At 52.0% G+C, this 40825-nt stretch carries 45 protein-coding genes and 1 riboswitch; of the genes, 16 read left to right on the forward strand and 29 right to left on the reverse strand.

Annotated features, from left to right (window positions below; translation table 11 throughout):
* From E0L13_RS09380 to E0L13_RS09390, 3 genes are all read left to right on the forward strand, one after another.
* On the forward strand, nt 1-1404 hold a 1404-nt coding region (locus E0L13_RS09380; protein WP_168062008.1), incomplete at its 5' end, for a glycoside-pentoside-hexuronide (GPH):cation symporter.
* Nucleotides 1405-1534: 130 nt separating this feature from the next.
* A complete protein-coding gene (locus E0L13_RS09385; protein ID WP_168062010.1) occupies nt 1535-1954 on the forward strand; it encodes an HIT domain-containing protein in 420 nt (139 codons plus the stop codon).
* A gap of 11 nt (nt 1955-1965) precedes the next feature.
* Nucleotides 1966-2607, forward strand: coding sequence for a bifunctional 2-keto-4-hydroxyglutarate aldolase/2-keto-3-deoxy-6-phosphogluconate aldolase (locus tag E0L13_RS09390; RefSeq protein ID WP_232818735.1), 642 nt, complete (start codon nt 1966-1968; stop codon nt 2605-2607).
* 191 nt (nt 2608-2798) lie between these two features.
* On the opposite strand, the gene E0L13_RS09395 is transcribed toward E0L13_RS09390, so the two are convergent.
* From E0L13_RS09395 to E0L13_RS09445, 11 genes are all read right to left on the reverse strand, one after another.
* The gene (locus tag E0L13_RS09395; protein WP_206081611.1) at nt 2799-3917 is read right to left on the reverse strand and encodes an HAD hydrolase-like protein; all 1119 of its coding nucleotides are present in this window, start codon (nt 3915-3917) and stop codon (nt 2799-2801) included.
* 9 nt (nt 3918-3926) lie between these two features.
* Nucleotides 3927-4622, reverse strand: a complete 696-nt coding sequence (gene hisIE / locus E0L13_RS09400) for a bifunctional phosphoribosyl-AMP cyclohydrolase/phosphoribosyl-ATP diphosphatase HisIE (protein ID WP_168062011.1) — start codon at nt 4620-4622, stop codon at nt 3927-3929.
* Nucleotides 4622-5383, reverse strand: coding sequence for an imidazole glycerol phosphate synthase subunit HisF (gene hisF, locus E0L13_RS09405; RefSeq protein WP_168062013.1), 762 nt, complete (start codon nt 5381-5383; stop codon nt 4622-4624). Before hisF ends, hisIE begins: the two co-directional genes overlap by 1 nt.
* A 1-nt stretch (nt 5384) precedes the next feature.
* The gene (gene hisA / locus E0L13_RS09410) at nt 5385-6101 is read right to left on the reverse strand and encodes a 1-(5-phosphoribosyl)-5-[(5-phosphoribosylamino)methylideneamino]imidazole-4-carboxamide isomerase (protein ID WP_095629301.1); all 717 of its coding nucleotides are present in this window, start codon (nt 6099-6101) and stop codon (nt 5385-5387) included.
* Between the two features lie 4 nt (nt 6102-6105).
* Entirely contained in the window at nt 6106-6723 is a 618-nt protein-coding gene (gene hisH, locus E0L13_RS09415; protein ID WP_168062015.1) for an imidazole glycerol phosphate synthase subunit HisH, read from the reverse strand.
* Nucleotide 6724: 1 nt separating this feature from the next.
* Nucleotides 6725-7309, reverse strand: coding sequence for an imidazoleglycerol-phosphate dehydratase HisB (hisB, locus tag E0L13_RS09420; protein WP_087477913.1), 585 nt, complete (start codon nt 7307-7309; stop codon nt 6725-6727).
* On the reverse strand, nt 7302-8375 hold the full coding sequence (gene hisC / locus E0L13_RS09425; RefSeq protein WP_168062017.1) for a histidinol-phosphate transaminase: 1074 nt from the start codon (nt 8373-8375) through the stop codon (nt 7302-7304). The genes hisB and hisC overlap by 8 nt, the downstream gene beginning before the upstream one ends.
* Nucleotides 8368-9660 carry a histidinol dehydrogenase gene (gene hisD / locus E0L13_RS09430; RefSeq protein ID WP_087477911.1) on the reverse strand — a complete coding sequence of 431 codons (1293 nt, stop codon included), beginning with the start codon at nt 9658-9660 and terminating at the stop codon, nt 8368-8370. Before hisD ends, hisC begins: the two co-directional genes overlap by 8 nt.
* A gap of 17 nt (nt 9661-9677) precedes the next feature.
* A complete protein-coding gene (gene hisG, locus E0L13_RS09435) occupies nt 9678-10313 on the reverse strand; it encodes an ATP phosphoribosyltransferase (RefSeq protein ID WP_087477910.1) in 636 nt (211 codons plus the stop codon).
* Between the two features lies 1 nt (nt 10314).
* Nucleotides 10315-11532 (reverse strand): ATP phosphoribosyltransferase regulatory subunit, encoded by a 1218-nt coding sequence (locus E0L13_RS09440; protein ID WP_107195452.1) that lies wholly within the window; start codon nt 11530-11532, stop codon nt 10315-10317.
* A 135-nt stretch (nt 11533-11667) separates the two neighbouring features.
* A complete protein-coding gene (locus tag E0L13_RS09445; protein WP_087477908.1) occupies nt 11668-11874 on the reverse strand; it encodes a DUF951 domain-containing protein in 207 nt (68 codons plus the stop codon).
* Between the two features lie 188 nt (nt 11875-12062).
* On the opposite strand from E0L13_RS09445, the gene E0L13_RS09450 reads away from it, so the two are divergent.
* The 7 genes from E0L13_RS09450 (at nt 12063) to E0L13_RS09480 (ending at nt 16679) form a co-directional block, all read left to right on the forward strand.
* Nucleotides 12063-12347: a hypothetical protein gene (locus tag E0L13_RS09450; protein ID WP_087477907.1), complete on the forward strand. Its 285-nt coding sequence runs from the start codon at nt 12063-12065 to the stop codon at nt 12345-12347.
* A 6-nt stretch (nt 12348-12353) separates the two neighbouring features.
* On the forward strand, nt 12354-13127 hold the full coding sequence (locus tag E0L13_RS09455) for a DUF1700 domain-containing protein (protein ID WP_168062019.1): 774 nt from the start codon (nt 12354-12356) through the stop codon (nt 13125-13127).
* Nucleotides 13127-13639: a hypothetical protein gene (locus E0L13_RS09460; protein ID WP_168062020.1), complete on the forward strand. Its 513-nt coding sequence runs from the start codon at nt 13127-13129 to the stop codon at nt 13637-13639. The genes E0L13_RS09455 and E0L13_RS09460 overlap by 1 nt, the downstream gene beginning before the upstream one ends.
* A gap of 144 nt (nt 13640-13783) precedes the next feature.
* On the forward strand, nt 13784-14320 hold the full coding sequence (gene rbr, locus E0L13_RS09465; protein WP_087477904.1) for a rubrerythrin: 537 nt from the start codon (nt 13784-13786) through the stop codon (nt 14318-14320).
* A gap of 148 nt (nt 14321-14468) precedes the next feature.
* Nucleotides 14469-14567, forward strand: a riboswitch (SAM riboswitch).
* A gap of 130 nt (nt 14568-14697) precedes the next feature.
* Nucleotides 14698-15516: a MetQ/NlpA family ABC transporter substrate-binding protein gene (locus tag E0L13_RS09470; RefSeq protein ID WP_095629293.1), complete on the forward strand. Its 819-nt coding sequence runs from the start codon at nt 14698-14700 to the stop codon at nt 15514-15516.
* A 137-nt stretch (nt 15517-15653) separates the two neighbouring features.
* Nucleotides 15654-16187, forward strand: coding sequence for a flavodoxin family protein (locus E0L13_RS09475; RefSeq protein ID WP_095629292.1), 534 nt, complete (start codon nt 15654-15656; stop codon nt 16185-16187).
* Nucleotides 16188-16202: 15 nt separating this feature from the next.
* Nucleotides 16203-16679 (forward strand): GNAT family N-acetyltransferase, encoded by a 477-nt coding sequence (locus E0L13_RS09480; protein WP_168062022.1) that lies wholly within the window; start codon nt 16203-16205, stop codon nt 16677-16679.
* A gap of 87 nt (nt 16680-16766) precedes the next feature.
* Here the strand turns inward: E0L13_RS09480 and E0L13_RS09485 are convergent, their stop codons facing one another.
* Complete coding sequence (locus E0L13_RS09485) at nt 16767-17234, reverse strand: SoxR reducing system RseC family protein (protein ID WP_168062023.1); 468 nt, start codon at nt 17232-17234, stop codon at nt 16767-16769.
* A gap of 146 nt (nt 17235-17380) precedes the next feature.
* Between E0L13_RS09485 and trxA the strand changes: the two genes are divergently transcribed.
* Together trxA and E0L13_RS09495 are read left to right on the forward strand one after the other, a co-directional pair.
* Nucleotides 17381-17692 carry a thioredoxin gene (trxA, locus tag E0L13_RS09490; protein WP_168062025.1) on the forward strand — a complete coding sequence of 104 codons (312 nt, stop codon included), beginning with the start codon at nt 17381-17383 and terminating at the stop codon, nt 17690-17692.
* 13 nt (nt 17693-17705) lie between these two features.
* Nucleotides 17706-17960 carry a TIGR03905 family TSCPD domain-containing protein gene (locus E0L13_RS09495; protein WP_168062027.1) on the forward strand — a complete coding sequence of 85 codons (255 nt, stop codon included), beginning with the start codon at nt 17706-17708 and terminating at the stop codon, nt 17958-17960.
* Nucleotides 17961-18028: 68 nt separating this feature from the next.
* Here E0L13_RS09495 and E0L13_RS09500 read toward each other — a convergent pair whose 3' ends face one another.
* From E0L13_RS09500 to E0L13_RS09520, 5 genes are all read right to left on the reverse strand, one after another.
* A complete protein-coding gene (locus E0L13_RS09500; RefSeq protein ID WP_168062029.1) occupies nt 18029-18364 on the reverse strand; it encodes a cupin domain-containing protein in 336 nt (111 codons plus the stop codon).
* A 21-nt stretch (nt 18365-18385) separates the two neighbouring features.
* A complete protein-coding gene (locus tag E0L13_RS09505; protein WP_168062031.1) occupies nt 18386-19030 on the reverse strand; it encodes a lactate utilization protein in 645 nt (214 codons plus the stop codon).
* 200 nt (nt 19031-19230) lie between these two features.
* A complete protein-coding gene (locus E0L13_RS09510) occupies nt 19231-20004 on the reverse strand; it encodes a PhzF family phenazine biosynthesis protein (RefSeq protein WP_168062032.1) in 774 nt (257 codons plus the stop codon).
* 96 nt (nt 20005-20100) lie between these two features.
* Nucleotides 20101-21480, reverse strand: coding sequence for a PLP-dependent aminotransferase family protein (locus tag E0L13_RS09515; RefSeq protein ID WP_168062033.1), 1380 nt, complete (start codon nt 21478-21480; stop codon nt 20101-20103).
* 22 nt (nt 21481-21502) lie between these two features.
* Nucleotides 21503-21910, reverse strand: a complete 408-nt coding sequence (locus tag E0L13_RS09520; RefSeq protein WP_095629283.1) for a PaaI family thioesterase — start codon at nt 21908-21910, stop codon at nt 21503-21505.
* A 180-nt stretch (nt 21911-22090) separates the two neighbouring features.
* Between E0L13_RS09520 and E0L13_RS09525 the strand changes: the two genes are divergently transcribed.
* From E0L13_RS09525 to E0L13_RS09540, 4 genes are all read left to right on the forward strand, one after another.
* Nucleotides 22091-22648 (forward strand): DUF3793 family protein, encoded by a 558-nt coding sequence (locus E0L13_RS09525; protein WP_168062035.1) that lies wholly within the window; start codon nt 22091-22093, stop codon nt 22646-22648.
* Nucleotides 22649-22661: 13 nt separating this feature from the next.
* Nucleotides 22662-23075: a flavodoxin gene (locus E0L13_RS09530; RefSeq protein ID WP_087477310.1), complete on the forward strand. Its 414-nt coding sequence runs from the start codon at nt 22662-22664 to the stop codon at nt 23073-23075.
* A 223-nt stretch (nt 23076-23298) separates the two neighbouring features.
* A complete protein-coding gene (locus tag E0L13_RS09535; protein ID WP_168062036.1) occupies nt 23299-25488 on the forward strand; it encodes a PTS transporter subunit IIABC in 2190 nt (729 codons plus the stop codon).
* A gap of 176 nt (nt 25489-25664) precedes the next feature.
* Nucleotides 25665-26654 (forward strand): Rpn family recombination-promoting nuclease/putative transposase, encoded by a 990-nt coding sequence (locus E0L13_RS09540; protein ID WP_168062038.1) that lies wholly within the window; start codon nt 25665-25667, stop codon nt 26652-26654.
* 56 nt (nt 26655-26710) lie between these two features.
* Here the strand turns inward: E0L13_RS09540 and E0L13_RS09545 are convergent, their stop codons facing one another.
* The 12 genes from E0L13_RS09545 to E0L13_RS09600 all read right to left on the reverse strand — a co-directional run bounded on the left by E0L13_RS09545 (nt 26711) and on the right by E0L13_RS09600 (nt 40272).
* Complete coding sequence (locus E0L13_RS09545; RefSeq protein ID WP_168062039.1) at nt 26711-27964, reverse strand: MFS transporter; 1254 nt, start codon at nt 27962-27964, stop codon at nt 26711-26713.
* Nucleotides 27965-28354: 390 nt separating this feature from the next.
* Nucleotides 28355-29746, reverse strand: coding sequence for an FAD-binding oxidoreductase (locus E0L13_RS09550; RefSeq protein WP_168062041.1), 1392 nt, complete (start codon nt 29744-29746; stop codon nt 28355-28357).
* Nucleotides 29747-29798: 52 nt separating this feature from the next.
* The gene (locus E0L13_RS09555) at nt 29799-31088 is read right to left on the reverse strand and encodes an MFS transporter (RefSeq protein WP_168062042.1); all 1290 of its coding nucleotides are present in this window, start codon (nt 31086-31088) and stop codon (nt 29799-29801) included.
* Between the two features lie 336 nt (nt 31089-31424).
* Nucleotides 31425-31961, reverse strand: a complete 537-nt coding sequence (locus E0L13_RS09560; RefSeq protein ID WP_168062044.1) for a 2-oxoacid:acceptor oxidoreductase family protein — start codon at nt 31959-31961, stop codon at nt 31425-31427.
* A 20-nt stretch (nt 31962-31981) separates the two neighbouring features.
* Nucleotides 31982-32725 carry a thiamine pyrophosphate-dependent enzyme gene (locus E0L13_RS09565; RefSeq protein WP_168062046.1) on the reverse strand — a complete coding sequence of 248 codons (744 nt, stop codon included), beginning with the start codon at nt 32723-32725 and terminating at the stop codon, nt 31982-31984.
* Nucleotide 32726: 1 nt separating this feature from the next.
* Nucleotides 32727-33788, reverse strand: coding sequence for a 3-methyl-2-oxobutanoate dehydrogenase subunit beta (locus E0L13_RS09570; RefSeq protein WP_168062047.1), 1062 nt, complete (start codon nt 33786-33788; stop codon nt 32727-32729).
* A 14-nt stretch (nt 33789-33802) separates the two neighbouring features.
* Nucleotides 33803-34015 (reverse strand): 4Fe-4S binding protein, encoded by a 213-nt coding sequence (locus tag E0L13_RS09575; RefSeq protein ID WP_168062049.1) that lies wholly within the window; start codon nt 34013-34015, stop codon nt 33803-33805.
* A 33-nt stretch (nt 34016-34048) separates the two neighbouring features.
* Nucleotides 34049-35386, reverse strand: coding sequence for an acetyl-CoA hydrolase/transferase C-terminal domain-containing protein (locus E0L13_RS09580; protein ID WP_168062051.1), 1338 nt, complete (start codon nt 35384-35386; stop codon nt 34049-34051).
* A gap of 27 nt (nt 35387-35413) precedes the next feature.
* On the reverse strand, nt 35414-36202 hold the full coding sequence (locus E0L13_RS09585; protein WP_168062053.1) for an IclR family transcriptional regulator: 789 nt from the start codon (nt 36200-36202) through the stop codon (nt 35414-35416).
* 52 nt (nt 36203-36254) lie between these two features.
* Nucleotides 36255-37727, reverse strand: a complete 1473-nt coding sequence (locus tag E0L13_RS09590) for an amino acid permease (protein WP_168062054.1) — start codon at nt 37725-37727, stop codon at nt 36255-36257.
* A 61-nt stretch (nt 37728-37788) separates the two neighbouring features.
* Nucleotides 37789-39039: an MFS transporter gene (locus E0L13_RS09595; protein WP_168062056.1), complete on the reverse strand. Its 1251-nt coding sequence runs from the start codon at nt 39037-39039 to the stop codon at nt 37789-37791.
* A 51-nt stretch (nt 39040-39090) separates the two neighbouring features.
* Nucleotides 39091-40272: a PLP-dependent aminotransferase family protein gene (locus tag E0L13_RS09600; RefSeq protein WP_168062058.1), complete on the reverse strand. Its 1182-nt coding sequence runs from the start codon at nt 40270-40272 to the stop codon at nt 39091-39093.
* Nucleotides 40273-40825: the final 553 nt, after the last annotated feature.

A 40825-nucleotide genomic window follows, 5' to 3' on the forward strand; every position in this document is an offset into this window, starting at 1 on the left:
GCAACGGCGGCCGTCGGAACGGACGCCGCCAAAACGGGCCACGTCAAACTGTCGTGGCGTGAAAAAATCTGTTACGGCTTCGGCGATTTTGGGAACGGCTTCATGTTCGACTTGGGCCAGGCCTATTTGACGAAATACTGGATCGACGTCTGCACTATCCCCGCCGGCGCCGTAGCCGGGATCTTCGCCTTCACGAAGATCTTCGACGCCTTCATGGATCCTATCGCCGGTTCGGCTATCGACAGCCGCAAAAACATCGGCCCCCGCGGCAAATTCCGCCCGGTCATGATGATTTCCAGCATCATCCTCGCTATCCTCACGGTCATTACCTTTACGATGCCGGAAATTTCCACAGCCGGCAAAATCCTCTTCGCCTACGGCGCTTACATGGCCTGGGGCCTGGTCTATTCCTTCACGAATATCCCCTACGCATCGTTAGCCAGCGTCATGACCCGCGACGTCGAAGAACGAAGCCAGATGGCTACGACCCGTCAGGCCGGCTCCATCGGGGCCCAGCTCATTACGGGCATCGCCTTCGTCCCCATCGTACTGCTCTTTGACCAGCCCCATCACGGCTTCTTCGTAGCTTCCATCGTCATGGCTGTCGTCGGTGTCCTCGGCTTTGCCATCTGCTACTTCAACTGTCACGAACACGTTCCCGTCAAGAGAAATACGGCGAAGGAACAGAAAGCGAAATTCTCCGACTACATCAAAATCGTATTTACCAACAAGCCGTTATTGTGCATTATCTTGATGACCTTATTCACGATTTCCGCCATGAATACGAACAACCAGATGATGATCTTCTTCTGCCAGTATAACCTGGGCCACATGGGCCTGCAGCCTGTCGTCAACGGCATCATGATGGGCTGCTCGGTCATCGGCATCCTGCTCATTCCGAAGCTGGTAAAGATGTTCGGCAAGAAAAAGACAGCCATCGGCGGCCTGCTCATCGGCTGCGCGGCAGACATTCTGAACTTCGTCATCCCGACGAACCTCTATTCCTTCATCATCCTCGTCACTATCGGCTATGTCGCCCTGGCGATTCCGAACGGCATTACGTGGGCCTTCGTCTCCGACGTCATCGACTACAGCGAATGGCACAACGGCATCCGTAAAGAAGGCATTACCTACGCGGCCTTCAACTTCTCCCGCAAAATCGCCCAGGCCATCGCCGCTATCGTAAGCTCGGGCATCCTGGTCCTCACGGGCTATGTAGCCAACGCCGTACAGAGCGAAATGACCCTGACGGGCATCAAGGCCGCCATGACCTTGTACCCCGGCGTCGCCCTCGGCATTGCCGCCATCATCCTGTACTTCTTCTACGGTTTGACAGACGACAAATTCAAACAGATTGCCGAAGACCTGAACAACGGCAAATGGGAACACGGCACCATCGAATAATCTTGGAAAATAGATTGAAATTATTGGGAACTATCTGATATAATACTAGTATACAAGTTTATACAGGAAGGGCCGACGCCGCATTCGCCGGCCTTCCCGTATTCTTTGTATCCATAGGAGGAGATTGGTTATGATCGACACCCACTGCGGATATTGCGTAAAAGGCGAGCCGCTGGCGAAGTTCGGCATCTACATCTGCGACTTGCCCGTCAGCATGCTCATCTTATTCAAGGAACAGAGCCATCCCGGCCGCTGCATCGTCGCCTATAAGGACCACATCAGCGAAATGACCGACATGAGCGCCGAAGAACGCCATGCCTTTTATGACGACGTAGCCCGCGCCGCCAAGGCCATTCACGCGGCCTTTCATCCTGACAAGGTCAACTACGGCTCCTACGTCGACACGGGCTGTCACCTGCACGTCCACCTCGTGCCGAAGTACAAGGACCAGTTCGAATGGAACACGACCTTCGAGATGAACCCGCAGCGCGTCTTCCTGACCGACGAAGAATACGCAGACATGATTGAAAAGATCAAGCAGAATGTATAGGAGGAACTCACATGATGGATAAGATCGACGTAGTAAAGAAAATTCAGGAAGTCGGCGTTTGCGCCGTCATTCGCGGCAAAGACGCGGAAGAAGCCATGGCTATGTCCGACGCTTGCATCGCCGGCGGCGTCACGATTATCGAATTGGCCTTCACGACGCCTCAGGCTCATGAAGTCATCGCCGCGTTGTCCAAGAAATATGCCGATAACCCCGACGTCGTCATCGGCGCCGGCACCGTCCTCGACGCCGTCACGGCCCGCATCGCCATCTTAAACGGCGCGCAGTTCATCGTTTCGCCGGCCTTTGATTTGGAAACGGTCAAGCTGTGCAACCGCTACCGCATCGCCGTCATGCCTGGCACGACGACCCTCAACGGCGTCATCGCAGCTCTTGAAGCCGGCGCCGATGTCATCAAGATCTTCCCGGGCGAAATTTTGGGCATGAAAGCGATCAAAGCCATCCACGGCCCCATTCCTCAGGCTCCTCTCATGCCGACAGGCGGCGTCAACGCCGAAAACGCCGGCGAATGGATCAAAGCCGGCTGCGTAGCTGTCGGCGCAGGCGGAGCGCTGACAGGCGGCGGAAAAACGCCGGCTGAAATCACCGAAGCAGCTAAAAAGTTCATCGCTTCCGTCAAAGCGGCTCGTCAATAATTCCGATACCACATTCCTTTATATATTTTCTCTCTCTCAGCAGGCAGGGCTGCGCAGGACGCGCGGCCCTGTTTTACTGTCTTCCAAAAATGCATAGGGACTGCCGGCACTGCCGCCGTCAAATGAATGCACTACACACTATAAAAAGCTGCCGCACGAAGAAAATCATTCTTCCTACGGCAGCTTTCGCATTATTTCAATATATCCAACATATCTTCTACAGAATCAACGATGTAGTCGGCCTGCTCCGCTTCGAACATAGCCCGCGCCGCCGGGCCGTCCAGCCCCGTAAGCGTCCCGATCATGACGGCTCCCATGGCCTTGGCGCACCAAATATCGGCCATAGAGTCGCCGACGATGTAGTACTCGCCGTCCTTGAACTCATCGGGGCGGCTGACATACTCAGCATACCGCTCGGGATAGGTACCGAAGGCCCCGGCGTAATAGGCGAAGGGATTCGGCTTGTCGAGGGACAGGCCCAGCATCTTCGATGCTTCGTCTACGTCCGTATAGGTCGCCACGTGACGGGGATCGAATTCTTCGTCCCAATGATAGGCCGCAAAGGGAACGGCCGTCTCCATACGCGACCGTCCCGTAGCAATGGCCAGGGCATAGCCGCGCCGCTTCAGCTCCTGAAACATGCGCCGTATGCCCTCGGCCGTTCCCAAGGGGACTTCACGGCGCAGAAAGCCTTCCTTCCCCGGCGCATAGGGCGCCTTGCCGTAGGTCTGTTCATACAATTCGTCGCCGAAATACCATTCCTGAAAGGCTTCAAAGTGCAGCTGCCATAACGGGGAATCGAGAGCCGACCATGGCGCAGCAATCCCCAAGGAGGCTTCGATGGCTTTCGTCAAATACGCGAACACGTCATCCTTGCCGGCATCGTCCGGCACGGCTCCGGCAAGGCGCTCCATGACCGCTGCGGCGTCGGGAACGGCGTACCCTTGCAGCCGCCGGCCCAGGGCGCAGACGTCGGCCATCGATTCTATGACAATATCGTCCAGCGAATGGCCGTCGGCCTTGTATTGCTCCAGCAGCATCCACAACGTCGCCACAATATGGGCGTGGGTCATGTCCCAGTTGCTGTTGACACCGTGCTTCTTGAGCCAGATCAGGATGGCGTCGTCGAGCCAAAAGCGGGCTCGCAGGGCGTCGATTTCTTCGTCTGTCAGCTCCGCCCTGACCGTTTCATGGCCCAGATTCATAAACGACGGGCTGTAGTACCATTCCCATACCGTCAGGGCCGACACGTCGAAATAGCGTTTTTCGCTGAGAAGCACGCCGTCTACGTCAAAAATAACAGTTTTCATGATGACTCCTTAAAAGGTCTTATCTAAATGCCCGACCGTTTTCTTATTTCCCTTGACGTGGGACCGTTCTTCCAATACGGCCATGACGTCGTTAACGCTGACGCCGGCCGCTTCCCACAATACAGATAGGTGATAGAGCAAATCGGCCGATTCCTTGCATACTTCCAGGCGCAGGTCGGCGCCGTCGCCGGCGTCGGCGTTTTTGGCGGCAATGATGACCTCCGCCGATTCTTCGCCGATTTTCTTGCAGATCTTATCCATGCCGGTCTGGAGCAAATAGGCCGTATACGATTTTTCCGTCGGATGAATCTTCTTTTCCTCAATCTCGTCGCGCAAATCGGACAGCATAGACAGGCTGCCCGCATACGTCCCGTCCCAGCCGTCGAGGCGGCGGAAGAAGCACGACTTGCTGCCCGTATGGCAGGCCGCGCCGATCTGGTCTACGACGACCAGAAGCGTGTCGGCGTCGCAGTCGACAAAGATATCCCGTACCTTCTGGAAATGGCCCGACGTTTCGCCCTTATGCCACAGCTCCTGCCGGCTGCGGCTGTAAAACCACGTTTCGCCGCTTTCAACGGTCTTCTGCAGCGACTCGGCGTTCATATAGGCTACCATGAGGACCTTGCCGCTCCGCCCTTCCTGCACGACGGCCGGCACGAGGCCTTTGTCGTCAAATTTTATATCTGTCAAACCTACTGTTTCCACTATTCTGCTCCTCTCATGGCAACGCCCTGTTCTTTCAGGTATTTCTTCAGCTCCGGAATGGGGATTTGTCCGAAATGAAAGACCGACGCCGCCAGGGCTGCGTCGACGCCGACGTCAAAGACGCGCTTGAAATCTTCCATCGTCCCGGCCCCGCCGGAGGCGATAATCGGCACGGGCAGCTCCGTCACCAGACGGCGGTTCAGCTCTAAATCAAAGCCGGCTTTTTCGCCGTCGGCATCCATGGAATTCATGCAGATTTCCCCGGCTCCCAGGGCCACGCCCTGCTTTGCCCAAGCAATGGCATCGATGCCCGTATTTTTCCGGCCTCCTTCAACGTATACCTGCCAGCTGCCGCGGCCGTCGCGCTTGGCGTCGATGGACAAGACGACGCACTGGCTGCCGAAGCGCAGCGCCGCCTCGCGGATGAGGTCGGGCCGCATCACTGCCGCCGAATTGACCGACACCTTGTCGGCCCCGGCCCGCAGTACCTGATGGAAATCGTCGATACTGGCGATGCCGCCGCCGATCGTAAAGGGAATGTCGATAGCTTCAGCTACGGCCCGGACGACGTCGATGAAGATATTCCGCTTTTCATGGGTCGCCGTAATATCGTAGAAAACGAGCTCATCGGCCCCTTGCTCCGAGTAAAATTTCCCTAATTTCACTGGGTCGTCTACGTCGCGTATATTTTTAAACTGCTTGCCCTTGACGACGCGGCCGTCGCGCACGTCCAGGCACGGTACGATTCGTTTGGCCAGCATCCTACATTCCCCCTAACGCCCGGATTTGAGCCATTGTAACTTTCCCCTCGTACAAGGCCTTCCCCGTAATAGCCCCGTAGACCTTCATGGCCTGGAGCTGCTTCAAATCGTCGATGCCGCTCACGCCGCCTGAGGCGATGAGGCGGATGAAGGGCAGCTGCTGCAACAGGGACAGCATTTCCATGTTCGGCCCCGTCAGCATGCCGTCGCGGCTGATGTCGGTATACACGATGGTGTTGACGCCGATGGACAAGAGAAAATGGGCAAAGGGCAGGACTTCCTTATCGCTGCCGTCTACCCAGCCCCGCGTCGCCACCATGTCGCCCTTGGCGTCGATGGAAACAGCCAGGGCCGAGCCGTATTTCTTGGCCATGTCCGTAATAAAGGCGGCGTCTTCTACGGCCTTGGAGCCGATGATGACCCGGTTGACCCCTTCTTCCAAATACGTTTCAATCGCTTCTTCGCTGCGGATGCCGCCGCCCACCTGGACGGGAATGTCGACGGCGTCGCAGATGCGGCCAATGACGTCGGCGTTGCGGCGATCGCCGGAAAAAGCGCCGTCCAAATCGACGACGTGCAGGAACATAGCCCCTTCATCGCGCCATTTGACGGCCGTCTCTACGGGATCGTCAAAGTAGGTCGTGCTGTCTTCCTTCACGCCCTGGCGCAGGCGGACGACCTTGCCGCCTTGTATATCTATCGCCGGAAATACGATCATAGTCTCATCCTTTCTCTTGTACGTACGCAATGACATTCTGCAGGAGCCGCGCCCCTACGGGGCCGCTCTTTTCGGGATGGAACTGAAATCCCAGGACGTTGTCCCGGCCGCAGATAGCCGGCACGGCCTGTCCGTAATCGGCCGTAGCGATGACGTCGGGCGAATCGGCAGGCGACTTATGATAGGAATGGACGAAATACACGTAGGGATGGGCCGGCAGCCCCTTCTGCAGCCAGTGGCTGCTGCGGAATTCCAGCTCGTTCCAGCCCATATGCGGCACCTTCAGCGTCGTGCGGAACGGCACGATGTCGCCGGGCAGAAAGCCAAGGCAGTCGTATTCGCCGCCTTCGTAATCCTTTTCAAACAACGCCTGCATGCCCAGGCATACGCCCATGAAAAACTTGCCCGCCCGGACCTGCTCTTCCAGTACGGGAATGAGCTCGAATTTTTTCAGGTTCGCCATGGCGTCGCGAATGGCCCCGACGCCGGGCAGCTCGATGAAATCGGCCTGCCGGATGACCGCCGGGTCGCGGGTAATGTCGACGGCCACGCCCAGGCGCTTCCAGGCGTTGTACACGTTGGCCAAATTGCCAACTTCGTAATCGATAACAGCTACCTTCACGCTACAGCACCCCCTTCGTAGACAAGACGGCCGACTCGTCGCCGCTGAGCGACACGGCTTCGCGCAGGGCGTGGCCGAGGGCCTTGAAAACCGATTCGACGATGTGGTGGGCGTTTTCGCCGTAGAGATTCGTCACGTGCAGGTTCATGCGGCCGTGGACGGATAAGGCGTAGAGAAATTCTTTCAGCATTTCCGTCTCGAAGGCGCCGATGCGCTCGACATTCAGCTTCACGTCGTATACCAGATAGGGCCGTCCGCTCAGGTCGACGACGACGCGGGTCAGGGCTTCGTCCATGGGGCAGTAAAACATGCCGTAGCGGCGGATGCCCTTTTTGTCGCCCAAGGCCTGAGCCAGCGCGCCGCCCAATACAATAGCCAGATCCTCCACGGTGTGATGGGTATCTACATCCAAATCGCCGTGGACGTGGAGGGTAATATCCATGCCGCCGTGGCAGGCCAGCAAATTCATCATGTGGTCGAGAAAGCCGATGCCCGTCGTACCGGCAAAGGTTCCCGTACCGTCTATATTGAGAGAAAGGGCAATCTGCGTTTCCGCCGTTTCCCGTTCTATCTGGGCGCTACGCATGGCCGACCTCCTTTCGAATCACTTCGACAACTCTTTGTACGACGTCCCTCGTCGTAACGGTAATGCGCAGGCAGTTCTGCAGGGCCGCGGCCTTGTAAAAGCGGACGCAGATGTCGGCCTTCTTCAAGGCATTGACGACGGCCGGCCCGTCGGGCACCCGGATGAGGACGAAGTTGGTCACGCTGTCGTATACGGTGACGCCGTCTATCTGCTTCAGCTCCGCCGCCAGATACTCGCGGGCGGCAATAGTCGGCGGGATGTTATGGGCCAATATCACATCGCGGTATTTCATGGCCGCCAGCGCCGCAATCTGCGCTAAATTACCTACATTGTAGACCAGCTTGACCAGCGACAAGGCGTCGATGACCTCCTTCTGCGCCACGGCGTAGCCGACGCGGACGCCGGCCAGCCCGAAGGCCTTGGACAAGGTGCGGATGACGATGAGGTTGTCGTAATCAGCCAATTTAGTAATGATGCTGTCGCTGCCGGCAAATTCGATATACGCTTCGTCGACGACGACAGGATTCGGCGAGGCCTGTAAGACCGCTTCCAAGAACGACAGGGGCAGGAGCTCGCCTGTCGGGTTATTGGGATTGCAGAGTACCGTCAGCTTCGGCTGCAGCTCCTGTACAGCCTGCAGCAAGGACTTCCTGTCGCGCGTAAAGCCCGGCAAATCGGGAATCTCTACGACCTTGCCCCCGACGATTTGGGCGTCGATGCCGTATATGTCGAAGGTCGGCCCGTGGACGAGGACCGTATCGCCTTCGTTCAAAAAGGTATTGGCAATGATGCTGATGATTTCATCGCCGCCGCAGCCGACGAGGACTTCCTCAGGCCGGCACGACACGTATTCGGCCAAGGCCGCCCGCAGCTCCTCGGCGAAAGGATCGGGATAGTGATACGACGGCGTTTGGCTCAGGCGGGCCAAAAATTCCGCCTTCACTTCGGGAAAATCAAATATATTATAAGGACTTTCGTTGGCGTTGATGACGGTGCGCTCCTTGATTTCCGGGACGACGTAGGGCTCGAAGGAACGTATCGTCCGGCGCAGCCATTCTTTATTCATGGTCCATCCTCCTCTTTACAGCCAGCCCGTGAGCTTGCAGGCCTTCGACATTGGCAAAGGCCATGACTTTTTCCGCGACGGCTTCAAAGGCTTCCTTATCGTACTGCAGCAGGCTGCTGCGCTTGACGAAATCGTACACGCCCAGAGGCGACGAAAAGGCCGCCGTCCCCATCGTCGGCAAGGTATGGTTCGGCCCGGCGAAGTAGTCGCCGATGGGCTCCGGCGTATAGGGGCCGATGAAAATCGCGCCGGCGTTGACGATATCTCCAGCCAGAGTTTCAGCGTCGGCCGTATCCAGCTCCAAATGCTCCGGCGCAATGAGGTTCATGACCTCGACGGCCTGGTTCATATCCTTCGTCACAAAAATCTTTCCGTACTGTTCTACCGACGGCGCGGCAATATCCCGCCGCGGCAATTCGTCGAGCTGCCGACGGACTTCTGCTTCTACCTTTTCCGCCAAGGCGCGGCTCGGCGTGACGAGGAAGACCGCCGCCCGCGCGTCGTGTTCCGCCTGGGCCAGCAGGTCCGCCGCCACCCAGACGGGGTTGGCCGTATCGTCGGCCAGCACGCCGACCTCGCTCGGCCCGGCGATCATGTCGATGCCGACGGTGCCGAAGACGAGGCGCTTGGCCATGGCTACGTAGGCGTTGCCCGGCCCGACGATTTTAAAGACCGGCGGGATGGATTCGGTGCCAAAGGCTGCCGCGGCAACGCCCTGGGCTCCGCCGGCTTTGTAGATTTCCGTCGCGCCGGCGACGCGGGCCGCCGCCAAAATATAGGGATTGACGGAGCCGTCCTTCTTGGGCGGCGTAAAGACGGCAATAGACGGCACGCCGGCGACGTGAGCCGGGATGATATCCATGAGCACCGTCGACGGATAGGCCGCCGTGCCGCCGGGAACGTACACGCCGACGCGCTGTATCGGCGTAAACTTCGCCCCTAAGCGCACGCCGGGGCGGAACGTATCCATCCACGTCGTCTCGACCTGCCGTTCGTGATACGTCCGGATATTGGCCGCCGCCTCTTCCAACACAGCCATGAAGTCGGATCCAACAGCCGCGACGGCCGCGTCGATTTCTTCTTCCGTTACGAGAAACGAATCGAGAAAGGGCCCGTCAAATATGGCCGTAAATTCCTTCAGGGCTTCGTCGCCCCGTTCCTGCACAGCCTGCAAAATATGTTCTACTCTCTGGCGAATGGCCTCGCTTTCCGACTGGTTCCGCGCCGTAATCGCCCGGACCTGCCGCAGCGTCAGCCCTTCTTCAGGAACTTCTATCCATTCCACTGTCCATGCCCCCTCGCTTATGCTTCCAAATCCTTCTCTTTGACGACGTCGACGAGACGCCGTATGTCTTCGTATTTCATCTTAAACGACACGGGATTGCAGATCATGCGGGCGCTGAAATCCATGAAATACTCGACGACCTCCAGGCCGTTGGCTTTCAGCGTATTTCCCGTCTCGACGATATCGACGATGACGTCGGCCAGCCCCACGATAGGCGCCAGCTCGACGGACCCGTTCAGCTTGATAATATCGACGCTGCGGTGATTCTGCTCGAAATGGCGGCGGGCGATGCGGGGATACTTCGTGCCGACGGTAATGCGCTTCGTCATATCCACGGGCTTGCCGGCAATGGCCGCGACGGCCATGCGGCAGCGGCCGATGCCCAAATCGAAGATTTCGTACACGCCGGCTCCCGGCGCTTCTTCCAGCAGGACGTCTTCGCCGACGATGCCCACGTCAGCCGCTCCCCGTTCGACGTAGACGGCTACGTCCGGCGATTTGACGAGGGTCACCTTGAGCGTTCCCGTACTGTCTTCAAAAATCAGCTTGCGGCTGTCGGCGGTATAGGTCGGAAAGGCATATCCGCTTTCCTGCAAATAGGCCATGACCGCCTTGTGTATGCGCCCCTTAGCTAGGGCAATGTGAATCGCCATCTTAAAGCCCCCTCATCGCTTCTTCCAGATCTGCCGCCGTCACGGCCCGGCCGTCCTTGTAATACGAGCCGCCGCGGTATACGGCGTGGATGCTGTAATCGCGGCTGTCGATAAAGGACGACTCGGGGTAGGCCGCCACGCGGAACCCCTGGCTGCGCCAGCGCATCAAATCGCGGACCATGACCTGATCCGACGCCGCATAGGAAACGGCCAGCTGGAACGACGGCTCCGCCTGGGCCAGCAGGCCGGCGTCGTTCATGAATTCGTACAATAAGTTGATGTTCATGCCGAAGCCGCAGGCCGGCCGGTCGATGCCGAACTGGGCCGACAGCGTATCGTAGCGGCCGCCGTCGATGACGTCGTACAGCGCGCCGTCGACGTATACCTTGAACACCATGTCCGTATAATAGCCCAGCCGGCTGGCAAAGCCGAAGTCGAGCTGCACCTTGTCGGCAAAGCCGGCGTATAAAATATAATCGTAGATTTTTTCCAGCCGCGCCAGGGCGTTGAGCATGCCGCTGTTCAGGCAATAGTCCTTCGCCTTGCCCAGGGTCTGGGCGTACGGTCCGAACAGGACCGGCAGCGCTTCCAGGGCGCAGCGGGCGTTTCCCGGCAGGGACAAGCCGCTCAGATAGCGGCGCAGGGCGACGAGATTGCGGTCGGCCAGATAGGCCCGCAGCCGGTCCTTCTCCGCTTCCTGCAAGGGCAGGGCGTCGAACAAGGCCTGCGTATACGCTGCGGTGCCGATGTCAATGCGGATGTTTTCGACGCCGACGGCCTTTAGGATTTCCGCAGCCATGACGATGACCTCGCCGTCGCACTCGGGGCTCGGATCGCCGAGGATTTCAATGCCGCCCTGCAGGAAATCCTTGCCGTAGGTGCTGCGGCCGAAATATTCCCGAAAGACGGTGCTCACGTAACCGAACTTCAGCAGCTGGTTCGGCCGGGGAAACTCCCGGGCCGCCGACTCTACGAGGGGCAGCGTCACGTCGGGACGCAGGACGAGGACCCGTCCGTCCGTATCGACGGTCTTTACCATCTGCCGGCGCAGGTGCGGAAAAAAATGCTGATATACGTCGTAATCTTCAAAGCTCGGCGTCTCGACGATCTTGCAGCCGTGGTTCATGATTACGGAAATAATCTTTCCCTGAATTCGGTCATAATTGCGCATTTCGTCATGATGAAGCATTTTCACCCCATCAAGCGTATTCGGTTTCATCGCATGACCTCCTTTTACGTCTGTCTATTTTGCTTTATTACTTTATCAAGGTAAATCGATAAAGTAATGGCTGACATAAATTGTAACACACTGGAGGCGAAATAAAAATACCTTTTCTTAAAAATTTTACTTTTTTTACACGTCTTCTTCGGCTTGTTTTAAAATTTTCTTCACGGCCTTTTCAAACTTCGGCCGGGGAATCATGACCCGATGGCCGCAGCCGCAGCAGCGGATGACGAAATCGACGCCGATACGCATGACCTCCCATTCGTTTGAGCCGCAGGGATGGGGCTTTTTCATCTGTACGACGTCACCGATATGATACCGAATAAAATTTGCCATATACATTCTCCTTTTCTGATAAAAAACGATAGTATATATAGTATATAGGGTAATGCCCGAAAAGGATAGAGAAAAAGAGGCCCGGCAGCCCTTCTATTCCCTTTTCGCCCTCCCTGTGGTAGTATATTGGATAATAGCCGGCCTATCGAGCCCCTATCTTTTTTTATTTTCTGCAAGGAGGCACCGACTTGACACCGAACTTACAAAAACTGCGCTATACGTATTTGCTTCTCTATACCCTCGGCGGCGTCTGCACGCTCATGACCCTGGCCCTGCTGATCTGGGTCGCCGTCTGTATCGCCCTGGAAGCCGAGCCGTTAGCGGCCATTTCCTTCTTATCCCACTTGCCGACGCCCCTGCGCTTCGTCATCATCATCGCCGTCATGGCCATTTCCATCGCCGCCTGGCAGTACGGCGCCAAATACCACCAGCAGTACGAAGCAGCCCTGAAGCAGCGCCGCACGGAAAGGTAAAAAACCATGAGAAAGACGGAATTCATGGACCTCTTGAAGTACTACTTCCGCCGCAGCGACAAGACCGATTTGAAAGGGATCTTGGAAGACTGCGAAGAACAGTTCCGCCTGGGCGCGAAAAAGGGCCTGACGGAAGAAGAAGTATGCGCCAAGCTGGGCCATCCTAAAAACATATACCGCTACTATATCGGCAAACCCATCGTGCCGGAAGACAATCTCAGCATGACCGGCTCCGCCGACGCGCCGGCGCAGGAGGCGCCCGAGGCTGCCCCTGCCAAGCCGTCCCAATTCTACGATTGGGAAAAAGACCCGGCCCATCGCCGCCGCCCCAAAATCCGGGAAGCCTACTATCCCATGCCGCAGCCCGAGCCGCCCCGAAACTACGATGCTTACGCCGAAGGGCCCCAGCGTCCTAAGGCGAAAGGTCCTACAAAACGGACAGCCGGTGAAGACGAGCTGCAGTGGAATGACAAGGCGGCCATCCCCCAGGCGGCAAAGGCCATTGCCAGCCCCTTTTTAGACATATTCGGGGCCTTGTTCAATATCGTCAGCACCATACTATTCTTCGCTTTCGCCCTGGCGCTCCTCGCCTCCATCGCCGTATACAGCCTGCCGCCGTATATCTTCTCGGATTTGCTGCCCCTGCCGACGCTGTCCGTCTCGACGATGGCCTTCGCCGTCCTGGCCCTGCTGTTCGCGGCCCTGACTGCGTCGTACGCCAGCCAGGCCTGCCACCGCACGGCCCGCAATGCCAGAAACCCGCAAAGGAGGGACGGATAATGGGAAAAGTCGTCATATGCCTCATCCTGACGCTGGTCTTTTCCTTTCTCAGCGTCCAGTCGTTCCTGAGCAACGACTACGCCCGCCTCCAGCGCTGGCTTGCCTATTATCAGGAATATAAGGCCTTTGAAGAAGCGGTCAAGCGGGGAAACGCCTCGAAGGCCGAGCTCTTTGAACGGCTGAAAACGATGTATCCCGGCCAGGCCAGCGAGCTGGAAGCCCATCTCAAGGAAAAGTACGGCGACCTGACCGACACGGCAAAGGATACGCAGAGCACCTTGTCCGACACGCTGAACGACACCCTCGAAACGTTCTCCTCGTCCCACGCCGACATCGACGCCATAAAAAAGGAAGCCGAAAGCAGACTTTCCTCTAAGGCCGAAGACGCCGAACAGGCCGTTTCCGAGCCGAAGCGTTCCGCCTCCCGCGAAAGCAGCAAGGACACGGAATCGAAACGCACTGCCGATGCCAAAGAACCGCGGCGATCTGAGTCGGACACAGTGAAAGAATAATTTTTCCATTTTTATTAAAAAATAATTATTATCCATTGATTTTATTTTGTAAATAGAGTATAATGTACTCAGAGGTCAGGAAAGAGACCTGACAAGAGGCAGCGCAGGCTGCGAGTTTACGTATGAAATCATGGAGGTATCGATATGGAATTAAAAGGAAGCAAAACTGAAAAAAACTTAATGGCAGCATTTGCCGGCGAATCCCAGGCAAGAAATAAATACACCTATTATGCAAGCGTAGCAAAAAAAGCCGGCTACGAACAGATCAAAGCCTTCTTTGAAGAAACGGCCAACAACGAAAAGGAACACGCTAAAATCTGGTTCAAACTGCTCAACGACGGCATGCCGAACGACATCGACGCGCTGAAAGACGCAGCCGCCGGCGAACATTACGAATGGACGGAAATGTACCCGACCTTCGCCAAAGAAGCCAGAGAAGAAGGCTTCGAACACATCGCCTACCTGTTTGAAAAAGTAGCGGAAATCGAAAAACACCATGAAGAACGCTACCTGGCCCTCCTGGCCAACATCGAAAACGGCACGGTCTTCAAGAAACCGGCGACGAAAACATGGGTATGCCGCAACTGCGGATTCATCGTCGAAGGCGAAGAAGCTCCGGAAGTATGCCCGGTCTGCGCTCATCCGCAAGCTTTCTTTGAATTGAAAAACGATAACTACTAAACCACCATATATAACGAGACACCATCACACATCCGAAAGCGGAGGCAGGAATCCTGCCTCCGTCTTTTGTCGTCAGAAAATTTTTGCCGCCAAAATATTGACATTCGGCACAAGAGATGGTATGATTCTTATCAACAATCATATATTGATTTCATCAAGAGCAGCCGAGGGAATGGCCCTATGACGCTGCGGCAACCCCCAAATGGGATAGGTGCCAAGTCCAGCGGATACATCCGACAGATGAACACATACGTAACCAAAGCCGTCATCTGTCGACGGCTTTTCTTTTTACCCGTATCGTCGCCGGCCCATCCTATGGCAGGCCGTCCTGCCTCTTGCCATGTGATTGATTCAGTATCAGAAAGGATGAACAACCCATGAACTCTTCTATCAAAAAACTCCTTGCTGCGGCCCTCATCGCCGCGACCTGCGTATTTGCCGCCGGCTGCGGCAGCTCCGACAGCGGCTCAGCCGACAAAAAGGAAATCGCCATCGGCGTAACGGCCGGCCCCCATGCGGAAGTCATGGAACAAGTAGCTAAAGAAGCAGAAAAACAAGGCCTGACCATCAAGGTCGTCGAATTCAACGATTTTGTACAGCCCAACAAAGCCTTGGCCGAAGGCGATTTGGATATGAACTCCATGCAGCATCAGCCCTACCTCGACAACGTCGTCAAAAACCAGGGCATGAAGCTGACCTCTATCGGCAAGACCATTATCCTGCCCATGGCCGTATATTCCCACAAATATAAAAACATCAGCGAAGTCGCCGACGGCGCTAAGGTTACCATTCCGAACGACCCGACCAACGGCGGCCGCGCCCTCCTGCTCCTGCAGCAAGTCGGCCTCATCACCCTTAAAAACGGCACCTCCGTCGACGCCTCCGTACCGGATGTCGTAAACAATCCGAAGCACCTCGAATTCATCGAGCTCGACGCCGCCCAGATTCCCCGTTCCCTCGACGATACGGACTTGGCCTGCGTCAACACGAACTACGCCATCCCGGCCGGCTTAAACCCGCAGAAGGATTCCCTCCTCGTAGAAGACAAGGATTCGCCGTACGCTAACGTCATGGTCGTCCGCGAAGATGAAGCCAATAACGAAACGTATAAAAAAGTCCTGGCTATCTACCAGTCTGAACCGATTAAAAAATTCATCAACGAACACTTCCAAGGCACGATTCTCCCGGCATTCTAAGAGAAACGGACATCGAGCCACCACGGCATAGCCCCTCGCGGCTATGCCGTTTTTAGTTATACGCTTATACGCTGCAGGAAATAATATAGTATAATGAAATAGTAAAAGGAAACTACGCGTTAAGGAGATGACAGCTGATGAAACACATCGTAATCCTATCGGGCAGCCCCAGAAAAAACGGAAACACGAACCTCTTGTGCCGCCAATTTCAGCAAGGAGCCGAAGAGGCGGGCCACAGCGTACGCTTTATCCCCCTGGCGGAAAAACGCATCGGCTTCTGCCGGGCCTGTGACGCCTGCATGCGCAGCGGCGGAGCCTGCATCCAGAAGGACGACATGGAAAATATCCTCTGCGCCTTCCAGCAGGCTGACGTCGTCGTACTGGCGACACCCGTCTATTTTTACGGCGTCAGCGCCCAGATGAAGGCCTGTATCGACCGTACCTATCCCATTTGGCAGCACCTCGGCCGCAAGGAAGTATACTACATCGTCTCCGCCGGCTTAGGCGAAGACATCATCGCCCGCTCCCTCGGCGACCTGGACGGATTTGTCGAGCACTTCGAGCAGTATGAAATCAAAGGCCGCCTGTACGCGTCCAACGTCATGGAAGCCGGAGCCGTCCGCACCCTGCCGGTCATGGAAGCAGCCTACCAGGCCGGCCTTCACGTATAGAGCAGGAGGATACTGATGGAATCATTACGATACAGAAAAGCCCGGACCGAGGATATGGAAGCCGTCATGGCCCTGCAGACCGCCGTCTTTCACGGCGAGCAGCTTATCCCCCGGGACGCCGTTGAAGCCTTTCTAGCCATGGAGCCCCAGTGCTGGGTCGCCGAGCTGGACGGCGTCATCGTCGGCACGGCTGCCGCCTGGCATGAAGGCGGACAGCTTCACTGGGGCCGGTTCCTCGTGACAAACGCCCTGCGGGGCAGGCACATCGGTACGAAATTAGCGGCCTTTACCTTTGCAGAACTTTTCGCCCAGGGAATCGATTCTATTTTTATGGAAGCCCGCGACACGACTGTCGCCATCGTCGGCAAGATGGGCGGAACCGTCGCAGGAGAGCCCGTCCCCTTCTACAAAGGCACGGTCACGCCCGTATGGATCACGAGAGCAGCCTTTGCCCGATGCAGCCAGGAAATGCAAAATGGATGCTCCTCGTAATATACAAGAAAGCATCCACAAGCTGCGGTTTCAGCCGCAAGCCATGAACCGGCCCTCCGAATGCCGGTCCCACGCCTGGCAGTCCTATTATGAATTATTTTGCTGTGATTTTCCCGGCCAATCGTCCATTTCAATAGTTTGCTCTACGATGATTTCCGTAATTTCCGCCATCGTGTTGGCTTCGCGGACTTTTTTCTCGTAGCGCTTGAGCAGCACGGCGCCGACGACGCCGCCGAAAATCATGCCGGCGAAGGCCGACAGCTCCTTGGCCCAGCCGAGGGTTTCGCCGTTTACGTAGCCGAAAGCGCCCCAGATGAGGACCATCAGGAGGGGCATGCCGAAGCACATCGCCCCGCCGACGCCCATCTTCCCGTCGGGAATATTAAATCGTACATACTGCCCTTTGATCGCTCCAACAGGGTTCTTCGCGTCGATCAGGGCGTTATTTTTGCAAATCATGCCGCTGCACGGCGTATACAAATTGTTGCGGTTCGTCCGCAGCTTGACCATGCCGTTGTCAAATACGGTGTCGACAACTCCCGTTCCAGTTCTCATACGTATCTCCTTATCTGAATATCAAGTGTAACTGCCCTTATTATATCTTACTTTTACCGGCCTGAACAGATATATATTTGTCAAATCCATCCTTTTTTGGTATACTATAGATGTCTTTGAAAAATCTATCCCAAGGAGTGATATATATGGCAGTAACTACGATTACAGCAGCGAATTTTCAGCAGGAAATCCTCTCGGCCCAGGGCGTCGTCCTCGTCGATTTCTGGGCCGCCTGGTGCGGGCCGTGCCAAATGCTTTCGCCCGTCGTCGATGAAATCGCCGAAGAACAGCCCCAAGTCAAGGTCGGCAAGGTAAACGTAGACGAACAGCGGGAACTGGCGTCGCAGTTTCAAATCGAACTCATCCCGACCCTCGTCGCCTTTAAGGACGGCGCGGAAATAGGCCGCCTCGTCGGCGTCCATCCCAAGGAAAGCATCCTGGCATTAGTGAAGAAATAAGGAGGCCTCGGTCATGTACAGCTATACCCCTGTGGGAGTATGCTCCCAGCAAATCTTTTTTGATCTGGACGGCGGCGTCGTCAAAAACGTCCGCTTTATCGGCGGCTGTCCCGGCAACTTGCAGGGCATCAGCCGCCTCGTCGAAGGCATGGACGCAGCCGAGGTAATCCAGCGCCTCGAAGGCATTCAGTGCGGCGGCAAGCCCACGTCCTGTCCCGACCAGTTCGCCAAAGCCCTGAAGCAGGCTCTGGAGACGGAACAAAACTGATTCCTCTTATAACAAACGCAAAGACGGTACCGCAAGTTCCAGCAGTACCGTCTTTTTATATGGTGTTCTTATTTCAGGAAATCTTCACGGATCGGCGTGAAAATATCAAAGACAACGAGAGGCACGTCTTCCGTATTGACGACGCTGTGTTCTGAATTTGACGGAAACCAGGCTACGCCGCCGGCTTCCAAGTGCTGCACCTGGCCGTCTGTAATGACATCGCAGGCTCCCGACTCTACGTACAGCAGCTGTTCGTGTGGATGGCTGTGGGCCGGCATCGTCGTCTTCGGATGCACTTCGTTGCGCACGAGCATGACGTTCTTGCCTGTAAAAATCTTGCGGTCCATAAGATCCAGATGAATCGTCGGAATATCCTTCCAGTTGTCAAATAATTTCATTTCCATAGTGCAATTCCCCCTATACGATTAATATCCTAAATTTTCGCCGACCAGGATAACCTTGATGCGGCCGGCAGGGCGGCAGACGCGCGTGCGCAGCAGCTGGGCGCAGACGCTGTTCGTCGTCGCGCAGTGGGCGCACATACCCGTCTTATAGCACGGCGTATCCGAGCCGGCAAAGCGGTTGATGTTAATAGGCGCCGCCGTCGAGCGGGCTCTGGCCATAGCCGACTCGACAGTCGGACAGACCTTGTTCATGCCGACGACGACAAGGACCTGCTTCGGCCCGTAGGACAAGGCGGCGACGCGGTTACCGTTGCCGTCGATGTTGATGAGCTGGCCGTCCTCTACGGCAGCGTTCGTCCCCATGAGAAAGGTGTCGCACAGCAACGCCTTGCGCATGAGTTCCACCCGGTCTTCCGGCGTCTTAGCCGTATCCCTGTCGATAACGGCGTAATGCTCCAGCACGTAAGGCCGCAATCCGATGTCGTCAATGGACGCCGAGCCGCCCCACGATACGACGTGGTCTGCCGGAATATAGGACAAGGCCGTCTTCAGAGCTTCTTCCTTCGTCGGACAATACACGGCCTCGAAGCCCCTGGCGGCAAAGCGCTTAGCTACGGCCGGCCCTTTCTTGTCATACATGACGTGCATCATATCCGTTCTATCCATGTCTATCCCTCCTGACATTTCCTATTTCGCTCCATCTTATGCACTGCTTTCATCATAGCATATAAAAAAATCATATACAATATACAGTTTTCTTACATACAGTAAAAATCTTAAAATATGGAATATGCTGTAAAAAAACACCGCTGCAATTGAAAACATATATGTTTTCAATTGCAGCGGTGTTTCTATATATCACAGTGTTACACATTCAGCTCCGCGATGGAATACAGGCAGGCGTATCCTGCCAAGGTCACGCGGTCGCCGTCAAGTCTGCAGTACAGCTCGCCGCCTCGTTTCGACGCCTGGTAGGCTTTGAGCTGGTCTTTTCCCAGCGCCTTAGCCCAGATAGGTACGATATGACAGTGGCCGGAACCGCAGACCGGATCCTCAGGAACGTTGAGCTTCGGCGCGAAGCTGCGGCTCACGCAGTCGTAGTCCGTCCCCTGAGCCGTAATATGCAGCAGCAGTCCGTCTAAGGATTTCATCGTCTCCATGTCAGGCTTCGCCTGCCGCACGTCGTCTTCCGCCGGCATGACGCAGACCAAGTCCCGGCCCATATACGCCGCCGCAGGCCGCGCGCCGATGACCGCTGCCATAGTATCCGTTACGGGCACTTCCTTCATGTCGTAAGCCGGAAAGTCCATAGACAGCAACTCGCCGTCCCGCGAGACGACCAATTCGCCGCTCATCGTCTGAAAGCGGAATACCTGTTCTTGCGGCACTATGAAATGAGCCAGCACGTAGGCCGTCGCCAGCGTAGCATGGCCGCACAGGTCGATTTCGCCGCCCGGCGTAAACCAGCGCAGACGATAGGCATCGCCTTCCTTGACCGTAAAGGCCGTTTCGGACAGGTTGTTTTCCATGGCAATGCGCTGCATGAGTTCGTCCGATATCCACGAATCCATGACGCAGACTGCCGCCGGATTTCCTTTAAACACCTCTTTCGTAAAGGCGTCGACAACATAGCATTTCATCACATAGCCCTCCTTTGCATCGATTGTACTATCTTTACAGATTCATCATAGCATAGGAGAATTTTCCATACAATGAGAAAATTGTATGGCATACAATTATGGGTGCCAATCATCCAATATGGATTTCAGCCGCCTCAGCCCCTCGGCCAGTTCGTCGTCGTCAGCGGGAGCAGTCACAGCCAGGCGCAGGCCGTGCTGCCGGCTCGCGAGACCGACGGCAAAGTGGGCGTCGCCATATACGGCTACGCCCCGCCGTCTCGCCTCGGCTTCCGCCTGCGTCCCCGTCAGCCCTTCCGGCAGGACCAGCCAGCGGCTCAGGCATTCCGAACTGCCTAAGAGCGTATATCCCTTCAGGATTTCCTCGGCAATGGCGTTTCTCCGGGCCGCCCCTTCCCGCCGGGCCGCAATCAGCGTCTCCGCCGCGCCGGACACGAGAAGACGGGCCGTCAGCTCCGCCAGCAGTTCCGACTGCGATAGGTGCAGGCTCTGCACGATGTCCTGCAGCGCACCGGCATAAGCCGGAGGGCAGAGGATATAGGCCATGCGCAGCGTCGGCAGCAACACCTTCGACAGGCTGAGGATAAAAAAGGTTCTCTCCGGAGCCAGGGACTGAATCGTCGGCAGCGGGTCTGCGGCCATGAGCCGGGCTACGCCGTCTTCGATGATGAACAGCCCTTCGTCTTCGGCGGCCTGGGCTATCGTACGGCGGCCCTGTTCGCTCATGACGTGGGCCGTCGGATTTTGAAAATCCGGCACGATGTACAGCCCCTTGATTTGATGATTCTGCACGGCATAGCGAATGCCGTCGGCGCTCATTTCTCCCTGCTCCTGCGCGACGGGAACCAGCCGCACGCCCAGCAGCCTGGCGGCCTGCTTGAGGCCGGAATACACGAGTGGGTCTACGCCCAGCCGGTCGCCGGGCCGGCACAGGGCCAGCAGGGAGGCAACAATGGCGTTTTGCCCGCCGTTCGTCGCCACGGCTCCTTCTTTTCCCACTGCGCCGGCGCGGCGCAGCAAGTCCAAGGCAGCCAGTCTGCGCCACGCCGCCCTGCCGCTGCCGTATTGAAAGAACGCTGGGGCCTTCTCCTCCACCAGCATAGCCTGCAGCGACGCGACGACGCCGTCGACGGCGATCGTCTCCGGCATCATCGAGGCCAGCTCAATCAAGGGCTCCGTCCCGTCGGGGGCGAGGGACAAATTCGTCATGGCGTCGTAGGCCACAAAGGTTCCGCTGCCGATCACGCTGGTCAGCAGGCCCTTATCCGAACAGATGCGGAAGGCCTGCGACACAGTGCTGACGTTGATATCCAAAAAATCGGCCAGCTCCCGCTGCGGCGGCAGCTTCGTCCCTGGCAACAGCGCGCCGGAGCGGATGTCGTCTTCCAGACGCCGCGCCAGCGATTGGTACAGGGGCCGTTCCTTATTCCATGCCGGCTTCCAGGACATGGGATAGGTTTCAAAGGAATTGACAGGCATAAGCGCCTCCTTTCTGACGCGCTTATTTCGCCAGCATCATCTTCGCCGAGCTCTCGGCAGCGACAGAGCCGTCTTCATGGACGACGCGCCCTTCGGCCGTGACCAGCCGGCCCCGGCGCGACGTAATCCATCCTTCTACCTTGACCGTTTCGCCAATGCGTACGGCACTGCGGAAGCGGATTTCCAGCTTTGCCGTATAAGCAGGCCTGCCGGCCTTGCGGAATACGCAGTCTCCCATGACCTCGTCCAGCAAGGTGCTCGTCAGCCCGCCGTGCATGCGGTCGCCGTAGCTTTCGTGCTCTTTCTTCGGCGTAAAATAGGCAGTCCACACGCCGTCGATCTCTTTCATATCTAATTTTAACCCGATGGGATTCTCTTTTCCGCAGCCGAAGCACCAGCTCGTGTCGACGGCCGTCGTTTCTTGTGTCATTCGAATTCCTCCTTCCAGCGCAGGCGCTGCGCTTTACTTTATTATATACTCTCGCAGCGCAGATAGCTATCAGTCATCATCGACATTATTTAATATTGAAAAATTATATCATTTATATATTGACATTTACTTTCATTATTGGTATGATATAGCCATCAAACGACGAAACGGAGGATGCACATGAATATAGATGCTGTATTAGTCAATCACTGTTCGCCTACCTTAGCGGGATTAAAGATGGGCTCGCTTCTCTGCCTCCCCCGCTTGGAATCCCAAACAGATTACGAAAAATTAATTGATAAATACAATCATATGTATAACCAAAAAGGTCTTCACTTCCGCATATTGTACGCCTGTCCCAAACGCACCCTGTTATATGTATACAGACCGGCAATGGTCGCGTCCTACGTGCAGGATCAGGCCGTCATGGCCTTTTTAACGCAGTACGGCTACGCCGCCGGCGATGTCCTGGAGCACATGCTGGACCACCTGGCCGACCGGTTCCGCGAAGGCGGTTGTTTTCCCCATGAGTCCGGGATTTTTCTCGGATATCCCTTAGAAGATGTATGCGGCTTCATTACCCACAAGGGGAACCACGCCAAAATCTGCGGCGACTGGAAGGTCTACGGCGATGCCGACAAAGCGTCCCGTATATTCCGAATGTTCAGCTGCTGCCGGGAAGACTACATAAACAGATTTGCCGTTGGGACAACGTTAGAATCACTCATCGTAGCATAAGGAGGAATTTATAATGGTAGAAATCGTATATTGGAGCGGCACTGGCAACACAGAAGCCATGGCGCAGGAAATCGAAGCAGCCGTCAAAGCTGCCGGCGCCGATGTAGAATCGGTTCGTTTCGAAGATACAAGTGTAGATGCCGTTGCATCGAAGGACGTTATTTTGCTGGGCTGCCCGGCTATGGGCGCGGAAGTGCTGGAAGAAACGATCGTCGAGCCGTTCTTCGCAGAGCTTCTGCCAAAATTAAAGGGTAAAAAAGTAGGCCTGTTCGGCTCTTACGGCTGGGGCACGGGCGAATGGATGGACGTGTGGAAGCAGCGCACGGAAGACGCCGGCGCTGTCGTCATCGGCACGGCCATCGTCAATGAAACGCCGGACAACGCCGAAGAATGCGCCGCGCTGGGCCAGGCCGCCGCGCAGGCATAACCATCTCTTTTCAAGTTCATTCATACCTCTCTAACATATAAAAAGAAAACAGCAGCGATTCCCGCAGAGTCGCTGCTGTTTTCTCGTGCCGAAATATCTTCAGCATATAGAAAAGGTTTCATGGAATATGATACAATAAACACGATATTGTCATCCTCGCAGCCACACGGCCGCGTAGATATTTCTGTCATTTTTTATATCCCTATTCCAAGGAGGAATCCGTATGAAAGACCAAGTTTTCAGCGTGCTGCAGGCCATCGGCCGAAGCTTCATGCTGCCGGTCGCCATCCTGCCTATTGCCGGTCTGCTCCTCGGCATCGGCGCGTCCTTCACGAACGCGACGACCATTCAGACCTACGGCCTGGAAGGCGCCCTCGGCGACGGCACGCTCCTGCACTCGCTGCTCACCGTCATGAGCAGCGCCGGCAACGTCATCTTCGGCAACCTGCCGATCATCTTTGCCGTCGGCGTCGCCATCGGCATGGCGAAGCAAGAAAAGGAAGTCGCAGCCTTAGCGGCTATGATTTCCTTCTTTGTCATGCACGCCTCTACGAACGCCGTATTGAAATTGTCGGGACAAATCCTGCCGGACGGCTCTATTGCCGACGGTGTTCTCGAAGGTACGATTGCCGATGTCTGCGGCATCTTGTCCCTGCAGGAAGGCGTATTCGGCGGCATCATCGTCGGCCTGGGCGTCGCCTGGCTCCACAACCGCTATCATAAAATCGTCCTGCCCAACGCCTTGTCCTTCTTCGGCGGCTCCCGTTTCATCCCGATTGTTTCCACCGTCGTCTACATGTTCGTCGGCATCGCCATGTGCTTCGTATGGCCTGTCGTACAAAACGGCATCTTCGCCCTCGGCGGCCTCGTCACCGGCACGGGCTATATCGGCACCCTGATTTTCGGCATCATCAAGCGGGCCCTCATTCCCTTCGGCCTGCACCACGTCTTCTATCTGCCCTTCTGGCAGACCGGTGTCGGCGGTTCTATGATGATTGACGGCAACCTCGTCCAGGGCGGCCAGAATATCTTCTTCGCCCAGCTGGCGTCGCCGAATGTCACCCATTTCAGCGCCGACGCGACGCGGTATTTCTCCGGCGAATTCATCTTCATGATCTTCGGCCTTCCCGGCGCGGCCCTGGCGATGTACCGCACGGCAAAGCCGGAAAAGAAAAAGGTAGCCGGCGGCCTCCTGCTGTCAGCAGCCCTGACATCTATGCTCACGGGGATTACGGAACCTATTGAATTTTCCTTCCTTTTCGTTGCGCCCCTGCTGTTTTACGTGCAGGTCATCCTGGCCGGCGCAGCCTACATGATCGCCCACATGCTGAATATCGCCGTAGGCCTGACCTTCTCCGGCGGCCTCCTCGACCTGTTTATCTTCGGGATTCTCCAAGGCGAAGACAAGACGAACTGGATGTACATCATCCCCGTAGGCGTCGTCTATTTCTTCCTGTACTATTTCATTTTCACCTTCCTCATCAAGAAATTTGACTTTAAGACGCCAGGCCGCGAAGACGACGACGCGGAAACGAAGCTGTTCACCAAGGCCGACGTCAACGCCCGCAAGGCGGCAGCTAAAGGCGAAGGCAACGCCGACGGAGCTCCCGCTGTCGACGCCCTGAGCCAGACCATCGCCCGCGCCCTGGGCAGCAAGAAAAATATCACCGCCGTAGACTGCTGCGCTACGCGGCTCCGCTGCTCCGTCGCCGATTCGTCCCTCGTCGACGACGCCCTCCTGAAAGCGACGGGAGCCGTCGGCGTCATCAAAAAAGGGACAGGCGTCCAGGTCGTATACGGCCCGCAAGTCGCCGTCATCAAAGCCAATCTGGAAACGTATCTTGAAACGGCGCCGGACGTCGAGGCGGAAGAAGAATCGCCTATCCAGGCTCCAGAACCGCAGACAGCAGCCGCGGCTCCGGAAGCTCCCGAAGCCGTTCCGGCAACTCCGGCAGATACGGCTGAGAAAACGTACTTCCACTCGCCCTTTACCGGCGAGCTGCATCCCATTACCGACGCGCCGGACGAAGCCTTTGCCGGCAAGATGACCGGCGACGGATTCTTCGTCTATCCGACGGAAAACACGGTCTACGCTCCGGCCGACGGCGAAGTCACCTTCGTCTTCGACACGAAGCACGCCATCGGCATGACCACAGCCGACGGAGTCGAATATCTCCTTCACATTGGCATCGACACGGTCAAATTAAACGGCCAGGGCTTTACGGTCTTCGTGGAAGACGGTCAGGAAGTCAAGCAGGGCGACAAGCTCATGGAATTCGACGACGAATTCATCAAGCAAAACGCCCCGTCCGACGCCTGCCTGTGCATCTTCACCGACATGGACGCCATTCCCGAAGTCCATACCGTGACGACCGGCCAGGTCAAAGCCTTAGACAAAGCCGTCTGGTTTTGATACGCGACCGTAAGCACTCCTTTCGGCTTTCCTAGCCCCGCGAACTATCCTGCCTCGACAGGACGCCGCGGGGCTTTTTTTACCGGCGCGCCTATAGATTCTTATGCTGTATGAGAAAGGCCGCGCCCCTATGTGGAATGAAAAAACCGTGATACAATATATTTAAGGAGGTCCCCATGACGCGAGAACTCAACAGACTCAACGACGTATTTTTCAAATATCTCCTCGGCGACGCGAAGAAAAAATCACTGACCCTGAGCTTTATCAACGGCATCTTAAACCGAACGGGAAACGACCTGTTTACCGATTTGGAGTTTCTGGATAAAGAAATGACGCCCATCACCGAAGCCGGCAAGGTATCCGTCCTCGACATACGGGCCCGAATGAACGACGGCTCTCAGGTCAATATCGAAGTACAGGTCTGCAAAGACCCGGATATGGCCCGCCGTTCCTTATACTACTGGGCGAGAATGTACGGCGGCGCACTTCATAAAGGCGCGCCCTACCGCAACCTGATGCCGGCCATTTCCATCAACTTGATGGACTTCAACGCCTTCGAGCAGTACACGACGTGTCATCACTCCTACCACGTACGCAACGACGAAACCCACGACATCCTCATCGGCGATTTGGAAATGCATTTTATCGAGCTGGAAAAAATACGCATCGGAGACATTCGAAAATTGCGCAAGTCTGAACAATGGATCGCTTACTTTTCTCATCAATGCAGCGACGAACAACGGGAGGTGTTAGCCATGAGCGAACCGGCCATCAAAGAAGCGATGAACTGCGAAATGCATTTTACCCAAGACGAAAAGCTGCGCCGTAAATACGAAATTCAAGAAAAAGCGCGGCGCGACTATATTTCCATGATGTACAACATCGAAAAAGGCCGCGAAGAGGGCTTGGAAGAAGGACGGAAAAAGGGTTTGGAAGAGGGACGGCAAAAAGGTCTGAAAGAAGGACGGCAAAAAGGTCTGGAAGAAGGTCGAAAAGAAGGTCGAGAAAAAGGTCTGAAAGAAGGGCAGGATCAAGAACGGCGGCGCATCGTCCTGTCCATGCTCCAAACAGGCTTTCCCTATGAAACCATTTCCCAAATTACGAACATTCCGGTTGAAGAAATCGCAGCCATCGCCCAATCGCAGGCGCGGCCAATAAAAGAATAACATCCCGCAGCAAAACAGGACAGCGACGCGCAGCCGCTGCCCTGTTTTTTCATTCCTTATGTATCACGTTTATCTCGAATGCTCCCGCTCGACTCGGCTAAGTCCAGCCCCCTCGTTTCAGGAGCCAGCAGTACCGTAACGACGAGTCCGAAGCCAAGAATGCCTACGATTGTTAAAATCGTAGCCTGAATACCGAAGTTTTCTAAAAAATACGGCAAGCCAAAGGTCCCCAATATAGGACCAAATCGGCTGATGGCCGTGACCGTGCCGACACCGGCGGCCCGTACCTCCGTCGGAAACAGCTCATTAGGATACAGCCAGTCCAGCACATTCGGAGGGCCCGAAGCCAGAGCATAAATCGTAAATCCCAAGACGACGAGCCAAAATGGCGGCTCTCCGACAATTGCCAGAAGCAGCAGCCCCAAGGCCATGCCGACGAAGCTCCAAATCAAAAGCGGGCGGCGGCCAAATCTCTCGATAATCGCAATACCTGCTACGACGCCGACGATGAATATCAGGCCGATGAGCGAATTGCCCAGCAGCGCGCCCCGCCCTTCTCCCAGTTGTATATCCTGCAGGAGAACTGCGCCGAAAATATACATGACAAACATCGGCAGCACCGACGTAGCCCAAAATACGCTGGCGAAGAAAATCCTCTTTAAATACAACGGCTGCAGCAATTCCCGATAGGAAGTTTTGACCGTCTTTTCTTCTACGTCGTCCGTATCGGCGCTGAAACCGTAAACGGCTTTCATAATGATGCGTGCTTCTGCAGTGCGTCCCTTATTGATAAGCCAGCGCGGTGATTCGGGATATCTCCGCCGGCCAATTGCCAGTGGAATCGCCACGATAGCCGGAGCGCCCAGTAAAATCTGCCAGGCATACGCTGAATCATACACTAAATATCCGACGATTTCCCCCAAGGTCATGCCGCCGCTCAGCATCAAAATCAGCACGCCGATCATAATGCCTCTCCGCCGGGGCGGTGAATATTCCGCTAAATACGCCGTAGCACTGGGATAATCGGAGCCTACGACAACGCCCGCCAAAAATCGTATAACAAATAGTTGTGATGGCGTTTCAACAAATATAGATGCAATAGATAATGCCGCCATTGCCAATGGAATCACGACAAAGGGCAGCTTTCGTCCAACCTTGTCCGATAAATACCCAAATACAGGTCCCCCTAGCAAGACGCCCATCAAGGCGGCGGAACCAATCGCACCGGTCCAAAACACATCCAGTTTCATCAGCGGCCTGAGATGCATCAACGCCGGCCCAATAACCGTTAAAATATACCCGTCCAGCAAAGACGTACCACCGCAATATAAAGTCAGTCTGTTTAAAAAGGCGTTAAATTTCTTTTCTTGTCTCTGTGAATACGTGAAATACCTCCCCTTCCGTTCTTACAACATTCATACCGCACATCACGTCGCAGCAGGCAATAGCTTCGAACAAAATTGTCCGGAGTATACAAACGGGCCGAGTGGCAATACGATGACAGGCCGCTTTTTTTGGTAAGGAGCGCATAGAATAATTAGCCAAATCCCGTCAACACGTATAACCAGACAGCCCGTGTATACCTGTTTATTATATTGTTTTTATTGCCTTTACTTATTAGGGTCAGGGGGCTTTACGCCTATATACAGAACGATGTTCTATTATATAGGCGCAAAGCGATATGAGGGTGAATAGGAAACTTAGTCGAATACACAGCCCGGATTCAGAATGTTATTCGGGTCAAACGCATGTTTAATCCCTTTCATAATCTGCATAACTGTCGGCGAATACTGTAAATTCATGTACGGTTTTCTGGTCTTGCCGGTACCATGCTCTGCCGTAATAGTTCCGCCGTATTTCAAAGCAGCTTCATAAAAATCTTTCCGCATGTCATCAGCCCAGCTCGGTACATTGCCTTCCTCGTCGCGAAGGATAAAGTTATGGAAGTTGCCGTCGGCAACGTGACCTACGCGCGGTGTTGTCGATCCGTATTTCTTAGCGATTTCATCAAAATCAGCCAGCAATTCATTGACGTGGCATACGGGAACTGCCGTATCCAGAGAATCTACGAAATACGGTTTAAATACTTCATACATTGCCGAGCGGATATCCAAAATGGTCTTCTGATCCTTCTTGCTTTCAGCAATAATGCAGTTGATAGCGCCATTTTCCGAAGATATAGCATCAATCTTTTCGGCCGTATCATAGACTTCATCTTCATCCTTGCCTTCCAGCATGTAGATAATATCCACTTTGCCTTCGTCTTTCAGCGGCCAAGTCTTGCTGATTTCTTCGCCCGTCTTCAATGCAATAGAGCGGTCCATATATTCAACAGCTAAGGGAACAATTCCAGCGACCTGTACAGCCGATACACAGTTAACTGCGTCTTTCGGATTGGCAAAGGACATAACCATCGTGCCCGTATGTTCCAGTCTGGGATGAAGTTTAAAAGTAACTTCCAACACGACGCACAATGTGCCTTCCGAACCGACAATGAGGTGCATTAAATCATAGCCCATGTTATTTTTCAGCAGTTTTCCGCCTAACTGAACGATTTCACCAGACGGCAGACACACCTTTAAGCCTTTTACATAGCTTCTCATGATCCCGTGTTTTACAGCGCGGACGCCGCCGGCATTTTCAACAGCTAAGCCGCCGAGCTGCGCACCTTCGTCACCAGGATGACAGGGGAAGTATAATTCATGAACCTCTTTATCTAAATATTCGTTAAGCTGATACAACGTTACGCCAGTCTGCGCCGTAACCATCATGCCGATTTTATCGACTTCCAAAATCTTGTCAAACCGTTCCATCGACATAATAACGCTTGGCTGTGTCGGAATAACGGCACCACAGGCACCTGTACCGCCGCCGCGAGGAATTACAGGAAACAGCATTTCATTGGCAAGCTTTAAGATTTCTGAAACTTCTTCATTAGTACCCGGACGAACAACGACACAATCAGGTTCTGCTTCGGGACGAACTAATTCTTCCGTTTCATCGTATAAGTATCTGCTGACGTCGTCATCCTGTACAAATACATATTTTTCTCCGCAAATGGCCTGCAACCGTTCAATAATTTTCTGATCCATATAGACAAACTCCTTTCTGAAAAACATTTAAATTAAAACCGACTTTTATTTATTACGCCGCAGCACTGGATTTACCAATCTTATGCTTGCGTTTGTAAATCTGAATTGCAATGGAATTTAATACGCCGATAGCCATAACAACGGCTGCAAACAAGAAAATTCTATCAAATCCGGCGTTTCCGTAAACATCCAGCCAATATCCATACAATACAAAGATGAACAAATCAGGACAATATCCGATGCAGCAGACCAGCCCCGATGTGGACCCAGCGTACTTACGAGGAATTTCCAATTCAGACGGTACGGCAAACATCGCACCGCGGGCCATGTAAGTAAATACACCGGTAATGATTGTCATGACAATCAACAGAGTAGCATCTGTGCCTGGCGGCAGCATCTTAAAGATGACCACGAATATAATCGCACCTAATAGAGAAACACCAACAACAGCTGACAAAGAACGGAACTTATCACCTAACCATCCGCCCAACGGAGCCCCAACGAACCGTGTGCCGTAAATTCGAATGATAGCCAGGCCGCCGGAAAACACTACGGAAGCACCTAGTACATTACTGAAATAAGGCGTATAGTACGAAAGCGTACAGTACATTGTGTACGTAGCAAAGACAGCGATGCCGGACATCCATGTCCGCGGATTCGTCACAACATGTACCCAGTCCTTGACGGTCATCTTTTCTTCCGGTTCAGCCGACGTATTGTCCTTCTTTGCCGTTTCCGGTTTTGGAATCAGGAAATACAAGCAAATCAATGTAATGACGCCAATAACAGCGTAGCAGATGATAGCCGCTTTTAAACCGTTAACGCCGTATGCGTCTGTTGCAAATTTTGTAAAAAAGTACAAGGCAATGAAATTTACGATAACGTTCCCTACACCGCAAAACGCTTCAACAAAACCGAATATGGTTCCCTGCTGCCGTTCATGCCCTACTAAGCGGCACAGCTTGATGTGAGCGGGAAAATAGAGAAACAATCCGGAAAATGCAAATCCAGCCCAGACAACTAAGGCAAAGGTATAATTCATATTAAATGCAAACAGAACATTTAACACACAAATTAAGCCAACGCCAATCATGTAAATAGATTTCGCATTAAAACGGTCGCTCAACATTCCGCCAAAGGCGGCCAGAATATTGCCAATACCAAAAATCGTAATAAGATATCCAAGCTCTTGCTGTGAACAACCTAGGGCTGAAACCAACGCATCGTAAAATACATATTGGATAAACGGTGTAGCATATACTACAGTATATCCAAGCCCTAGGAAGAAAATAATCACGAACTGTTTAATAGACAATCTGATCTTTTCTTGTTCATTTGACATACTATTCTCTCCTTTCGTTCTGTTCTGCGGAACAACGTTCTGATATTTTCATTGACTTTATGGTATCACATATATTCGTATTCCGCAAGAATTTTTATGATATTTATGTATCTTGTTTTGTAATTATTTATAGTCTAATTATAATAATCTGTAATTTTTAAATATATTTAATTCATTTATTAAAATATAAGTAATTGTTAGCACGATTTAAATTATACTTATTCTTTACTCAAATATTCTTACATGTTTTGGCTAGCTATTATGCGGCATGAAGCTCCACAAAAAAACACCAAAATATACAAGATAAACTCGTATATTTTGGCGTTTTTTTATCTTTTATGCAAACATATATCCGACTTTCATCGCCTGCGTATTTAAGGCTTCAAACTTTTCTTTACCTTTGCGGCGGAAAGTTTCATTCATGCCGTCAATTGCTTCCTGCAGCGTAAAATCACCTGTCTCTTTGATAATGACGCCGCTCATAACGATGTTAGCACCCTTCGGATGATTAACTCGTTCAGCCAAGTTCATGCATGGTACAGAAATAACTTTTACATCTGTTCTAAAATTCTCCGGCAGCGTAACCATATTGGAGTTAATGATGACAACGCCTCCCGGTTTTACCATAGAAGCAAATTTTGTCAACGTTTCATCATTCATGGCTAATAAAATATCAGCTTCTTCCTTTTCAGGGCTGTAAATCCGGCCTTCGCCGAATTTCACAACGCAGCTGGCCGTGCCGCCGCGCATAGCCGAGCCGTACTCGGGGCTCCACGTCGCCTTATAGCCTTTATAAATTGCCATTTCAGCAATCATCGTACCGGCAGTCAATACGCCCTGACCGCCCAGTCCGCCTAAGAGTATTTCTTTCATTCCGATTCACTCCTTCCTCATTATTCCTTCGCATCAGGCACTTTAAATTCGCCAATGGGGAAATACGGTTTTACGACTTTTTCGATATGTTCCATTGCCTGAACAGGCGTCATGTGCCAGTTCGTCGGGCACGGGGAAAGAATTTCTACGAACGAATAGCCTTCACCGGACAATTGTACTTCAATTGCTTTTTTGATAAATTTCTTGGCCTGGATAATGTCTTTTACGCTGGCAACACTGCCGCGGGCGACGTAGGACGGATGGAAGCTGTGCGCGATCATTTCCGGGAAATGCATCGGCATACCTGTCAGGTCGCAGTCGCGGCCGGCAACGGTCGTGCTGGTTTTCTGTCCCGGCAGCGTCGTCTGGCTCATCTGGCCGCCGGTCATGCCGTAGTTCGTATTGTTGATGACGATCGTCGTAAACCGTTCGTTGCGGTACGCGGCACTCGTGCTTTCTCCGATGCCGATACTATAAGCGTCACCGTCACCCTGATAGGAAATGATGACATTATCAGGATTTACGCGCTTCATGCCGGTGCAGACGGCGCCTGCGCGGCCGTGAGGACAATGCTGACGGTCACAGTTTAAGCCGCCGCCCAGCAAGCTGGAGCAGCCTACGCCGATACCGAAAATAATGTTTTTATCCTGACCCAATTCTGCCAGCGCTTCTGTAATCAAGCGGATAACCACGCCGTGACCGCAGCCAGGGCAGAAACCCATAGGTCTATTGGCAATATACGGAATTTTTCTTGCTACAGCCATATCAATATACCTCCTTTAACGTCCCTTGCAGCACGCTCTTGTAATCGTCGAGAATCATCTTGCGCGACGGAACTCCCCAGATATGAGGATTGGTAAATACAGGTACATGGCCTCGCTTCTGCCGTTTCAATGTCAACGCTACGTCGTCGATGAGCTGACCTGTCGCATTTGCTTCGACAGTCAATACGCCTTTTACGTTCGGATTGATCTTTTCAAAGGCTTTTTCCGGGAACGGCCAAACCGTAATCGGGCGGATGAAGCCGACCTTTTCGCCCTGCGAACGGAGATATTCGACAGCGCCGATGACACTGCGGCCCGTAAGGCCGTACGCAACAAATACGTAATCGGCGTCTTCCAGATAGCCATCTTCCCAACGCTGTTCGTTTTCTTTTACTTTGGCAAATTTTTCGACCATCCATTCCTTCGCTTCCTGTACGCTGTCGCGGTCGAAAATACCGATGCGCGGACGTGTATAGTGACCGTCCATCCCCCATTCGTAGCGATGCGGTTCCTGCATCGGCGGCAGTTCGCAGTCTTCCATCATATGGCTGAGAGCGGCTTCCGTCATGAGCACGCAGATCATGCGGTATTTTTCCGCTAAGTCAAAGCCGAGGCCGACTAAATCTACAGCTTCCTGTACACTAGCCGGGCACAATACCAGCTGGCGGTAATCGCCGTTGCCGCCGCCGCGGGTATCGCGGAGGTAGTCGCACTGAGATGATACGAGCGTGCCGATACCGTTGCCGTAGCGCACCGAGTTCACAATAAGAGCCGGCAGCTGTTCGTCAGCCAATACGGACATGCCTTCCTGCTTCAAGCTGAGGCCCGGGCCGCTGGATGCCGTGATGGCCCGGACGCCGCACGTTGCCGCGCCGACTACCATATGGATACTGGCAATTTCCGATTCTGCCTGGATAAACGTGCCGCCTACTTCCGGCAGACGCCACGATAAATACTCTAAAATTTCCGTCGTCGGAGTAATAGGATATCCGGCGAACATTCTTGCACCGGCACGTACTGCCGCTTCCGCAATGGCTTCATTGCCTTGAATAAATTGTTTCATACTTCCACCTCCTATTACCCTAACACTTCGTATACGCCGTCAGGACAAACGATATAACAGGTTCCGCAGCCAATGCACTGGCTGTGATCAATGACCGTAAAATGATACCCGGCTTTGTTCATGTCATCACTGAAGGAAATGCATTTTTTAGGGCAATTCACTACGCAAAGCTCACATTGTTTGCACCGTTCAGGGCTCGTTAAAACTTTTACATCTTGTTCGCTCATTCTGTTCCCTCCTTGTCAGAAACATCATGGAATTTATACTTTTTTCTGGCTTTTACGCCAAATTTTCATCTTTTCTGCCTCTTGAATCAGTTCTTCTCTAAAATCAGGGTGGGCAATAGAAATCAGCAATTCTGCCCGTTCCCATGTAGATTTGCCTTTCAGCTGCACAGCACCGTATTCCGTGACAACGTAGTTGGTCATTGTCCGCGGCGTCGTAATGATCGTGCAGGGCTCGAAGCTGGCGCGAATCCGGCTGATAACGGTTCCGTCTTTTTTCTTATATGTCGACGGCAGGCAGATAAAGCCTTTTCCGCCCTTCGAACGATACGAGCCTAACATGAAATCAACCTGGCCGCCGGTCCCTGAAATCTGGAACATGCCGGAGCTTTCGGCAGACACCTGACCGTACAAATCTACTTCAATGGCCCCGTTGATAGCCATAAAATTATCATGCTGGGCAATGATAAAGGGGTCATTGACATAGCTTACCGGGAAGGTGGCGCAGGAAGAGTTCCGATTGACGAAGTCATAGCAGCTCTTCCTGCCCATGGCAAAGGTAAATACGTGTTTTCCGGGATTTAAGGTCTTCTTTCTCCCGTTAACGCGTCCCGACTGAATCATATCGACCATAGAGTCAGTAAACATTTCCGTATGAATCCCCAAATCCTTTAAGTCCGACTGGGAAATCATCGCGCCGATGGCATTGGGAATGCCGCCGATGCCTAACTGAATAGTCGCGCCGTCGCACAATTCTTTCATAACGTGCCCGGCAATTTGCTTATCAATATCCGTCGGTTCAACTGGAATAGCTTCTACCAGCGGATGAGACGTTTCTACAATTAAATCGACTTCCGAAATATGAACGGTTTCATAATAGCCGCCATAGCAGATGGGCATCTGTTGATTGACTTCGACAATGACTTTGTCAGCCAATTCAATCATTTCTTTATTATGTGATACCTGAGGTCCCAGATAAAAATTACCATTTTCATCCATGGGAGATACCGGTACCATAGCAACATCGCTATGAAGGGTCTTTTTAAAATACGAAGGCAGTTCATGATACAGCATCGGCACATAGTAACACTGCCCTTGTTTCATGAGCTTCCGTTCTACACCGCTGAGATGGAAGCTGTTATACGTAAATGCTTCCCCTTCCGGATCGGCTTCGACGACGGCCGGCATGATCGGGTCAAAGTCCGTTCTGATTTTCACATCCCGCAGTTCGTCTTTTCTCGCCGCCAGTGCCCGGTCTAATACAGTCAAAGGACTTCCAAAGGAACCGTATTCTACCCAGTCGCCGCTTTTAATAATTTTCACCGCTTCTTCAGGAGTTGTTAATTTTTTCTGATACTCTTCTTTATAATTCATATGACAGCCCCTTTCTAATAATACATATTATTCATCAATTGCTCTTATTTCCTTAGTTAAAACAGAAACACGCTGCGCACATTGCTTTAAAAGCTTTACTTTCTCTTCAAAATCATTATCGAATACTCTGGCTTTAGGTCCAGATATAGAAATAGCTGCAATAGCCTTTCCATTTTTATTGAATATCGGAGCACCTACGCAAAAGAGACCTTCTTCTCTTTCTTCATTATCCAATGCATATCCCTGCTGCCGGACCTGTTCCAACTCAACTTTTAATGCATCTACGCTAGTTAGTGTGTTTTCCGTATATGCATAAAATTTAGTATTTTTCATAATTTGCCAATCAATCGCATTATATGCCAACATGCATTTTCCCACAGACGAGGCATATGCATCCATATGAGAGCCGATTTCAGGATTCATGCTTAAAATCGGCTGGGGGCCGCGTGCTTTATAAATAACAACGCTTTTATAGCCGTTTAGTGAATCCACATGCAAGATGGAAACATTCACAATATCCTTTACCTTCATGTATAAGATATCCGCTTCCGGAGCTACTATATCAGCTAAAGAATAGGTATTGGCTACCATCATGCCAATCGCATACAAACTAGCGCCTAACCAATATTTATCGGTTACTTCATTTTTTTGAACAAAGTGTTTAGATTGCAGCGTAACCAAGGTGCGATGAATCGTGCTTTTGTATACGCCCAATTGACTGGCAATTTCTGAAACGCCCATCTCCTTCCCTTCTCCATACAGAAGCAATAATACGTCCAAAGCTCGTTCCACAGATGCTATATTACTATTATTCATAATGAGAATGCACTCCTTTACAATCCAGTTATTTCTAACTAAATTGTAACACTTACTCTCTCTTTTTTAAAACATCTGCCGGAATAGAAAAATCAACTTCTTCAAGCTTCAGCATGTGCGTATTATGTTTCTTCTTATACCATAAAAACAACCCTAAAAATAAAGGTATACTGCTGTAAGTAACAATCAAGCCTCCCCAATCAATTTCACTCTCCGCAAAGAAAAATACAGCTTGACCAATAATGACAACTGCACAAATTCCCATGCCAATCCAAGGTCCTAAAGGGAAAAATTTACTTGCATACGGCAGTTCCTGTATACTGTGCCCTTGGGCTATATATGCTCTTCGGAAACGGTAATGGCTCCAAGCAATTCCCAGCCAAGCTATAAAACTTGTCAATCCTGCACCATTTACAAGCCAGACATATACTTTGCCAGTTCCTGCAACCGAGGTTAGAAATGCCATCATTCCAATAACAGCAGTAAATGCTACAGATATATACGGCACTCCTCGCAAACTAGTTCTTGCTAAAAATTTAGGCGCTTTCCCTTCTAAGGCTAATGCATACAGCATTCTGGAGCCGGCATACAAACCCGTATTACCGCAGGATAAGACAGCGGTTAAAATAACTGCATTCATTACCGAAGCAGCTACGGCCATTCCCGCACGCTCAAATACCAGTGTAAAAGGACTAACCCCAATAGCTTCAAGACCACTCTTTAATAAATCCGGGTCATTGTACGGCATTAAGAAACCAATGACTAAAATCGTCCCTATGTAAAATAGTAAAATTCTCCAAAATACGGTATGAATAGCTTTTGGAACATCTTGCCGCGGATTAGCAGACTCACCAGCAGCTACACCAACGACTTCGGTTCCCATAAAGGAGTACCCGGCAATTAAAAATACACTGAAGGTAGCAAACATTCCGCCGGGAAACAGACCATCTCCAGCCTGCCAGTTTTCAAATCCAACAGGCGGGCCTCCGCCAAGGATACCCAAAATGATTCCTACACCCAGTAGTAAAAATACGATAACAGTAACGACTTTAATGCCTGCGAACCAAAATTCTGACTCACCATATAGTTGAGCAGATAAAACATTTAACAGGACAAGAATAATCAGAAACAAGGCACTCCAGAAAAAGGAGCTGGTGTCAGGAAACCAAAACTGGATGATCATAGCCGCTGCCACTAACTCTGATGCTAAGGTAACTGCCCAATTGATCCAATAATTCCAACCTAAGGCAAAGCCCAGAGCCGGATCAATAAATCGTGAAGCATACGTCTCAAACGATCCGGAAACTGGCATATACGTTGACATTTCACCCAAACTGGTCATCAAAAAATACACCATAATGCCTATTGCTAAATAAGCAGTCAGTGTGCCTCCGGCACCAGCACTGCTCAGCGATCCCCCTAAAGCAACAAATAATCCTGTTCCAATAGTTCCCCCTAAGGCAATCATTGTAATGTGCCTGGCTTTAAGCGCCCGCCTTAACGTACCATCCGTACTGCCATCCATTCAAACCTCCCCCTTTATTCCCAAGTAATAGAACAACGTTCTATTACTTGGGTACACGAGTCTATTCTGCCATAGCCTGAACAGTTTCATGATTCTGTTTCCGCAACCTCAAAATACCGATAGCTGCAAAGAACCCGATAATCAGTACAACCGTTTGGAAAATGAACATATAGGTATAAGCCGTCTTTCCATATACGTCCAGCCAATATCCAAACAGCGTAAACTGGAATAAGTCAGGAGAGAAGCCAATAGCCGCCGCAATCCCAATGGTAGACGCTGTCAATTCCCTAGGAATGCCCGCTTCCGTAATGGTCGCATAGTACGCGCCCCGGCCAATATATACTGCTGCAGATAAAATCAATGTCAATGCAATCAAAATCGGCGCTGTCATCGTATGTACTGTAAGCAGCATGATAAATCCCAAAATCCCCAAAGCCTGTACACCCAACAAAACTTTTGACGGAGATTTCAAAATGTCAGAAAGTATGCCGCCAATAGGAGCGCCCAGCAACGTCATCCCATGTTGTCTCAAGATGGCAACCCATCCAGTAAAAACAATAGTAACTCCAAGTACGTCCGTAAAATACGGAGTGAAGTATGTCAATGTAGTCAGGAAGGAATAAATAGAGAATACGAGGATAGCTACCAACCAAGTGGCTTTTTTACGGCCTACTAAAATGAAGTCTTGGATAATATTCGTCTTTTCTTCCGTTTCCAAAGATTTCTTCGGCTTTTCAAGAACAAAGAATGCGATAACGCCTAACACGATGGACAAAATTGCGACGCCCATCATCGCAGCTGTTAAGCCGGCAATACCTTCCATAAACTTGACGTAAATGGCCATCATCATCATATTGATAATAATATTCCATACGCCAATGAAGGTTTCATTAAAACCGAAGATTTTTCCCTGATTTTCATCAGTCGTTAAACTTCTAATAATCTTAATGTGTGCCGGATAATTCATAAACAAACTAGCAAAGGCAAAGCCAATCCAAATGAATACGGCAAACGAATACGTAGGATTAAACACGAAGGCAATTGTCAACAGACCATTTAGAATAACGGAACCTACGTATATGTATTTGTAGTTGAAGCGATCAGCAAACCATCCTCCAAGAGGTGCCCCCCAAATATTTCCAAACCCATATATGGTGATCAAAAACCCCATTTCCATGTTTGTCCCGTTGATGAATTCTTTAAATGGGTCATACCATATATATTGTATAAAAGGAATAATATATACAATGGACCAGCAAGCCCCTAAAACAAACATGGTCAAAACTAACTTGAAACTCACTTTATTTGTCATTTTTTTGCGTCCCTCCTTAGATGGAGTGTTTCTATCTTTGTAAAGTTTACATCAGCAAATACTTTTTAAAGCTTTTCCCAGCAAATGAATCCCTTCTACGATCTTTTCTTCCGATACGGTCGTGAAGTTCATGCGCATCGTATTTTTCGGGCCTTCATTAGCGTAGAAGAATTCGCCGGGAATATAGGCGACACCGTATTCTAAAGCCGTGTCTAAGAAAGCGTTGGCGTCGACGTGTTCCGGCAGGACAACCCAGATAAACATGCCGCCTTCCGGCTTCGTAAACTTCACATTAGCCGGAAATTCTTTTTCCATTTCAGCCAGCATGAGCTCGCATTTGTCCTTGTACGCCTGCTGAATTCCCTGAATGTGTTTTTCAAGGTCATAGGAATTCATGAATGCTACAGCCTGTACCTGGACAAATTGGTTGCACTGTAAATCCCAGCCTTCCTTGATCAATTCGGCTTGTTTGATGACTTCCGGATTCGCGCACATCCATGCCAGGCGAAGGCCAGGAGCCAATATTTTCGAGAAAGAACCTAAATATATGATTTTTCCCTGCGTATCCATAGATTTCAACGTAGGAACGAATTCGCCTTTAAACCGAATTTCTCCATAAGGATTATCTTCAACTACCATGACGTCGTACTTATTGATAACTTCCATAAAGGCTTTGCGTCGTTCCAGTGTCCAAGCTTTGCCTGTCGGATTTTGGAAATTAGGAATAACGTACAGTAACTTAACTTTTGGATTTTCACTTAATACCTTATCCAACTGCTCCGTATCAATTCCATCTTCATCCGTATCTACGCCTATAAATTGAGCCCCATAGGGACGACAAGCATTGATTCCGCCCAAATAGCTTGGATTTTCAGCAACAACGATATCCCCTTCTTCCAGGAACATCATAGCAGTCAACGCCAATCCCTGCTGAGAGCCTGTCGTCATGATGATATTGTCCACAGTCGCATGAATATTTTCTTTACGAGCCATTCGTTCGAGGATTTTATCAAGCATCGGCCCGTAGCCTTTAGTCAATCCATATTGAAAAGCTTCTTTACCTTTTTCCCGAATCATTTTTTCTGTCGAAACCGCTAATGCTTCCAACGGAAATAAATCCGGATCCGGCAAGCCAGCTGCAAAAGAAATTACTCCTGGCTTTTTAGATATTTTTTTCTGTACATCACGGATAGCCGACGGTTGAATTCTTGACATTCTTTCAGAAAACTGCATATGAATCACTCCTTAAATTTATTTTTTTGTTCTGTTGTGTAGAACATTGTTCTGTTTTTTTATCTTAATTACATGGTATCATAGGTATATAGCATTTACAAGTAACTTTTTGCATATTTCTTATTCTTTTTAGAAATATACTATGTATTTCTTATAAATTTTAGTAATCTTACATTAGTTTATTGATATAATATATCAATAAACTAAACATATTTATATACTAAGAGCAGATTAAATACAGTGTAATGCTGCATTAAATTCTTTAAAATATCGTCCTATAATAAGAATTGCAATTAATAAGAAGCTATCTTTTTCTCTAAAAACAATCCACACTCTCTCAATACAACAATTACAACGAAAAATCTACAACCAAAATCCCGGCACTGCCTGATGAGACAGTACCGGGATTTTTTATAAGAAACCCGCAAAAAGGTTTTCTGCTATGTAATTATAGTCTAGCGTTCCTTATCCTTCTACGCAGGCAATACCGCGTTTTAAGGCTTCCATGTTCAGCGGAACGAGCTTTGCTTTCTTGCCCGTGAACATTTCATGA

It is taken from the genome of Megasphaera sp. SW808 (assembly GCF_012027795.1).
Lineage (GTDB): Bacteria > Bacillota > Negativicutes > Veillonellales > Megasphaeraceae > Megasphaera > Megasphaera stantonii.

Coding starts and splice junctions, on each gene's coding strand:
- E0L13_RS09385 (WP_168062010.1), top strand. CDS start 1,535: ATGATCGACACCCACTGCGGATATTGCGTAAAAGGCGAGCCGCTGGCG.
- E0L13_RS09390 (WP_232818735.1), top strand. CDS start 1,966: ATGATGGATAAGATCGACGTAGTAAAGAAAATTCAGGAAGTCGGCGTT.
- E0L13_RS09395 (WP_206081611.1), bottom strand. CDS start 3,917: ATGAAAACTGTTATTTTTGACGTAGACGGCGTGCTTCTCAGCGAAAAA.
- hisF (WP_168062013.1), bottom strand. CDS start 5,383: ATGCTGGCCAAACGAATCGTACCGTGCCTGGACGTGCGCGACGGCCGC.
- hisA (WP_095629301.1), bottom strand. CDS start 6,101: ATGATCGTATTTCCGGCGATAGATATACAAGGCGGCAAGGTCGTCCGC.
- hisB (WP_087477913.1), bottom strand. CDS start 7,309: ATGCGTAGCGCCCAGATAGAACGGGAAACGGCGGAAACGCAGATTGCC.
- hisC (WP_168062017.1), bottom strand. CDS start 8,375: ATGAATAAAGAATGGCTGCGCCGGACGATACGTTCCTTCGAGCCCTAC.
- hisG (WP_087477910.1), bottom strand. CDS start 10,313: ATGGCGATTCACATTGCCCTAGCTAAGGGGCGCATACACAAGGCGGTC.
- E0L13_RS09440 (WP_107195452.1), bottom strand. CDS start 11,532: ATGAAACCGAATACGCTTGATGGGGTGAAAATGCTTCATCATGACGAA.
- E0L13_RS09445 (WP_087477908.1), bottom strand. CDS start 11,874: ATGGCAAATTTTATTCGGTATCATATCGGTGACGTCGTACAGATGAAA.
- E0L13_RS09455 (WP_168062019.1), top strand. CDS start 12,354: ATGAGAAAGACGGAATTCATGGACCTCTTGAAGTACTACTTCCGCCGC.
- E0L13_RS09460 (WP_168062020.1), top strand. CDS start 13,127: ATGGGAAAAGTCGTCATATGCCTCATCCTGACGCTGGTCTTTTCCTTT.
- rbr (WP_087477904.1), top strand. CDS start 13,784: ATGGAATTAAAAGGAAGCAAAACTGAAAAAAACTTAATGGCAGCATTT.
- E0L13_RS09470 (WP_095629293.1), top strand. CDS start 14,698: ATGAACTCTTCTATCAAAAAACTCCTTGCTGCGGCCCTCATCGCCGCG.
- E0L13_RS09475 (WP_095629292.1), top strand. CDS start 15,654: ATGAAACACATCGTAATCCTATCGGGCAGCCCCAGAAAAAACGGAAAC.
- E0L13_RS09480 (WP_168062022.1), top strand. CDS start 16,203: ATGGAATCATTACGATACAGAAAAGCCCGGACCGAGGATATGGAAGCC.
- E0L13_RS09485 (WP_168062023.1), bottom strand. CDS start 17,234: ATGAGAACTGGAACGGGAGTTGTCGACACCGTATTTGACAACGGCATG.
- trxA (WP_168062025.1), top strand. CDS start 17,381: ATGGCAGTAACTACGATTACAGCAGCGAATTTTCAGCAGGAAATCCTC.
- E0L13_RS09495 (WP_168062027.1), top strand. CDS start 17,706: ATGTACAGCTATACCCCTGTGGGAGTATGCTCCCAGCAAATCTTTTTT.
- E0L13_RS09500 (WP_168062029.1), bottom strand. CDS start 18,364: ATGGAAATGAAATTATTTGACAACTGGAAGGATATTCCGACGATTCAT.
- E0L13_RS09505 (WP_168062031.1), bottom strand. CDS start 19,030: ATGGATAGAACGGATATGATGCACGTCATGTATGACAAGAAAGGGCCG.
- E0L13_RS09510 (WP_168062032.1), bottom strand. CDS start 20,004: ATGAAATGCTATGTTGTCGACGCCTTTACGAAAGAGGTGTTTAAAGGA.
- E0L13_RS09515 (WP_168062033.1), bottom strand. CDS start 21,480: ATGCCTGTCAATTCCTTTGAAACCTATCCCATGTCCTGGAAGCCGGCA.
- E0L13_RS09520 (WP_095629283.1), bottom strand. CDS start 21,910: ATGACACAAGAAACGACGGCCGTCGACACGAGCTGGTGCTTCGGCTGC.
- E0L13_RS09525 (WP_168062035.1), top strand. CDS start 22,091: ATGAATATAGATGCTGTATTAGTCAATCACTGTTCGCCTACCTTAGCG.
- E0L13_RS09530 (WP_087477310.1), top strand. CDS start 22,662: ATGGTAGAAATCGTATATTGGAGCGGCACTGGCAACACAGAAGCCATG.
- E0L13_RS09535 (WP_168062036.1), top strand. CDS start 23,299: ATGAAAGACCAAGTTTTCAGCGTGCTGCAGGCCATCGGCCGAAGCTTC.
- E0L13_RS09540 (WP_168062038.1), top strand. CDS start 25,665: ATGACGCGAGAACTCAACAGACTCAACGACGTATTTTTCAAATATCTC.
- E0L13_RS09550 (WP_168062041.1), bottom strand. CDS start 29,746: ATGGATCAGAAAATTATTGAACGGTTGCAGGCCATTTGCGGAGAAAAA.
- E0L13_RS09555 (WP_168062042.1), bottom strand. CDS start 31,088: ATGTCAAATGAACAAGAAAAGATCAGATTGTCTATTAAACAGTTCGTG.
- E0L13_RS09560 (WP_168062044.1), bottom strand. CDS start 31,961: ATGAAAGAAATACTCTTAGGCGGACTGGGCGGTCAGGGCGTATTGACT.
- E0L13_RS09565 (WP_168062046.1), bottom strand. CDS start 32,725: ATGGCTGTAGCAAGAAAAATTCCGTATATTGCCAATAGACCTATGGGT.
- E0L13_RS09570 (WP_168062047.1), bottom strand. CDS start 33,788: ATGAAACAATTTATTCAAGGCAATGAAGCCATTGCGGAAGCGGCAGTA.
- E0L13_RS09575 (WP_168062049.1), bottom strand. CDS start 34,015: ATGAGCGAACAAGATGTAAAAGTTTTAACGAGCCCTGAACGGTGCAAA.
- E0L13_RS09580 (WP_168062051.1), bottom strand. CDS start 35,386: ATGAATTATAAAGAAGAGTATCAGAAAAAATTAACAACTCCTGAAGAA.
- E0L13_RS09585 (WP_168062053.1), bottom strand. CDS start 36,202: ATGAATAATAGTAATATAGCATCTGTGGAACGAGCTTTGGACGTATTA.
- E0L13_RS09590 (WP_168062054.1), bottom strand. CDS start 37,727: ATGGATGGCAGTACGGATGGTACGTTAAGGCGGGCGCTTAAAGCCAGG.
- E0L13_RS09595 (WP_168062056.1), bottom strand. CDS start 39,039: ATGACAAATAAAGTGAGTTTCAAGTTAGTTTTGACCATGTTTGTTTTA.
- E0L13_RS09600 (WP_168062058.1), bottom strand. CDS start 40,272: ATGCAGTTTTCTGAAAGAATGTCAAGAATTCAACCGTCGGCTATCCGT.